Source organism: Bhargavaea sp. CC-171006, from assembly GCF_009761675.1.
Taxonomy (GTDB): domain Bacteria; phylum Bacillota; class Bacilli; order Bacillales_A; family Planococcaceae; genus Bhargavaea; species Bhargavaea changchunensis.
The window spans coordinates 57,672-115,342 of sequence record NZ_QUZH01000022.1; the positions used below are offsets into that span (position 1 = coordinate 57,672).

Below are 57,671 nucleotides of genomic sequence, written 5' to 3' on the forward strand. Positions count from 1 at the left end.
CTTCCGTGCGGCCGGTTTTGAGTGCAAGCTTTCCGGCCGAAAAGTAAAGTTCCTTGTCGTATTTATCACGGGCAAGCCCTTCCTGAAGCGTCGTATAAGCGGACTCGTCCTCCCCTTCCATCGTCTGCGCCTGGGCAAGCAGGGCATAAGCGGAAAAGTAATCGGGGTCCATTGCTTTCAGTTCTCCAAGCTTCTTTATGGACTCTCCGTACTGTTTGCTCTGGTAAGCGGCATAGGCATAGCCGAACAGCATATCGGGTGTTCTCGCATCTTCCAGCGATTCCGCATAGTATGGCAGGGCTTCCTCAAATGCCGCCCCGGCCGCATAGGCTTCCGCAATCCGGTCGGAAAGCCGGACACCCGCCAATTCCCTGGTGGCCTGGCGGACCTCCTTATAAAGCCTTGCCGCCTCCGCATAGCGTCCGCCATCCAAAAGAAGCTCGGCTTTGGCGAACTTCACCGCGGGCTCGTCCGGGAGGATCCCTTCGGCTTCCTCGACCTTCCTCAGAGCCGCTTCCGCCATTCCGGCCATCTGATAGTAGTCTGCGAGAACAAGAAGTGCCTGCGGATACTCTTCGTCCTGCGGTCCCACAGAAGTCAGCAGCAGGAGGGCCTCATCTTCCTCACCGAGCTCGATAAGCACCTGTGCCCGGTCGATCTTCAGCTGTGCCTCTTCCGGCATCAGCGACATCATGCCCTCATAAAGCGTGTCCGCCTCCTGAAGGAACCCGTACTCGGCCAGAAATCCAGCAGCCATATAGCGAGTCTCCATATCGGGGGAAGCCCCGATTTCGAGAATGAGCGATTCCGCTTTCTTGAATTCGCCATCCAGAATATATTGTTGAAGTTGTTCGATTGTCTCCATCAGTATTCACCCGTCCCCGCATTTTTCATACTTCAATGCTACTGGAAGCAAGGCTTCCTTCACAAGAAAAAAGCCCCTCCAGGGAGCTTATTCTCCGCGGAGGGAATCCAGATGTCCGAAAAATTCCGGGTAGGAAATCGCGATGCATCCGGGGTCCTGAAGTTCAACGGGACCGTCCGTGACAAGCGCCGCAATCCCGGCCATCATACCGATGCGGTGGTCCCCCCTTGAATCAAGGGCGGCGCCCGACAGTTTCGTCGGACCATGGATGACCATGCCGTCGGCTGTAGGAGAGATGTCCGCCCCGAGTTTTCCAAGTTCTTCGGCAACGGCAGCGATGCGGTCCGTCTCCTTGACCCGGAGCTCTTCCGCATCACGGATCACGGTCGTCCCCTCGGCCTGTGTCGCCAGAAGGGCGATCACCGGAATCTCATCGATCAGGCGGGGGATCAGGTCGCCGCCGATTTCGGTCCCCTTCAGGGAAGACGAGCGGATGGTGACTGCTCCGCGCCGCTCAGAATCATCTGTGTCGGTCACGTCCACCTCAAAATCGGCGCCCATTGCTTTCAGGACGTCGATCATGCCTGTGCGCGTAGGATTCAGACCAACGTTTTTGAGAACCACTTCACTATCCGGCACCATCGCTGACGCTGCCAGGAAGAACGCCGCCGACGATATGTCGCCGGGTACATCCACATGGACCGGTGTGAGCTCCTGGCCGCCCCGCAGAGTAATGACGCCGTCCTCCGACTGAACGTCCATCCCGAAATTGCGCATCATCCGCTCCGTATGGTCGCGGGAGACTTCCTTCTCGCGGATGACCGACGTTCCACCGGCGCGCATTGCGGCAAACAGGATAGCCGACTTGACCTGCGCGCTCGCGACAGGCATCTCGTAGTCGATGGGGCTGAGAGGCCCCCCCAGGACCGAAATCGGTGTGTACTGGGCCCCCTCGCGGCCGCGGATATCGGCCTCCATCTGTTTGAGCGGGCCGGTCACTCTCTTCATCGGCCGTTTGGCGATCGACTCATCCCCCGCAATTACCGAATGGACTCGTGAGCCGGCAAGGATTCCGAGCATCAGGCGTGTGGTCGTGCCGGAGTTTCCGGTGTAGAGAATATCCGCCGGCTCCTGCCACCCGTCTATGCCGGGACTTTCGATCACCAGTTCCGTTCCGTTGCGGCTGATATCCGCTCCGAGCAGGCGGAAGCATTCGATTGTACGCAGGCAATCCTCGCCAGGCAGAAAACCAGAGACTGTCGTACGGCCCTTTGCGATTCCCCCGAACATGACCGCCCGGTGAGAGATGGATTTGTCTCCCGGCACGGAAATTGTGCCGCGTAGTGGTGCCCGCGGGTAATTCAGTGTCATCTTGTCCATTTGTTCCGGCCCCCTGCCCTGTTAGGTAATGTAGATATCGTAATTCGTCCGTTCGCTCAGCAGTATTCGGCCCTTTTCCCTGTCTTCGGTCGTCTGGAAGCTGACAACCATGATTCCGAAGACGTCCGTGCGCGATTCGACGATGCGCACGTTCGTGATCGAGATGCCTGCATCTGCCAGAGACCCTGCGATTTCGGAAATCGCACCCGGACTGTCCGGGATATTGACATTGAGGTCGAACGTCGTGTAGAGCGCACCCTGCGACTTGGCCGGCAGTGTGTCCCGGTATGCCTTCGCCCCGCCGTAGAATTCATGGATCGATTCGGCGTCACCCGACTCGATCATTTCTCGTACGGCATTCATCTCCTCGATCCACAGGTCGAGCTGATCGATCAGCTCATCGCGATTTTGCAAAGTGATGTCACGCCACATGACCGGATCAGAAGAAGCGATTCTCGTGATGTCGCGGAACCCGCCAGCAGCCAGTTCCCGTGTGAACGGCATCTCTTCCGTCTCCTGTTCAAGCCTGCGTACGAGGGAGGCCGCGACAACATGCGGAAAATGGCTGACGACGGCTGTCATGGTGTCATGTTCTGCTGCGGAGACAACCGCCGTCTTGGCCTTTGTCACCGACAGGAAAGATTCCAGCTTCCTCACAGCCGGAGCATCCTTCCGTCCGGCCGGTGTCAGCAGGTAATATGCGTTCTCGAAAAGGTGCTCACGGGCTGCGCGCACGCCGCTCTTGTGTGAGCCTGCCATCGGGTGGCCGCCGACAAAAACTGCATTGCCCCCGGCGAACCTTCCGGCTTCTTCCATGATCCAGGTTTTCGTGCTTCCCGTATCGGAAAGGATGGCGCCTTCTTTCAGATTCCATCCGGAAGCGGCTTCTTTCAGCATCCTCACTGTTTCATTTACGGGTGTGGCAAAAAATATGTAATCACAGCCTTCGGCAGCCTCTGCTGCCGATCCGGCCGAATGGTGGATCACACCAAGCGTCTGTGCCTCACGGAGCGTCACCGGATCGGCATCGAAGCCTGTGACTGTAACGTTTCCGTGGCGCTGGATCGCCAGGGCGAGGGATCCGCCAATCAGGCCGAGGCCGATGATTGCAGCTTTCAACTCAGACAAAACCCAACACTCCCATCAAACACTGCTTACGCTTCGGACACTCCTTGCGCAAGCACTTCTTCAAGCGCGGCAAGCAGTCCCTCATTATCTTCCCGGGTCCCCACGGTGATGCGCACATATCCCGGTGTCCCAAGCTTGTCGCCGCTGCGCACGATATACCCGCGCTTCAGCAGCTCATCTGCAGCAGCGTCGGCGCTTCCCTTCACTTCCATCAGCACGAAGTTCGCTTCCGAGCGTGGACATTTCAGCCCGTGCGCCTCCGCAAAACGGGCGTACTGTTCCTTTCCTGCCTCGTTCTGCTGACGGGTGCTGTCAATGAACGGCTGGTCCCGGAGCGCAAGGGCAGCAGCCTGCTGGCCCAGGACATTCGTGTTAAACGGCGGACGGACAGGATCGAGCTTTGCGATCAACTCTTCCTTTCCAATTGCATAGCCGACACGGAATGCCGCAAGTCCATACGCCTTCGAGAAAGTGCGAAGCACGAGAACGTTCGGGAATTCTTCGACCAGGTCAAGCGGATCCCCGTATGACGGATCCGTAACAAATTCATGATAAGCATTGTCGACAACGACCAGCACATGCTCCGGAACCTCCCGGATAAAGGCTTTCAGGTCCTTTTGGGGGATGATGCCCCCGGTCGGATTGTTTGGCGTGCACAGCCATACGATTGAAGTGTTTTCGTCGATGGCCTTCAGCATGCCGTCAAGGTCATGGCTGAAATCTTCAAGGAGCGGGACTTCTCTGATCTCCGCACCCTGAATGCGAGCGTTGTGCCGATACTGCGGGAACGAAGGCCACGGCATGACCGTATTGTCGTTTTCGGACAGCAGTGCCCGGGAAAGGATGACGATCAGCTCATCCGATCCTGCACCGAACAGGAGCTGCCGGGGGGTTATGCCCAGCTTGGCGGACAGCGCCTCCCGCAGGCCGGTCGCATAGCCATCCGGATAAAGTGCGGTTTCAAGTCCGGCTTCCGCGATGAATTTCTTGACTTCAGCGGAACAGCCGAACGGGTTTTCGTTCGAGGCAAGCTTGACGATGCGATGAAGGCCGAACTCTTTCTTGACCTCCCCGATTGTCTTACCCGGCTCATAGGCCCGCATGCCTTCCAGTCGAGGATTCCATCTCATCTTGCTCCCTCCTTTTCCGCAGCCGCACCGGCCAGATCCGGCCGCAGGCGGACGGCTTCGTTCCTGTAGACATGTTTGATTTCTTTTTGAGTCTTTACAGTATTCGCATGCATAAGCAGGCGGATGCAGAGAGGCAGCGCACCGGGCACATCCATCTCATGGGTGCACATGACCGGCACATACTCCCAGCCTTCCATCGTCCTGACAGCCTTGGCAGGGAATCCCGAAGAAATATCCGTTGTGGTCGAGATGATCACCGAGACGATTTCTTCCGGTTCCAGCCCATTCTGTTCCGCCATTTCCCGAGCGAGAGCGGCGGTCTCCTGCATGATCTGCTGCTCTTCATCTGCCGTGATGCATGTTGCACCGCGGATGCCCCTTACCATCATTCCGGTCTCACCCCCGTGCGTATTCTGAACTCCCTGTCGGCCTCCCGGCAGTCCTCTTCCGTGACACGACTGACATACGGCGCGCCGGCTTCCGGAAGGAGGACGAAGTGGAGGTCGCCGAAGGAAGCTTTTTTATCTTTTTTCATGTAACCGAACAATTCCTCAAATGAATAATCTTTAACCGACTTCAGCGGATAACCGTTTCTTGCGGCAAATTCCTGGAGGGCGTCGGTCAATTCCCTGCCGGCCCCGGCCTTTTGCTCGCTCAGGATCAGTGCGTAAATCATCCCGATCATGACCGCCTCTCCGTGGGTAAGCCCCCCATAGCCCGCAGCCGCCTCTACGGCGTGGCCGTATGTATGGCCAAAGTTAAGATACTTGCGGACGGAGCCTTCCCGCTCATCCCGGCCGACAATTTCCGCTTTCACGCGGATGCCGCGGACGATGTGGCGGATCAGTTCCTCTTCACCCATTTTGTCGAGCTCAAGCGTGTGGAGCATCTCCGGTGCGTCTTCCTTGGATGAGATCAGCACATGCTTGACCGCCTCGGCCATACCCGACCGGATTTCCACTTCGGGTAGCGTCCGGAGAAGCTCTGTATCGTACAGGACCGCGATCGGCTGATGAAATGCCCCGGTCATATTCTTGCCGCCGGGAAGGTTGATCGCGGTCTTGCCGCCGACAGAACTGTCATGTGCCAGAATCGTCGTCGGACACTGGATAAAGCGGATTCCCCGCATGTAGGCCGCCGCCGCATAGCCGGCAAGGTCACCGCATGCTCCACCGCCGAAAGCGATCAGTACGGATTTCCTCGTGCATCCCGCTTCCAGGAGAAATTGCTGTGAGTGTCCGAACCACTCGAGCGTTTTGCAGGATTCGCCTGACGGAACATCCAGCCAGGCGGCATCTCTGCCCGCTCCGCCCAGAGCCGAACGCAGCCGGTCTCCGTGAAGGGCGGACACTTTTTCATCCGCAATGACAGCGACCCGGTCAGCATCGGCAAGAAAGCTCTCAAGCTCCCGCAGCGCGCCAGGTCCCACCACCACGTCGTAGCTGCGTTCCTGCGTCTCTACCCTGACTGTCTCCATCTTCAGAACTCCCGTGCGTAAGCGAGGAATTCCCCGATGTTCTTTTTGAGTCCTTCGATTGTGTCACTATGGAATGTTTCGGAAATGGCTTTTGCCACTTCCCATGCAACAACATGTTCAGCGACAACGGAGGCCGCAGGCACCGCACAGCTGTCGGAGCGCTCGATGCTTGCCTTGAAAGGTTCTTTCGTATCGATATCAACACTCTCAAGCGGTTTGTATAGCGTCGGAATCGGCTTCATGACGCCGCGGACCACGATCGGCATGCCTGTAGTCATGCCGCCCTCGAAACCGCCCAGATTGTTCGTGCGGCGGCGGTAGCCGTCTTCTTCAGTCCATTCGATTTCGTCGTGCACTTCACTGCCCGGCAGCCGTGCCATTTCGAATCCGAGGCCGAACTCGACGCCTTTGAACGCATTGATCGAGACCATTGCGCCTGCAATTTTCGAATCCAGTTTGCGGTCGTATTGCACATAACTTCCGACTCCCGGAGGGCAGCCATCGACAATGACTTCAACAACGCCGCCGATTGAGTTGCCGGCTGCCTTCGCATCATCGATCGCCTGTTTCATCTTTTCCGACGCTTCCGGATCGATGCAGTAAACATCATCCGCAGACGCAATTTCTCGGATCTCATTGACCGTCTTGCCGTTCCGGAGGGTCATGTCGGCCTTCACGCCGCCGATTTCGGCCACATGTGCCGTCACTTCAATGCCCAGCGCCTTCAGAAAGCTCTTGGCAACGGAGCCGACCGCAACCCGCATGGTCGTTTCCCGGGCGGACGAGCGCTCAAGCACGTTGCGGAGATCTCGGTGGCCATACTTCATCCCGCCGACAAGGTCAGCATGTCCGGGACGCGGACGAGTTACACGGCGCTTGATGTCATCGGGATCGACATCTTCCGGCAGTGGTTCGATTCCCATGATCTTTGTCCAGTGTTTCCAGTCATCATTCGTCACGGTCAGTGCGACCGGTGCACCGATCGTTTTTCCGTGGCGAACACCCGCCGTGATCTCTACTGTATCTTTCTCGATCTGCATCCTCCGGCCCCGGCCGTATCCGCCTTGTCTTCTGGAAAGGTCCCGGTTGACGGCCTCCGCCGTCAGTTCAAGGTTGGACGGAAGTCCTTCTATGATTGCGGTCAGCTGCGGACCGTGGGATTCACCCGCTGTCAAATATCTCATTCTGCTACCCCCAGGCTCTAAATACATTTAATTTTCTTACCACTATAACATAACCCTCCGACCGAATCATTCGGATTTTCTCATAAAACACAAGGGTTCTGACACCATCCGCAAATGAAAACGCTCTCTTTTTAAAAAGTACCAAAAGAAGTAATCGGGGGAGCTTTTTCTTCCCAAAACCCGGTCCGGTTCAAATAAAAAAAGCCCGGCAGGCGCCGGGCATCGGGTCAGTTGACCCAGTTGTTGATTTGCTTTTCGTAGGAAACGAGTTCTTCCTGGTTGAAGAACAGATTGATTTCGCGCTCAGCGCTTTCAGGAGAGTCGGAACCGTGGATGATGTTTTTGCCGACTGTGACAGCGTAGTCACCGCGGACAGTGCCAGGTGCCGATTCTTTCGGGTTGGTTGCACCCATCATGAGGCGTGCAGTCGAGATGACGTTTTCGCCTTCCCAGACCATTGCGAAAACAGGGCCGGATGTGATGAATTCAACAAGCTCCCCGAAGAATGGACGCTCTTTATGCTCACCGTAGTGCTGTTCTGCGAGCTCCTGAGGGATTTGCATCAGCTTTGCTCCGGCGAGTTGGAAGCCTTTCTTTTCGAAGCGGCTGACGATTTCACCGATCAGATTACGTTGGACGCCATCTGGCTTGACCATGAGAAATGTTTTTTCCATTTGCATGTACACTCCTTGTGAGTTGAGGGTGTGCGGCGAAGCCGCCTTCAAAATGGTACCACTCGCACGGACGCACTTTCAACAAAAGATGCGCACGTGCGGTCAGAATTTCCGTTTTCCGATAAATTTCGCAATCCGGATAAGCGAATCCCGGTCAGGTATATCCGGGAGAGACTCCGCTTCACGCAGTGCTTTTTCCAGATACCGGTCGCTGATGCGCACCGATTCCCGGATCGCTTCCGAATCCTTCATGCTGTCAAGCAGCTTTGCTACCCCATCATTGCTGAGGCGGCCTTCCAGCGCGTCAAGCAGCCTCGGGCGCATTCTTGGATCTTGGAGACCGATGATGGCCGGAAGGGTGATATTGCCCGAAAGAAGGTCGCCACCGGCCGGTTTGCCCAGCTGCTTCTCCGTTCCCGTAAAGTCGAGAAGATCATCTGTGATCTGGAAAGACATTCCGACATAATAGCCGAAGCGTTTCAGCTTCCTGACCGTCTGGGGATCCGCACCTGCCACGAGACCGCCCAACTCGCAGCTTGATGCTATGAGCAGAGCAGTCTTCCGCTTGATCCTGCGAAGGTAATCCCTCAGATTCTGCTCCGTCGCGAACTTGTCCTCGATCTGGATGATCTCACCGACGCATATCTCAATCATGGTCTGCGAAAGAACACGATGGATTTCCGGGTCTTCCAGCTCGCCGATGATCTCAAGCGACCGGCCGAGCAGGAAATCTCCGACATACATGGCTGCATGGTTCCCGTACATCGACTTTACCGTCCGCTCGCCGCGGCGCAGGTCGGCATCATCAATGACATCATCATGCACAAGAGATGCCATATGGATCAGCTCAAGCGGAACAGCCGCCTTTGCCGTCACCGCCGGATTGTAGTCGCCAAATTTGGATGCGAGAAGCGTGAAGACCGGACGGATCCGCTTGCCTCCCGAACCGATCAGTGCCAGGCAGGCTCCTTCCAGCATGGGAGATTCCGAATGGACCGACCGATTCAGCTCTCGCTCAATATATTCGAGATCCGGACGGAACTCTGAGTAGATGGACTTGAGTTTCAACTTCTCCAAGAGAAAAACCTTCCCCGCTTTTAGTTCTCGTTATCTCCGCTTGTACCCGATATGCCCTGCAGCCGCCCCGCCACTGAACGGTTTGTAGCGGATGCCTTCGAATCCGGTATCCGCGAAGATTCCGGCAAGCGTCCGTGCGTCCGGGAACGTGTCCGCGGATTCCTGCAGCCACTGGTACTCTTTGTAGCTCTTGGCAAACAGCCGTCCAAAAAGCGGCATGATATGGTTAAAGTAGAGCTTGAAAGCCTGGCGATATCCGGGCAATGTCGGCTGGGATGTTTCCAGGCAGGCGACCATCCCGCCCGGCTTCAGTACCCGGTGTATCTCGGAAAGCGCCTTCCGGAGATCAGGAACATTGCGTAGGCCGAAACCGACCGTGACGTAGTCGAAGCTGTTGTCCGGGAACGGAAGATCCATCGCATTCCCTTCTACAAGACGGATGTTCGGACGGTCTTCGGTCTTCTCTTTCGCAACGCTCAGCATATTGGCCGAAAAGTCAAGGCCGGTCACTTCTCCTGATGATCCCGCAGCATCGGCCAGTGCAATGGTCCAGTCACCTGTTCCGCAGCATACGTCGAGTGCGGAAGCCCCTTTTGTGACTTCCATCTTTGCCATCATTTCTTTGCGCCATGCCTTGTGCATCTGGAAACTGATGACCGAGTTCATCGTATCGTAGTTATCCGAAATCTTCTCAAACACGTCATGGACCCGTCGCTCTTTTTGTGTCTCCAAACTGCTCAATCCTTTTTTCCCGTCTGTATGGAAGCCGGTTCGGTGATACGGTAGATTCCGGCGATTGCCGGCACCAGGTCTCCCGTACGGTTTCCAAACGTCGCGGTTTCTTCAATCAGCCGGCCGGCGTGAAACTGGCGGCAGCGGTCCAGAACCCGGGCAGCCTCCGCAGGGTTGCCGCTGATGCCTTCTGAACGCAGAAAGGCATTCAAAAATGGCGTGCGCCCCCCTTCACGGAGGATCCGGGATTCACCGTGAAGCCGGCAGGCGGTCAGCCCATGCCGCGCTGCCGCTTCATACTGCCCATACCCCCGTTCCATCAGAAAAGCGGAAACCGTCCCGGACTCAATCGTTTCGATATAAGACAAAAGCGGTTCCGGAGAATCTCCCTCACGGTGTTCATAAAGGCGGATTTTCCTTTCACTCATCTCAGTGACCGACGCTGAGAGCCCGCGGATCAGATGGATATCTTCCATTTCTGCAAGGATGCGGTAATGGACTCCACTGTAGTAGTCACCTGCCAAAACTGTCAGCTGTCCCTGAAGGTTTTCCGACGCCTCCCTGCCGATTGAATCGTGTGCGGAGAACGCAGCATAAAGTGCACCTGCCGCAACAGCAGACAGCCGGTCCTTTTCCTCCCATTGTTCGCCGAAGAATTTCGGCAGCAGAAGGGAGGTCAGGACCGGAACAGGGACAACCGGCCGCCCGGTATGCTTCAGAAGCGTCCGGTTCGCCAGCAGCCGGCTGATTTCATCGTTCAATTGTTCAACTTCTGTATGTAGATTTGTTGGGTTCATCTTCCGCCGCTCCATTTCCACACGGATCTGACGGTTTGCCGGCCTCCGTCCGGACAGCCGGACGGCAGCCCGTCATTTCCGTGATTCGCCCTTCACCATGCCATGTGCGGAGTGCACTTCTGCATCGCCCCGCACCTTTATGGCAGATACATGCTCGGTGAACTGGGCGACCAGGATTTCGCCGCTGTCCAGTTTCTCCGAATGACCGAATTTAGTGTCCGCCCCACGGGTAAGGCCGATGACCTGGACTCCGTCTTCCTGGGCTTTGATGACGATATAATCGTTTTGTGACATCTTCAGTCTCCTATCTATAATCTTTCCTATCATATCACAGTAAGGAACAGGCCCGCAAAATGCCGTTGTCAGGACATTTTGATGAGAGAAATGACCTCTGCCCGCTTGCTGTCATCCTTGTCGAAAACCCCTCGCGCAGCGGCTGTGACCGTTTTCGAACCCGGCTTCCGGATGCCGCGCATCGTCATGCACATATGTTCGGCTTCAACAACGATATAGACGCCGAGCGGATCGAGCATTTCGGTCAGTGCATCCGCCACTTCAGCAGTGATGCGTTCCTGGAGTTGCGGTCTGCGGGATACAGCCTCGACCGCACGAGCCAGCTTGCTCAGGCCTGCCACTTCCCCGTTGCGAGGAATGTAGGCGACATGTGCTTTTCCGTAGAACGGAAGCAGATGATGTTCACACATTGATTGGAAATGAATATCTTTAACGAGGACCAATTCATCGTGGTCTTCGTGAAATACGGTTTTAAAATACTCCCGGGGATCTTGGCCGATACCCCAGAACACTTCTTCATACATTTTGGCTACCCGTTTCGGCGTATCCAGCAGACCTTCACGATCCGGGTCTTCCCCGACCGCTTCAAGAATCAGCCGGACCGCTTCCTCGATCTTGCCGTGGTCCATTTTTCCCATTATCGTCCCTCCATATACGGAAAATACTCGCCTCAACCGGCTGGGAAGCCCGTTGGCTTCTTTTCCGCATCACTCCTAAATGTTAGCATAACCGGGGTTCGGGTACAATTCACCGGTTCTTCCGAAAAGCTGTGACTTCATTCCCTCTTTCGGGCGCATTTGGGGCACATTAAAGGACGGCCCCCCTCCCGGAACCGGAAGAATGGGACCGTCCTATGTAGTCAGGATATCATTTTACCGCATCTTTGAGAGCCTTTCCTGGTTTGAACGCAGGAACCTTGCTCGCAGCGATTTCGATTTCCTCACCCGATTGCGGGTTGCGGCCTTTGCGGGCTGCGCGCTCGCGTACTTCAAAGTTGCCGAAACCGATCAGCTGGACCTTCTCACCTTCTGCAAGCGCGTCGGAAATTGTGCTGAATACCGATTCAACTGCATTTACCGCGTCTTTGCGGGAGAGGCCAGTCGCTTCCGCTACGGAGTTCACCAAATCTGTCTTGTTCATACCATTCACCTCCTCTCAAAGAGAAAGTTTGCTTAAGCATGTTCAAACTGTATCATAACCAAACCCGCACCGCAACAGGTTTCACGGGCTTTCCGGACCTTTTGTGTCCCTGTTTCTCATGCTTCCCCCGATTGAAGGATGCTAAACTGCCGGATTGTCATTTTTCGTTCATAAAATGGCGGAAATGGAGGCTGGAAATCCGTCATAGTGTCTCCGTAGTGATTGGATAAGTGCTTGTTTTTGGTCAAAACAACAAACTGGCACTTTTTATTAAATCCGAAGGATATCTATCTGTATTTATTTCCGCAAACCCAAAAAAGGCACCTCCACGGGTGCCGGGATGAGTTCATAGGATGAACGTGACCATGCCTTTGTTTCCGTCGTTGACCATCTGCTCCATGGTTTCGCGGATCCTGTTTCTCGCCCGTTCAGGAACTGCCGTTGTCTTGAAACGGATACTTTCCTTCATCACCTCATGAAGCGGTGTGCCGAACAGTTGGGTGGACCAGAGGGCTGCCCTATCGTTCAGATAAGCCTCTTTCAGATCCTTGAGCAGTTGGAGACTGTGGAACTCCGACCCGATGAGCGGCGAGAACTCGGCCTCCATGTCGATCCTCATGATATGGAGCGAAGGTGCCTTAGCCTTCATCCGTACACCGAAGAAGTTGTTTTGCTTGATGAGTTCCGGCGGTGTCGGTTCGAAGTCGTTGATCGCAGGGAGGGTAACCCCGTATCCCGTTTTCTTGGCGGATTCAATCGCTTCTTCATATTGCCCGAACGCTTCCTTGGACTTGACCGCATCGCGGATAAACAGCAGCCAGTCTTTTTTCGTCCGGATCGGTTCGCCCATCATCTCATCGCACACTTCGTGGAATACTCCATCTTCGGTCTCGACTCGGATGTTCGCCTTGCCCTGCCCGGCGTCGACACTGACCACCTCCGCACGGCGGACGAAATCCTCTTCCTGGATCGAAGCGGCGAGTCGCTGGACGTCACGAATTTTGGAAACTGCGGAAAGCCCTTCGTCCAGCCTGCTTCTGATCGATGTATTCAGATAATGATCATCAGCCAGAACGTCCATCCACTCAGGCTTCTGAAGCTCGATTTCGGAAATCGGAAACTCGAACAGCGCTTCCTGAAGGATCAGCTGGATCTCGTTTGCATTCAGTTGATCTGCACTGATGGCGATGACCGGAACCTCGTACTTATCTGTCAGTTCGTCGCGGAGTGCGACGGTCTCCGAGTGCGCAGGCATCCGGCTGTTCAGGACAATGACAAACGGTTTTCCGATTTCTTTCAGCTTGCCCACGATCTCTTCTTCCGCTTTAAGTGCGGCTGCCCTTGGGATGTTGTTCACTGTGCCATCCGTCGTCATGACAATGCCGATTGTCGAGTGGTCGCGGATGACCTTGTCGGTACCGATCCGTGCTGCCTCCTCGAACGGCACAGGCTCATTGTGCCAAGGCGTATGGACGTATTTCGGCCCGTCGTCATCCATATGTCCCTTTACGCCATCGATCACATACCCGACACAGTCCGCAAGGCGGATCTGGAATGTCAGGTCTCCATCGCCGACCGAGATGCCTGTCCCCCGTGCCGGGACAAACTTTGGTTCTGCAGTCATGATGACCGGTCCCGGTGAGCTTTGCGGCAATTCGTCCTGCGCCCGGGTCCTGTCTGCTTCCTCGACCATATTCGGAATGACGACTTCTTCCATGACCCGTTTTACGAACGTCGACTTCCCGACCCGTACAGGGCCGACAACGCCGATATAAATATCCCCGTCAGTGCGTTTTGCCAATTCTTCATACAATGCTTCGCTCAAACCTTTCGCCCTCCTTTTCTGCGCAATTCATTGTATGCATGCAAAAAGCGCTTCATGCAAAAGCACGAAGCGCAATTATTTTTCGGTCATGAAGATGACATTGCCTTCATCGTCCACCGTATACGGCAGGCTGTACGCTGGGAGAACCGGGTTTTCATCGTAAAGAATATGCCGGATATCTTCTCCCGGCTTAACATCCGCTTCTCCGGAAACAACTGCATCGTGAAGGTCCGCCGTGTAGTCGATGTAGAAATTTCCGTCTGAAGAAAGAATGACCGGAAGTTCGCGGTCGCTGTATGGACTTTTCACTGTCGGTGCTTCACGCAGGCCCATCGCGGAGAAGTTCGGCAGGAATACATCTTTCGTCAGCATCTCTTCGATCGGCACGTGACCGTTTACGCTTTTCCGGAGATTCAATTCCCTGATCCGCTCGGGACCGTTAAGGTCGACGAGCTTCACGGTCGGATTTTCTTCAGCGTCCATGATGACATACTGATAGATCCCTCCGGTTTCATAGGCATTCGACGGAATCTTCTCGAGATGGGCCGGTACGATTTTCGAAAAATCAATCGGGTACTTGATGAACGCGTCCACGTCCTGGTCGCGAGTCTTGATCGGCAGCAGCCCTCCGCTGTTGTCACGGTACTGCTCGACTGCAGACTGGACGGCCCTCAGCTGCTCTTCGTAAGGAATCGTTGTACCGGCACGTTCGCTGTCCGGATACATGCACCCGGACAGCAGGAGAACTGCAGCGGCTGACAGGATGACCCATATTTTTTTCATGCCGTTCATCCCCCTGTCGGCCCATTGAAGACGAGATAGACCATCGAGAAGAATCCAAAGAGCAGCAGGAGAAATGCTGTGAGGCTGAAAACAAATTTCAGCAGTTTGTTTTTTATCTTATTGCGGCTGATCGTGACGAGGAGGATGCAGACGAACATAGCCCCTATCGCATAGAATGACAGCCACATTTTATCCAGGGATGACAAAACGGGTCCACCTTTCAGGACCGGCAGGCATCAGGACCAGCCGGTCAGATCTTCTGTTTCATGTTTTTTCATCCGTCCCATAAGAAGGTCTACCATATCGATCGGCTTCTTCCCTTCGAACAGGACGGCATAGAGCGCTTCGGTAATCGGCATCGGCACGCCGCATTCGACGGAAAGCTGATGGGCAGCCTGTGTGGTCCGGACGCCTTCGACGACCATGCCCATGCTGTCAAGCACTTCATCGAGGCTCTTGCCCTTGCCGAGCATATTGCCCGCCCGCCAGTTACGGGAATGAACGCTCGTGCATGTGACGATCAGGTCACCAAGGCCGGAAAGTCCGGAAAAAGTGAGCGGATTGGCCCCCATTGCAACACCCAGACGGGTGATTTCTGCAAGTCCACGGGTGATCAGGGCCGCCTTGGCGTTGTCGCCAAAGCCAAGGCCGTCTGTGACTCCCGCAGCAAGCGCAATGACATTCTTCAGGGCTCCGCCAATCTCGACACCGACCACGTCATCATTTGTATAGACGCGGAAGTCCTGGTTCATGAACAGGTCCTGAATCTGTCTTGCATGCTCCATGTCCTTAGCGGCGGCCGTCACGGTAGTCGGCTGGTTCCGGATCACCTCTTCGGCATGGCTTGGTCCGGACAAGACGACGATCCCTTCGCAGACCGCCCGGTCCAGTTCCTCTTCCATCACTTCGCTGATGCGCCTGTGCGTATCGGGTTCAATTCCCTTGGAAACATGGGCGAACAGGACAGGCCTGTCCAGTACGCTGTTCAGCGCCCGGCATACTTCCCGGACCCCCTTGGTCGGAACGGCCATGATAATGACCGATGCACCGCTTACCGCTCTGCCCAGTTCATGGTCCGCCTTGAGCTGTTCCGGCAAAACGGCGCCCGGCAGGTACTTCTCGTTCGTGTGTTTTTCGGTAATCTCTGACGCCTGCTCTGCCCGGCGTGACCAGAGCGTGCAGTCGTGACCGTTTGAAGCGAGGACTGCTGCGAGGGCGGTGCCCCAGCTGCCTGCCCCCAATACGGCGACTTTGTTCATTGTGTTCAAATCCTTTCCGTCAATCAGCTGCGTTTTCTTGTGATGAGCCGGATCGGCGTTCCCTCGAAACCGAATGCCTCACGGAGCTTGTTCTGAAGGAACCGCTCATAAGAGAAATGCATGATCTCCGGGTCATTGACGAAGACCACGAATGTCGGCGGCTTCACCTGGACCTGGGTCATGTAGTAGATCCTGAGCTTCCGTCCCTTATCGGACGGAGCGGGATTCCTTGTCACAGCATCCTCGATCACTTCGTTCAGGATGCTGGACTGAATGCGCTGCGCATGGTTTTCACTAACCATGTTGACCGTTTCGAGGATGGCCAGCACGCGCTGTTTCGTCTTGGCGGATACAAAGACGATCGGTGCATAATCAAGGAACTGGAAGTTTTTCCGGATCTCTTCAGTCATCCGGTTCATCGTCTTCTCGTCCTTCTCGACCGCATCCCATTTGTTTACAACAATGATGATGCCGCGGCCTGCATCATGAGCATAGCCGGCAATCCGCTTGTCTTGCTCACGGATGCCCTCTTCACCGTTCAGGACGATAAGAACAACATCCGAACGTTCAATGGCACGGAGTGCACGTAAGACACTGTACTTCTCGGTCGATTCGTACACTTTCCCCTTTTTGCGCATGCCTGCCGTATCGATGACTTTGTACTTCTGGCCGTCATGGACGAAATCGGAGTCGATTGCATCACGTGTGGTGCCTGCGATATCGCTTACGATAACCCGTTCCTCCCCAAGGAAAACGTTTGTCAGGGAAGATTTGCCGACGTTCGGCCGTCCGATCAGGGAGAAACGGATGACGTCATCTTCGATCCTCTCCTCCTCGTCTTCAGGAAAGCTGCGTACGGCTTCATCCAACAGGTCGCCCAGCCCAAGACCATGGGAACCGGAAATCGGGAATGGCTCGCCGAATCCGAGCGAATAAAAGTCATAGATCATGCTCTGCATGTCCGGATTATCAATTTTGTTGACGCCCAGGACGACCGGTTTCTTCGTGCGGTAGAGGATTTTCGCTACCTGTTCGTCTGCGGCAGTCACGCCTTCACGGCCGTTTACCAGGAAGATGATGACATCGGCTTCGTCCATTGCGATCTCAGCCTGTTGGCGGATCTGCTCCAGGAACGGCTCGTCCCCGATATCGATGCCCCCTGTGTCAATCAAGTTAAATTCATGATTCAGCCATTCTGCGGGGCTGTATATCCGGTCTCGCGTCACACCCGGGACGTCTTCGACAATCGAGATCCGTTCGCCGACAATGCGGTTAAAGATCGTTGACTTGCCGACGTTCGGCCGCCCCACGATCGCTACAATCGGTTTGGTCATCTGTTCCACCCTTCCGGTTTCTTCTTGTGTCATTATACAACAAAACGTTTCAGTAAACAGATGATAACATCCACTGTCACAGAACCTTGATATTACAGCTTTTCTGAACATTTATCACGTCAGACTGTTTTTCAGAAAATATAAATCGGTATTGGTGACTGTGACTGCCAATCAATGAGCTTTTAAAAAGTTCGATAGAGTGGCTTTTCCCTCAGGCTGGCTTTTTGCACAAGCTGCTGCTAAGTTTCGCCGGCCCTTCATACTCAATGGAGAAATTCTCGCATAACTGCTCAATAGCAGCATGGAATTTCAGTTCATCCTATAAATCAAACAAAAAGGTGATGGCTGTGGATCGCCATCACCGTGGATTGATTTGTTTGTCCTTAAATCTTAGTCCTGGAAGCCCTTCAGTTTGTCACCGATGACGTCACTGATGGAGAAGCCTTTTGATTCTTCCGGCATCTCGTATTCGTCAGGCTGTGCTTCGCGGCGATCTTCGCGCGGAAGTGTCTCCTTGATGCTGAGGGAGAGGCGCTTGTCCTGCTTGTTGACGTCGAGCACCTTCACTTGGACGGTCTGGCCTTCCTCAATGACTTCATGAGGCGTGCCGATGTGGTGTCGGGCCATCTGGGAAATGTGGACAAGTCCTTCCACGCCAGGGAACACTTCGACAAATGCGCCATAGGAGACAATGCGCTTTACAACGCCATCAAGAACAGAGCCCTTAGGCGCTTTTTCCTCGATGTCTTCCCACGGTCCAGGGAGTGTTTCCTTGATGGAAAGCGAGATGCGTTCGTTGTCGCGGTCCACGGAAAGGACCTTGACATTCACTTTGTCGCCTTCGGAGAGAACATCGCTCACCTGCTCGACGTGGCCGTGCGCGACCTGGGAGATATGGACAAGCCCGTCCACACCGCCGATGTCGACGAATGCGCCAAACGAAGCTATGCGCTGAACTGTACCTTCGATGACATCGCCTTCCTGGATGTTGTTCAGGACTTCACCCTTCTGGGCGTCCTTCTCCTCTTCAATTACAGCGCGGTGGGAGAGGATCAGGCGGTTTTTCTCCTTGTCCATCTCGACAATCTTGAATGTCATTTCACGGCCCTTGTAATCGTCGAACGACTCCACATAGTGGTCTTCAACAAGGGAAGCCGGGACAAAGCCGCGGACGCCGAGGTCCACAACGAGGCCGCCTTTGACGACGTCCTTCACTTCAGCAGTGATAGTTTCGTTGCTGTCAAACTTCTCCTTCAGGCTATCCCAAGCAGCTTCTGCATCGACTTTGCGCTTCGACAGGACGAAGTTCTCATTATCGTTTTCTACTTTGAGGATGATGAGCTCCAGGATGTCGCCAACCTGGACTGCATCGGATGCCTTTTCAATATGGAGGCTCGACAGTTCGCTGATCGGGATGACACCGTCAAATGGTGCCCCGGGGATTGTAACCGTCACCGATTTATCTTCGATCTTTTCAACTTTCCCGGTTACGCGATCTCCAGTTTTGAAATCGCGGATTTCTTGCTCTTCCATATGTTGCTCCATGTTATTCATCTCTTCACTCATGCCTAAGTCCTCCTCCATAAAGGTTCCTTACCCCATTTTATTAGAAAACGCCTGTAAAAACAAAATATTAAGCTTATTTGCCCGATTTTTCTTTTTCGATGAGCAGGCGTATTTCTTCCATGATTGCTTCCGTCACTTCTTCGGCTCCTGCTTTGCGCTCCCTGAATGGCGTCATATCAAGGGGTCTGCCATAGCGGACCTTCAGCTTGCGGAACGGTCGGTATGGGCCGATGATTGCGCATGGGACGACGACTGCGTCGCCGCCCTTTAATGCGAAAAAGCCGGCTCCGGACATGCCCTTGCCGAGGGTTCCATCTTTTCTACGGGTACCTTCCGGGAACATTCCGACGACCTGTCCTTCTTTCAGCAAGCCGATCGCCGTTCTGATGGCGTTCCGGTCACTGAGCCCCCGCTTGACCGGAAAGACGTGAAGGTTGGACAATAGATTCTTCAAAACAGGGGCTTCAAAGAGTTCCGCCTTTGCCATGAAATTGATCGGCCGTGGAGCGGTGATTCCGACAACCGGAGGGTCCAGGTCTGCGATATGGTTCGCACAGACGAGGACGCCCCCTTCCACGGGGAAGTGTTCGGTCCCTTTCACGTCAAGCCGGTACAGCGGTTTAAGTACGCCATAGACGACCGACTTTGCGAAATGATAGAAGTCCATCAGTCCACCTTCTCCCTGACAAGCTCCATGATCGCATCTGCCGCTTCACTGATCGACAACGATGTCGTGTCGAGCAGCACAGCATCCCCCGCCTGGGTAAGCGGTGAAACTTCGCGTTCGCTGTCTTTCTTGTCCCGGAGTGCAATTTCCTGTGCCAACTGTTCAAGGGAGGAGTCAAATCCCCGTCTCAAGTTTTCAGCGTGGCGACGGCGCGCACGCTCTTCAACGCTTGCCGTCATGAAGACCTTAAGTTCGGCATCGGGCAGCACAGCCGTCCCAATATCACGCCCATCCATGACGACGCCGCCTTCTTCTGCCATCTTGCGCTGCGCATCTACCATGTAGGCGCGCACACCTGCATGGGCAGAAGCGGCGGATACCCCGTTTGTCACGGCATCGGTACGGATTTCGTCCGTCACGTCTTGGCCATCCAGCCAGACGGATTGTCCTTTGTCACCGGCCTTTAGCACAATCTCGGTCCCCGGCAGAAGAGCCTCCACATCGGCGGCCTTGTCCAAATCTATGCCCGCTCTGATCGCTTTATACGTCAGCGCCCGGTACATGGCGCCCGTATCGATATATGTATAACCTAATTTCTCGGCTACTAACTTCGCAATCGTACTTTTTCCCGCGGCGGCGGGTCCGTCTATCGCAATGCGGATTTCGTTCGTCATCTCGTTCAACTCTCCTCAAGTCAATTCGACCTCATTGTACCATATCAAAAAACGAAAAGCCCCCGATGGCGGGGACTTTTCGCCGGTTCAGCGCAGGATTTCGCTCTTTAGCACTTCTCCGGTTTCTGTGTCGACCATGAGCCTGTAGGTGTCCGTCCTGCCGCCGGTCTTCTTGGTGACGACAAGAAGATGGCATAGGCGCTGGACAAGTTCATGGTTGGCAGTGTATCCGAGCTCTTCCGACTGGACCACCGTTCCGTCAGTGAAGAAATCTTTCGGATCGAACGGGTTGATCGGCTGGGCCTTAAGTTTTTCTTTCTGGATATATTCCATTGCATTGACACCGAGAACTTCTCCATCGTCCTTTGCAAGCTTTACCTGGATGCCGTCTGCAAACACCTTTCCGCCGGTATCCGGATCCACCCGCACAAAGCTAAGGTGCCAGAAATGGCTGTTTTCCCGGGATTCCTCAAAGACCAGATCCTCATACCCCGCCTGACGGAGGAATTCTTCCGCACGCTTGCGGATGTCCGCCTCAGGCAGGACATCCTCGCCGACAGGCCGCTCAACAAGCAGTGAAAGCAGGTGGCCGCCGCGCTCGGTAAAGTCTGCATAACCGATCCTCGCCCCGTCCTGGAAGCGGATATGATAAAACGGATACGGCGCATCCGGTTCGCTCTGGCTTACATGGACGGTGGCGTTGTCATACTCCGGGAAGAGTTCCTTGAACCGGCTGAGCGCATTGTCCCGTCCGATCGGCTCATCCTCAAGATGCTTCAGATCTTTTTTCTTCTGCTCATCATGTTCGCTGGCAGTCAGAGGGAAATCACTCTCGGAATAGGTTTTCACGGCCTGCCCGAGATCGGCCCAGCGCTTGTCCGGCTTTTCACCTTCCAATTGTGCAAACCAGCTTTCCGGGCCGGTGCCTCCGGCAAACATGCCCTTAGTCGCAGAGGACCATTCGGTTGAGAACTCATCAAGGTTCGCAGCTGCATTGCCAAGTGCCTTTCCCCATTTTTCTTGGGGAATTGCACCGGTTTTGGCCAGGTCTGCGTAATCTCCCAGCCTTGTAAGGTAATTCATCCATTCCGAAGAAAACTCACGGTCAAGCGGCAGCGAGGAGATGTTGTTGCGGATCTCCGAGGACAATCTCCAGATGTTGTCGAGCGGCTCCGTTGCCGCAGTTTGATCCTGATAAAGCAGGACCTTCCTGACTTCCTGTTCCAGTTCATTCATCTGTTCGGTCGCCTCCGACAGTTTGTCGGTATACTGGCCGTTCAAAAGAAGGGTCAGCCTCTCATTTTTGGCGTTGGCCGACCAAGAGAAGATGGCCAGGGCGGCAACCGTATAGGCGAGTACAAATATCAATTTTTTCATGGGGATCCCTCACATGCAGAAGATATGCTGCCCGATTTTTTTGATCTGTGGTCTCGACCAGATCCATTCGCTTGTTGCTGTGACCGGATTAAAGTAATAGATGGCATTCTCTGTCGGGTCCCAACCATTTATCGCATCGATGACGGCCTCTTTGGCGCGCTCGTTTGGCGTGAGCCAGATTTGACCGTCAGCAACTGCAGTAAAGGCGAGCGGCTGGAAGATGACTCCGCTCACGGTATTCGGAAAGTCGGCATGTTCCAGCCGATTCAGAATGACCGCGGCCACGGCCACCTGCCCCTCATATGGTTCGCCGCGCGCTTCCCCGTACACCGCATTGGCCATTAGCTGGATGTCCTGATCACTATAGCCGGGCGGGATATTGGCGGTTTGCCCGCCTCCCCCGCCTCCGCCGCCCCCACCATTGCCTCCGCCTTTTACCTGAGCCTCAAGCGGCGTTCCGCCATAATGGGTGAAAGCTTTACCCGCTTCGATATTGTTCATGACAAAGTCTTTGTGATACTTTGAAACAGACACAAGTTTTTCTTTCGTTCCTGCGCCGGCCACACCATCAATAGGAAGGCCATACGCCTGCTGGAAGTTCCGGAGAGCCCAGTATGTCCCATAACCGAACTTTCCGTCGATTTTCCCATCATAGAACCCCGTCCATTGAAGGCGTGCCTGCAGTTCGATGACATCATCGCCGAAAGCTCCGCGTCCGATATTCTGAGCGGTGAACGCGTCCTTGCCGGCCGGAACGGATAACGCCATGACCAGAACCAGCACCGCCAGGACGGGCCTGCGTTTTCGGCGCGCCGATTTCGTTTGCACATGAATCCCTCCTGTGATTTCCATCGCCCGACCCGAATGTTCCGGGAGGGTCTTTTGCATAGCGTGTGCAAAAATAGGGGGATTATAAACAGGGAAAGCGCAAATGAAAAAAGTTTACTTGGGGAAAAACGCTTTACGCTTAATCTGAAGCCTTGACCATTTTATTGTCACCGTAAAAGGTATAAAAAAACCCGGCTTTCGCCGGGTCATCGCACTGTGCGGTGTTTTCGGATATATTGGTCGACACTTAGGATGTGTGCACGCTTGACCCGCTTAAGGGCAAACCACCATAAGAAGAGCATGAATGGGATCAGCAGATACATTCGGATGCTTCCCGCCATGACAAGAGCATTGTAGACGAAGTGAAGTCCGAATGCGGTGAAGAATGCAAGGAACAGCATCGGCTTCGTTCCGGATTCTTCAACGAACTTGGCTCGGCCCAGGTAATAGCCCATGACCACACCGAACAGGGCGTGACTGGAGACGGGCAGCAGCGCACGGATCAGCGCTTCGTTCATACCGAACGTCAGGAGGAAAAGGATGTTTTCGACGGTCGCAAAACCGAGAGATACGGATGCGCCAAACAAGATACCGTCATAGGGATCCTCAAAGTCCACATGACCATAGACGACGACCAGCAGGACGAGCCACTTGAAAAATTCCTCGAGCCCGCTAGTGAACAGCACATCACTCACAAAAACGGAGTTGAAAACACCTTCCTCTTCGAACACGTACTGGACAAAGAGAATCGGAAATGTCAGCATCATTCCATAAATATAGGTCCGAAGCAGGCTCCGTGAAGGATCTTTATGAATCTGCTTGCGCAGGTAAAAGTAACTGAACAGCGCGAGGCCCGGGGCGATCGCCACCGTTAAAAGCATAAACATGGGCGTCACCCCCTCCTTGCGAACTACATCCATCATCCTATTTTAACATGTCAGAATCTACCGGGAGGTATCAAAATGACAAAAACCTTGCTTCTGGTCCATACAGGCGGCACGATATCAATGACCACCGACGAACAGGGGGCCGTTACGCCGGGCCTGAATAATCCTCTACTCGGTGAAATTGATAAACTCGGACTTGCGGATGAAATCATCGAGATCGAGGCCTTCAATCTCCCATCCCCGCACATCACACCCGCTCATATGCTGGAGCTGAAGAAATTGATTATGCGTATGATCGGCGAACAGCCGGTGGACGGTGTCATCATTACTCATGGCACGGACACACTGGAAGAGACCGCCTATTTCCTCGACCTGACTCTGGACCTGGAAATCCCTGTAGTCCTCACCGGAGCGATGAGAAGCGCCGATGAGATCGGATCAGACGGCGTGCATAATGTTCTTTCGGCCATAAGAGTCGCCTCCGACGATGAATCTTTGGGCATGGGGGTCCTCGTCGTGCTGAATGATGAAATCCATACTGCCCAGAATGTGACCAAGACCCATACATCAAACGTATCGACATTCCAGAGTCCCCAGTACGGACCGATTGGCCTGGTTGCAAACGGCCATATCCATTATCACCACGCCCCGCTCCACCGCACCCGTTTTCATGTGGAGGAACTCGGGGGTCGGGTGGCACTCTTGAAAGTGTATGCCGGCATGGATTCGGAATTCCTTTTTCACGCCGCAGATGCAGGCTACGAAGGGATTGTTCTAGAAGGGCTTGGCCAGGGAAACGTCCCCCCTTCACTAATGCCGGGGCTCCGGAGATTGCTGGAAGCCGAAATACCCGTCGTACTCGTTTCGCGTTGTTTCAACGGAATTGCCCAGCCTGTATATGGTTACGAAGGCGGAGGCAGGATGCTTCAAGAGGAAGGTGTCATCTTCTCTCATGGTCTGAGCGGACAAAAAGCAAGGATTCAGCTGCTTCTTGCCTTATCGTCCGGAATCAGCCCGAAACAGGTTGCAGATTCCTTTACGGGTCATTGAATTGCAGCGCTTCTTCCTTGTTAAAGAAGGGCTCTGGGGTTACATAAAAAATATTATGTTAATGATTAAGCCGGATTTGCGGGGAGTTCCCTGCAGATCCGGCTAGTTTACTTTAGATATCCGATTGCTTTTCTTGCGATCAGGCCGCCATGGAAGCGTCCATTTTCTATGAAGATTTCGTTTGCGTTGTTCCCCGCAGCGATGACACCGGCAATGAAAAGGCCGGGAACTGAAGTCTCCATCGTCTCCGGATCGTATTGCGGACGTCCGGTTTCCCCGTCGACCCCGATTCCCATGTTCCGGAGAAAGGTATGATCAGGATGGTAGCCTGTCATGGAAAACACAAAATCGTTGGGTACCGAGCTGATCCTTCCGTCCCGATCCACTAGCTCGACGGATTCTTCGGTAATCCGGACAGGAATCGTTTCGAACAGCATGTCGACCGACCCGTTCCGTACAAGCGCGTCAAATTCCGGCAACACCCAAGGCTTAACGCTAGGCGAGTATTCCGTCCCCCGATAGGAGACAGTGACACGGGCTCCCGCTTTGTTCAGTTCGATGGCAGCATCTACCGCGGAGTTTTTGCCGCCGATCACCAGGACGTCCGTATCGAAAAACGGATGTGCCTCCTTGAAATAGTGAAAGACTTTCGGCAGGTTCTCCCCGGGGATCCCCAGGTAATTCGGATTGTCATAGTAGCCCGTTGCAACGATTGCGACAGGTGCCCGGTATCGGCCCTTATCCGTTTTGATGATAAATCCGCCATCCTCTTTTTCCACACTTTCAACTCGTTCGAAGCGGTTGACCCGCAATTGCTTTATCCGTACGACTTCCCTGTAATAGACAAGCGCTTCGTTCCGTTTCGGCTTCAGCCGCTCCGTGATGAACGGGATATCGCCGACAGAAAGCTTTTCACTTGAACTGAAAAAAGTCTGGTGGGTCGGATAATTGTAGATCGCATTGACAATATTGCCCTTTTCGATAATGAGCGGACGGATGCCCTCTTCCTGCAATGCGATGGCTGCAGCGATGCCGCACGGTCCGCCGCCAATAATAATAGCTTCTTCCTGAATCATATTTACAACTCTCCATTACTGTGCTTCTTTTTCGCGCGGAGCCTGATGACATGGCATTCAGCAGGTGCTCCGAGCCTGAGCGGCACGAGAGAGGTCCCGTAGCCGTTGCTCACGAGTTCCACTTTACCATTATCCGACCGGAAGAACCCCTTTTCAAGCATCCCGAACCGTCCCAGCCGAATCTGGCCGCCGTGAGTATGCCCTGCCATCCGGACTTCCGGATCCCTGGACCCAAGCATCCTGAAAACGGACGGCGAGTGTGAGACGAAAATGACCGCGTCACCCCGCCTGACATTCCGGAAAGCCTGATCGACATCGACATTGGAAGAAGTTTCATCATCCGTACCGACAAGCATCCAGCGAATGGGACCTGCCATCAGTTCGGCCGATTCATTATCGAGCACTGTTCCTCCCTCATCGGAGATGACGGAGCGTATCAGGGCCTCCCCCACTTCACGGTCATTGTTCCCCCATACATAGAAAAGCGGACCAAGCGCAGAAAGCCTCCTGATGTTCAGGCGAATACGTGATTCCGGGACACCGCCCTCCGCCAAATCCCCGCCGATGACGACCGCATCAAACGGACCACCGGCTTTCCTGATGAGTTTCCTGGATACGCGGCGGCGGTGGATGTCCGAAATAAACAAGATCTTCGGGCCTTCCCCGTCCTGTTCAGTGTGGATCACGGCATCATGCTCCCTGAGAATGGCCACCTTGGCGCTTGCATACATCGCAGCAAGTACAGTGCCCGCCGCAGCAGCCAGCACTGCACCAACAGTTTTTAATTCCATTGCACCAACTCCCGTTCCAGGGACTTTCAGAACCCTATCTTTATAAGACGCCCGCCTTGGCCTAAAGTATGCAAGATAACGTCGGGCGCTTCAAAAAGTTAAGGATATCCCGAAAGGTTTCCCTACAAAAAAGCAAACGGCAGCAGCTCGGGTCGCTCACCGCAGGCCACTGCCGAATGCTATGAAATTAGCAGATTCAATCTTCCTCGTAAATATGCAGCACGCGGAACCCGATTTTCTCGAGCTGCTTCAGGAATTGGCCAAGGTTATCATTCTGCTCAACCTTAAGGACAATACGCCTGATAAGCTTGTCGGTCTCATCAAATGTGATCAGAGAGATGACTGTCTCGTGATACTTGTGCAGCAGTTCCCCCAGACGGGCGATCTGCCCTTCGGTTTCAACTGAAGTAAACGTAATACGGACACCCTTCCGGCTCATGCCGAACGCGCTTTTTACCTGGTTGACGATGTCCGGACGTGTGACGATCCCCAGAAACTTCTGACCTTCGGTAACGGCGATGATCGGAAAGTCGCTGATCTCGACGAACGATTTCTCGAAGACGTCATCAATCGTAAGCGTGATGTCTTTCCGGATAATGATATCGTTCAGCGATGTTTCCGACAGATACGATTGCCTGTCCTTGCCTGAATGGAAGTAGGCTTCATATGTCAGGTACTGATTGATGATGCCTTTATATTCATCGCCGTCCAGCACAGGCAATGCATCTATATCCTTTCGCCGGAGCAGTTCAAGCACATTCTCTAGCGATTCATCGATCTGGACGGTCACACATTTCTCTTTTGGAATCATGACGCTTCGTACAAACATCGTCCCACCCCATCCTATTGATATCACGTTCATTGGATATCCTTATTCTGCAGGAAGATCAGCCATTCCTTTATTTCTCGGGTGTTTAAGGAATAATGATTGTCTGTCCCACGGAAATTTCATTGGAGGACAGCCCGTTTGCACGCTTGATCTTCTCAACACCATCACCGGAACCGTAATAATTCACCGAAATGCGGTAAAGTGTCTCCCCCGGCTGCACGGTGTGGGAACCGCGCTTGGTCTGCTGCTTTTCCTTCGCTTTTTCCTGCTCCTGCCGCTGCTGTTCAAGTTTCTGCTGCTCTTCGCGTTTTTTCTGCTCGGCAATCCGGGCCTGTTCTTCCTTGCGTTTCTGTTCTTCAATACGCTGCTGCTCTTCGAGACGCTTTTGCTCTTCCAGCTTTTTTTGTTCTTCCAGTTTTTTCTGTTCCTCGAGCTTCTGCTGTTCTTCCTTGCGTTTTTGTTCCTCTTGAAGCTGTTTTTCCGCCTTTTGATCAGCTTCCTGCTCATCTTCATCAGAAACGGCGCCGCCTTCTTCCGGCGGCTTGGCATCTTTCCCGGCGACGGACGTCTCGACCTCGAGATTTTGTTCGAGTTCGGCTGCATTGCTGCTATCCATCGGGTCGTAAAATTTATAGACATAGATAAATAGCGAAATCGGAATCAGCATGAACAGAATCAACAACGTGTTGATCAGCGCGCTTCCTTTTGGCCTGTTCTTTTTTCCGGCTGTCTTGCCGGCATTCTGCTTTTTCTTGGCTGACTGTTCCTTACGGCCGAACAGTTCAGCTCTGGTCATCGGCTTGTCCTCGGCATCTTTGTCGTCGGTCACCGCGATTTCTTTGCGGTGCTGCTCGAATTTCTGCCTGAAGTCATCATTCGTCATGGCCGTCACCCTCCAATAAAAGGTACGTACACATATTATGACGAATGATGTCATAAAAGTAAATGTTATTCCTCACCTTAAACTCCGAACAAACTGTTGATGCGTTCCCTCCAGCCATGAAGGCCGGGGGTGTTTCCTTCGGATGTCCTCCCGGTTAGGATACGCGCATGATCGATGCCGCATTCCGAACAGCATTGCGCCGGACGGGTTGCCGGTGAGTACCCGAACAGGCCAAGCGCCCTTGAACGGATACACCCGCTGCCTTCTGCAAAATGGACCATCGAGATGATTTCTTTCCGTTTCGCTTCGGCTAGCCACCCCATCTGTGTCGCAGCCTTTTCCGTTCCCAGTCTTTCCAGCCAATAGGAAACAACGCGGAGCGCTGTTTCAGAAAGCCCGGCACGCTCCCCTACTTCAACAATGTCCATGCCTTCTGCCATGCACCTTCCGATAAACCGGACGGTTTCCGGCTCAGGCAGATCATCAACGGCGATAAATACCGCAGTATCGGCATCGCCTCGCGAATACAAGAGAGTGGCCAATGATTGGCCGCCATCTCTTCCGGCCCTGCCGACCTCCTGGATATATTGTGCTGCTGATGAAGGCAAATGGTCATGGATGATCCAACGGATATCTGACTTGTTGATGCCCATTCCAAATGCGTTTGTTGCGCAGATCCATTCCAGTTCCCCGTTCAGAAACTGATGCTGAACAAGGATCCGGTCTTCATTTTCCATGCCGGCATGAAACGCTGCCGTTCGCACCTTTCTGCTTCTCAGGAGATCGGAAAGCTCTTCTGCCCGCTTCCTCGACTGTACATAGATGATGCCCGGTCCTTTCCACCGGGAGAGGTTCTCCAGGATCCACTCTGTTTTTTCTTCCCGGTTTTCCAGATTGACGATTTCCATTGCAATATTGGGACGGTCCGGCGGGTGGATGAACATCTGCGGCTGCTCCATCAGCAGGTAGTCCGCAATATCCCGGATGGCCTTTTCCGAGGCGGTCGCCGTCAGTGCCAGGACAGGCGGCCTGTCTTCCAAGGTGCCGAGCCACTCTCTCATCCTGAGGTAGTCAGGCCTGAAGTCAAACCCCCACTGTGAGATGCAGTGTGCTTCATCCGCAACGATATAGGCTAGCCGGAGTTGCTTGATCCGTCCGGAAATATAGGGCTGAACCAGCATTTCCGGCGAGGTAAAGAGATATCGGTACCGGCCGAGATTGGCAAGCACTTCAGCCCTCTCTTTTGGAGTCAGGAACGAGTTCAATGCCGCGACCCGCTTTTCCCCTTTCATCTTCAACTGGGCCACCTGATCCTCCATTAGTGACAGAAGAGGCGAGACGATCAGCACCGTCCCGCCGAGTGCATGGACAGGCAACTGATAGCAGAGCGATTTGCCGGCCCCTGTCGGCAAAACGGCGATCGTGTCATGTCCACTGATCACCGAATGGATGACCTCTTCCTGACCTTCACGGAATTCATCAAATCCTGTGACCTGTTTGAGCAGGCTGTTCAGACTTTCCCGCATTGTCATGTCCATCATCGCCATCCTCCTTTCCGAGCCGTGCGAGGATCAGGCGCAGCTGAAAATAGCTGAGTCCGGGAAACGACCTTTTCAGAACGCTCAACTTGCGAGTGGCCAGGCGGCCGGCTTCGTTTCTGACAGCCTCTACGTTTTCCGTCTCCGTGAATTTGTGAAGCGGGAACTTCTGATCATTAATCGCGATTTCGACGAAATGATCTTCGATTGTGCTCATTTTCAAGTTTCTTTGCTGAGAAATTTCCTCCATGCTCAACCCGGCCCGGTATAGCTCTTCTGTTTTCTTGGCAGAACCGGTGAGCGGACTTTCCGCACGGACGCCCTGCGAGAGAGCGGAAAGCAGCGGAGTCGGCCGTTCTGCAATCCCATCTAGCCAGATATGGAGCGTTTCCACCCATTCTACCTTCAGATCCATTTCGGGCATACTAGTCAGTTCGGAAAGCTGACGCCAAGTCAAGCCGGACATGCCTTTTCCCGTCAGGCGGGAGACAAACCTGGAGAGCCGGTCGTCCCCCAACCCCGTGGCTTCCAATCCGTTGCGAACCTCCAATGCAATGTCCTCGGGCGTTCTTCCCCTGAGGATGGTCGCAAACAGATGCCTTACCTCCCGCTGAACAACCGGATCAGTGGTAACCGGCATGAACGTCCGGTCCCCCGCCGACAGATGGGAAACTGTCTGCACGGTAAGGGCGAGCCTTGCGAAAAACAGCTGCTCCATGCCCCGGTATACCCAGCCGTTCAGTCGGACCGGTCCGATTGACGCGGCCCTCGTTTTACCGGCCGTGGTCAGAAAAACGGTCTTATCCTCTTCTTCGGCAATCAGACCGGAAGAAAGCAGCCGCCGGTAGGCCAGGTCAAAATCATTTGAATGCAAAGAAGGCAGCATCCCGAAAAACGGATGCAGCCTGTAATACTCCGTGTCCTGGAGCGTCTGGCCCGACCGCTTCCCCTTCATAAGGTGGAAGGCGGCGTGCTTGTAGCGCTCGCCGTCCAGACGGCTGATGATGTTCAATAAAATGTCATCGAAGCTCATGGCACGCCTCCGCGGTATAAAGTGTTATCATTGGTATTGATGCAAAGCCGGTTCTGCCGAATGCAGGACACGGGATTCACTAGATAAAAGGAGAGACCCACTATGCCGAAGTACACGATCGTCGATCAGGATACGTGCATCGCATGCGGGGCCTGCGGCGCAGCCGCCCCTGATATATATGATTATGATGATATGGGCCTGTCATTTGTTATCCTTGATGATAACACGGGCACTTCCGAAGTTCCAGAACTGCTCATCGAGGATATGGAAGACGCCCTCGACGGATGCCCGACAGACTCCATCAAAATCGCGGATGCCCCGTTTGACGGAGATCCGCTGAAGTACGAAGATTGACCGGAATATTATCTGTCGAACTGCAGCCAAGGAGAGCGCAATGCTCCCTTGGCTGCAGTTTTTTCCATGTACATTTTTCTTAAGGGCGGTTCGTGCTTTTCGTACGCGGACTTCTTACGTAAACTTCACGATTTCGTGCATCAACTTGGGAGGCGCCCCCCATATTTTCGTAAGCGAGCTTCCCGTTTTCATGCGGGCCGCCATGCTCGGGAGCAGGCTGTGACAGTCCCGGGAAATGCGAAAAGGGACCGTTCCGGATTTATTCCGGAACGGTCCCTGAATAGGTATAGGTTCGTGGGCCGCTCCCGGGGGTTATCCCAGGAAGACGGCACGCTGCTTTTCGATCCAGCGATGCATGCTGCGGAACAGGAGCAGGATGATGGCTGCAAGGATGATCCCTTTCAGCAGGTTGAACGGCAAGATGCCGAGTACAATCATCTGGTACAGTTCCTCGCCCGACATGACCGGGAAGTTCATGAACTTCACATAAAGCGGAAGGAACAGCACGTAGTTCAGCAGGCTCATGCCAACCGCCATTGAAATGGTACCGAGGATCAGGCCGGTCGTCATCCCTTTGGCATTAGACAGGCGGTGATACACCCACCATACCGGAAGGATGAATAGGACACCGGTTGCGAAGTTGGCCATATGGCCGACCGGTACACCGGTCGGGCTGCCCGAGAACAGCCAGTCCAGAACGTTTTTCAGCAGTTCAACGAGGATACCGGCTACCGGTCCCATTGTGATTGCCGCGATGATGGCCGGCACTTCACTGAAGTCGACTTGCAGGAATGCCGGGAACGGCGGCAGCGGGAAATTGAACAGCATAAGCACAAACGAGATACTGCTCAGCATGGCAATTGCGATCATCGACCGCAGGCGCAAATTTTTCTTCATGATACTTTCTCTCCTTCTGTTGATCCTCTTCAACGAAGGAAGGACGACGGCCCCGATCACCTGCCCCAAATCAAAACCCCTGAACGGAAATCCGTCCAGGGGAGAAAGGCAAGCTTAATACAGGCGTCACCTGTCCGCAAAATGCAGACGGAAACAGCCGTGCCTTCACCTTCTCCCATCCAGACTTTACTGTCGGCTTTGGAATCTCACCAAATCCTGCCTTGCGGCTCGCGGGCTTAGGGGCATGAATGCCCCATCACCGCCGGTCGGGAATTTCACCCAGCCCCGAAGATGAATCAATATGTGGTTATTTTTAATTACAACCCTATCATACGAAAAGACAAAGGATTTGTAAACCGTTTTGTTTGAATTTGTTGCTAAATAGAGGAACCTTGATCCTTCTTGATGTCAGTCGTGATAAGAGTGAGCTGGAAGACCATCATATTCATGATGAAAAAAGTAACCGGCACGGACTTGATCGCTTACCGCATGAAGCGGATCTCGGCATCCCGTTTCTTTCTCGTGGGAGCTCCCCGCCTTCCATGCCGGTTTCTATATTATGAAGTTGTTCATTAGCCGGTCCCTGCATTAAACTCAGGATTAAATGAACCAGCTGATGATAAAGACAACAGAGAATCCGACCAAACCGATAATCGTTTCCATGACAGTCCAAGATTTTAATGTCTGAGCTTCCGTCATTCCAAAGAACCTGTTGACGAGCCAGAATCCCGAGTCATTTACATGGGAAAAGACTGTAGCACCGCTCGCTATGGCAATAGCAATCAGACCCAACTGAGGTTGTGAAACCTGTGCAAGATCTAGAAGCGGTGCCATAAGTCCGGCACCTGTCACCATGGCTACAGTGGCCGAGCCTTGTGCAACACGGACAAATGTAGTCATAAGGAACGCGATGACGATTAGCGGTAGACTTGTCCCGGCAAGCAGATTTCCCATAACATCACCGACTCCACTGTCTATCAGCATTTGCTTGAAAACACCACCTGCACCGGTGATGAGGATAATGATTCCTGCCGGTTCCAATGATTTGGTGGCTACTGTCTGGACTTCGTCTCTTGTATAGCCCCTTCTCGTTCCAAGCAGCCAGAAAGTGAGTAGGGCTGTGATGATAAGTGCGACAAACGGGTGACCCACAAACTGAATTGCGGTCGATACAGCGCCGCCACCTTCGCCGACAATCACTTCAGTCAGAGTAGAAGCGAGAATTAAAAGTAAAGGAATTAGTATGAGCGAGAACACCAAGCCGAAACTCGGCAAGTCTTTCTCCTCTTTTAATGTCGCCAGCTCACCATCTAATTTCTGATAATCAGGTACTTCGAGATGGATTTTATCAGCAATATATTTTCCGAACATTGGTCCTGCAATAGCCATTGCAGGTAATCCTGCAATCACACCGAAAAGAATCACCCACCCAAGGTCGACACCGAGCATCGAAGCAACCGTCATTGGCCCGGGTGTAGGAGGAACGAAACTATGGGTGACGGCCAGGCCAGCCAAAAGTGGAATTCCATAGTAGAGCAGAGACTTCTTTGTCTTTTGTGCGAGCGAATAAACGATAGGAATAAGAATAACGAGTGCAACATCAAGGAAAATTGGTATAGACACCAAGAATCCTGTAAGACCGAGCGCCCATTGTGAGCGCTTTTCCCCAAAACGATTTACAAGCGTTAATGCTAACCGCTCGGCTCCGCCCGATACTTTAAGCAACTCACCAAACATCGCCCCTAAGCCTACGACTACAGCAATAAACCCGAGAGTACCGCCCATTCCGCTTTCAATGGTCGCAACAACATCCATCACATCCATACCAGCTGCAACACCAATAAACAAGCTGGCAATTAGCAATGCGATAAACGCCTGCAATTTCACTTTCATTACAAGGAACAGAAGAAGTGCAATTCCGATTACAGTTGCCACAATCAGCCATGTATCGTGAGACATTTATGAATCCCCCCTTACCATTCAGCTATGCTGCCGTCTTCGTGTGTCCAAACCGGGTTCTTCCAGTTGTGACCAATCTTACTTCTTTCACGAACGTAATCTTCGTTGATTTCAATTCCAAGACCCGGACCATCTGGAATCTTGATAAAGCCATCAACGTACTCAAATACGGAAACGTCTGAAACGTAATCCAGAATGTCATTGCCCTTGTTGTAGTGAATCCCCAGGCTCTGCTCCTGGATCACCGCATTATGACAAGTAGCATCGACCTGAAGGCATGCCGCGAGTGCAATCGGCCCGAGCGGGCAGTGAGGAGCGGCCGCAACATCATAAGCTTCTGCCATGGAAATGATTTTTTTGCACTCTGTAATCCCTCCCGCGTGTGAAAGATCGGGCTGAATGATATCCGCATAACCGTCCTGAAGTAGCCGCTTGAACTCCCATCTCGAAAACATCCGCTCACCTGTTGCTATTGGAATCACCGTATGCATGGCGATGTCACGGAGTGCTTCATTGTTTTCCGGAAGGACAGGCTCCTCTATGAACATCGGGTTGAATTGCTCAAGCTCTTTTGCAAGAACTTTCGCCATCGGTTTGTGAACGCGGCCATGAAAATCAATTCCGATTCCAAAATCTTTCCCGCATGCTTCCCGAATTGCGGCAACGCGCTCTAGGACTTCATCCACTTTACTGTGCCTGTCTATGTACTGGAGCTCTTCGGTTGCGTTCATTTTCACTGCTGAAATTCCTTGGCGCTGAAGTTCAAGTGATGCTTCCCCGACTTCAGCTGGCCGGTCACCGCCGACCCAGGAATAGACCTTCATCTTTTCCTTCGCTTTCCCCCCCAGAAGCTGATGTACCGGTGCATTGTAAAATTTCCCTTTTATGTCCCATAGGGCCTGGTCAATCCCTGATATAGCACTCATAAGGATGGGTCCGCCCCTGTAAAATCCGGAACGGTACATTTCATTCCAAAGGCCTTCAATATTCATGGGGTCCTTGCCTATCAATGTATCCAAGATTTCAGACGTGGCCGCTTTGACAGTCTCTGCCTTGCCTTCAATGATCGGCTCGCCCCATCCGGTAATTCCCTCATCTGTTTCCACCTTAAGAAAAAGCCAGCGCGGTGGAACAGTAAACAATTCGTAACTTTTAATCTTCATATCGATCCAGCTCCTCTTTAAATAACTTCACCCGGCTTGCAAGGTCATCAAGAAATTCTTTACTGACAGCCTGTTTTGTTCTGACAAGCGACGAACCAAGCCCTACAGCCTTTGCACCTGCCTTTAGGAAATGGTTGATATTCTGATGATTTACACCGCCCGTCGGCAGTAGATTCAGCATGTCCAGAGGAGCCAAAACATCCTTGATGTAGCTTTCCTTCAGACCTCCTGCAGGAAAGACTTTGATGAGTTCAGCTCCGTTTGAATGGGCATTGTAGATTTCGGTTGGTGTGTAGCAACCCGGAATGTAAAGAACGTTCTCTTCACTGCAAAGCTGCAGGATTTCATGACTGTATACGGGAGCAAGAAGGAATTTGGCCCCGATATCAATACATTCTTTTGCATCTTCTTTTGTAAGCACGGTCCCTGCACCGAGAAGGATGCGATCACCGAACTCCTCATTCAAAACACGAAGAGTGTTTTTGGCATCGGGTGAATTCAGGGTTGCCTCAATAACCGAAAAATCGTTATGTACGAGTGTTTCTACAATCTTCACGGTATCTTCCGTTCCATAACCCCTGATAATCCCGATCATCCTGTGCTCAATGATTTGTTGAAGGACAGTCATTCAAATTCGCCTACCTCTCCACTGTTTCATCAGAATTAATTGTTTTCAGCAGCACCGACAGCTGTTTTCTTGACGGGAACCCCTCATAGTCACCGGTAAACTGCGTGATGTAACCGCCCAGGAAGCAAGCTTCCTTCACCGACTGCTCAGGAGGCTTCCCGTTCAGGATGCCGGATACGTATCCGGAACTGAAGGCATCCCCTGCCCCTACCGGATCGATTTCTTCAAAGATTTGGGGATTACTTACTCTTCCTGACTCGCCATTGACAAAGTAGGCAGCCCCTTCCTTTCCAAGCTTGATGACAACATTCTTGCAGCCGATATTCTTAAAATCTTCGATGGCCCGGACAGGATCATGATGACCGAGCAGCAGTGCCGCTTCCGCTTTCCCAATGATGAGGTCGTCAACATAGGGCAGGAATCGCAGTATCGTGCTTCTCGCCTCTTCTGCACTCCAGAGTTTCAGCCTGATATTCGGGTCAAAAACGACGCGGACATGCTCATCTTTCAACCGGTCCACGATTTCAAAGAGCATCTTTCTTGCAGAATCACTAATGGCCAGCGTAATTCCAGTCAAATAAAGGACTTTGGCTTTCCTGATCTGCTCGAAATCAAGGTCTGCGCCGGTCATCCGGCTTGCCGCCGAACCTTCACGGTAATAAGTCACACTGACATTGCTGTTCGGCAATATCTCCTTGAAAAAGATACCGGTGCGGTATTCCGTACGCCGCACTTGAGACGTATCCACCCCTTCTGCACGGACAGCCCGCAGGATCAGTTCTCCCAGTTCGTCAGAACCGAGTGCAGAAATCCAGGATACTTGATGGCCCAACCTGCTGAGTCCGATCAGCGTATTCGACTCTGCTCCTGCAATATGGGGCTTAAATGATTCGGCATGTCGGATATACCCCCTCGGCTCATTAATTAAAGCAACCATGGTTTCACCGATTGATACAACATCCACTTCACGCACCTCCCAAATACCCCTGAGTAATTGAAATTCTCTTTGCTGCATCTGTGATTTCATCAATCACCAGCTGGTGCTTTTCGAGAATTCTATCCTTTCCGCCGGCGCAGCTAAGTGCCGCAATAATCTTTCCCGATTCATCAAAAATCGGAGCGGCAATACAATAGATCCCCTGCTCACCTTCTTCATCATCAATGACAAAGCCTTCGTTCCTGTAGCTTTCTGCTGCTCTCTTGAGCTCATCAGGATCGGTGATGGTATTTCGCGTATGCCTTTTCATCTCAATTTCTTCAATCAGCCGATCCGATGTTTCACGATTTTCGAATGCAAGAAACGTCTTTCCCAATCCCGTGCAATAAAGCGGTTTTCTCGATCCAGGCTGTGCAGCCGTCCTCATCGATTGATCACTGTCAACTTTCGCAAGATAAATCACTTCTTTACCGGAGCGGATCCCCAGGAACAGGGTCTCACCGGTTCTTTGGATGGTCTGCTTTAAAACCGGGATGCTGACACTATATATGTCATTGCTGACCCTTGCCCTGTTTCCTGCTGTGATTAGCTTGTGACCCAACTTGTAACGGTTTGCCTGGTCTTTTGTCAGGTATTGCTTCCGCATCATTGTGCTGAGAAGCTGAGACATGCTGCTTTTGGGAATCCCCAGACATTCGGACAGTTCCATAAGAGTTGCGGGCTCTTCAGCATTCACCAGGTAATCGATTACGTCCATGACACGTTCTGCAGATTTAACTGACATCACTTCACCTCCAAGTTCACATATGAGAACTCCGTTCCTGTTTATGAACTTGTTAACTAATATAATATTCAGTTTTTCAGTTGTCAATAGCGTTAATGAAAACCTTTCCAAAAAAACGATCCGGCAGTGTATATGGAATCCTTCCCCGGCACTTGTGAGGTATTTTAAGTTTTATATCCGCTTAAGAGCGATGGCTTTCCTCATCTGTTCCAAGGCTTCCCTTCCTGCATCGCCTCTTGCCATCATGACGTTTGTGTACAGAGCATCCATCAGACTCAACTGGGCAATCCTCGAGGCGAGCGCCTCCGACCGGAAATCGGTTTCTTCTGACACCGTGAACAGCTTTACATCCGCTGCCTTGGACAAAGGGGATATAGCTTGGTTGGTGATGCCGATAATAGGAACTTGCCGTTCTTTGATGACACGGATGACATCGAGCGTATCTTTAGTCGAGCCTGTGTGAGAGACCACAATAGCGAGATCTTCACGCCCCAGTCGTGCAGCCGACATAATTTGCAGGTGAGAATCCATGTTGCTGAAGGCAGAGAGACCGGCCCTCAGAAATTTGTGATAACCGTCAAGCGCGACAATAGCGGATCCACCGTTCCCAAAAAACCCGATTGTCCGAGCTTCAACAACAAACTTAACGGCCCGCTCCATTTCCTTTTCATCGTGCACCGCCAATGTGTCTTCGAGGCTTTTCATATTTGATCGAATGACTTTTTCAGTAATTGCGCTGACCGAGTCGTCTGCATGAATCTTTTCATGAATGTCTTCGAGGGGAGTAATCACCTCTGACGCAAGTGCAATTTTAAATGACTGGAAACCACTAAAACCGGTTTTCTGGCAAAACCTGAAAACAGTAGAGTCAGCAACACCTAGTTCCTCCGATAACTGACTGATCGTCATATGAATGATATTTCTTGGATTCTCGAGTATATAAGCAGCAATGACCGCTTCCTTGCCCCTTAAACGATTAATGTTTGTACGAATCGAAGCAAGTGCCCGTTTGGGTTCCTGTGACAACTGACTTCCTCCAGTCATGCTTGGTATTGTAGATATTGTCATTATATCGAATAAATTTCCGTATGGGTGAATTGATTACAGAATTTTTTTTGATATACTTGATTAAATATAAAAATTGAGGTGAGCGCGAATGAAAGTAGCAGTGATTGGCTTAGGGAAAATGGGACTGAACTTGGCACTGAACATGAAAGATCACGGCCATGAAGTGATTGGATACGATCCGAGCGACCAGGCTTCGGATCTGGCCGAAAAAGAAGGAATTGAGGTAAATCGCTCCATCGGGGAACTGGTCGACCGTCTGCCGTCTCCCAGAACGGTATGGCTTATGGTTCCGGCGGGGGATGTCACCGAGACAGTCATTAATGAACTCACTCCCTTATTGGTGAAGGGCGATATCATTATCGATGGGGGCAATTCCAACTACAAGGACTCTCTCCGCAGAGCAGAGACTCTAAAGAAACAGGGCTTATTCTTCTTTGATTGCGGTACAAGCGGGGGCACGGAAGGCGCGCGGCAAGGCATCTGCGCCATGATCGGCGGAGATGAAACAAAGTTCAAGGATATTGAACCCCTTTTTGAAGATGTAGCTATAGAAAATGGCTACTTATATGCGGGGAAATCAGGAAGCGGCCATTTCTTGAAGATGGTCCATAATGGAATCGAATATGGCATGATGCAGTCGATTGCAGAAGGTTTCGATATTCTTGGAAAAAGCGGATTCGACTTTGATTATGAGAAAGTGGCTAATGTCTGGAACAACGGTTCAGTCATTCGGTCATGGCTGATGGAACTGACCGGAAATGCTTTTTCAAAGGATCCGAAGCTTGATGGAATCAAAGGTATTATGCATTCATCCGGTGAAGGGAAATGGACAATCGAAACAGCCCTGGATTTTCAGGTGCCTGCTCCTGTAATTACACTATCTCTGATGATGCGCTACCGTTCTCTTGAAGAAGATACGTTCTCCGGAAAAGTCGTCGCAGCGTTGCGAAATGAATTTGGAGGCCATGACGTCGTAAAGAAATAATAGAAAACCGACATAACAAAGCAAGGAATCCCGGCAGAATGAATGCCCGCCTCCAACTATCGGCAGGCATTCCCTTTTCCGGGATGGCCAGGAGGGATCAGATGGAACACGAAGCGTATTACCTGGGAATGGATATCGGCACGACAAGCACAAAAGCCGTTCTCTATTCCGCTTCCGGAGAAGTAGCAGGTCATCATACGTCCTTCTATCCGCTGCATACACCGAATCAGTTAACGGCCGAGCAGGACCCTGATGAAATTTTTCTTGCGGTCCTGACAGCGATCCGTGAAACGATCCGAGTAAGCTCCGTCCCAGTGGAAAAAGTGAGATTGGTGTCGTTCAGTTCTGCAATGCATAGCCTGATCGCCGTTGACAAGAATGGTAAACCGCTCACGAGCAGCATCACCTGGGCAGATACAAGAGCTGCTCATGCAGCGAAACAGATAAAGGAACAGCACAATGGCCACTCAATTTATCTCCGGACCGGAACACCTATCCATGCCATGTCCCCTTTGTCAAAGCTTGTCTGGATGAAAAATGATATGCCGGACTTGTTTACTAGGGCATATAAATTTATCGGTATCAAGGAATACGTGTTTTATCAGTTATTCGGTACATATGTCATCGATCATTCCCTTGCATCTGCAACCGGCCTGTTCAACATCCAGACAATGCAATGGGATGAGGAGGCACTTAAGATTGCAGGAATCAGCCCAGAACGTCTCTCCAACTTGTCGCAAACGACTGCGATATTAAGCGGAATCAAAGATGAACACGCCGAATTTATGGGTATCCCGCCTGATGTTCCCTTCGTTATCGGGGCAAGCGATGGCGTGCTATCAAATCTTGGTGTTGGAGCTATTGAAACCGGCGTAGTTGCAGTGACTATCGGTACAAGTGGTGCTATCCGGACAGTCTCGCCCGTCCCTGCCACCGATCCGAAAGGCAGGACATTCTGCTATACACTTACCGAAAACCATTGGGTGATCGGGGGTCCCGTAAATAATGGCGGGATTGTTCTTCGTTGGCTGAGAGATGAATTTGCAGCAGCCGAATCAGAGACAGCCAACAGACTTGGCATAGACCCATATGATGTGCTGACTCGCATGGCCGAACGTGTGCCACCGGGATCCGAAGGACTTCTGTTCCACCCTTATATGACAGGTGAAAGGGCACCTTTGTGGAATGAAAGCGCACGGGGCTCCTTTTTTGGACTTAGCGTACATCACAAAAAGCAACATATGGTCAGGGCCGTACTGGAAGGAATCTTATTTAATTTATATTCTGTCCTTCTAGCCCTTGAGGAACTAACCGGCGAGCCGGTGCAAATCCAGGCTACCGGCGGTTTTGCTCGTTCGGAAATGTGGCGTCAACTGATGGCGGATTTATTTGGCAAGCCGGTCATCGTTCCGGAAAGCTTTGAAAGCTCATGTCTGGGAGCAGCGGTTCTCGGGATGTATGCAACAGGGGATATTGATGATTTGAATGAAGTAAAAAAAATGATTGGAAAAACACATACCCATGAGCCGAAAAAATCTGAAACGCAGGTTTATCAGGAACTGTTCCCGATTTTCATCAGACTTTCGAGGATGCTGGATGAGGAATATGAAGCCATAACTGCTTTTCAGCGCAAGCACTTAAAAATCAACAAATAAAAAAGGAATCCATATCCGGATTCCTTACGACTGCAGGTAAAGGAGGACAACCTCCTACTATCTGCAGTTTTTATTTGTCTGCTCACATTGAGTGACTTTATTCAATGATATCCATCCCTAAACCATTCGGTCCCAAAGGCAGTTGAAGAGGTTCTTCAAGACGATACCCTTCGGGTGGATGAAATGCATTTTCTATTTGAATACGCAGATCATATTCAGCCGCGGTCAGGGCCATGCCATCAATCATCCGGGAGGCATCCTGTTTATCCAAACCGCTGAAATCAAACGGTTCTTCGAAACGGATGGTCATGACATCGCCGTCGTCCGGCAACTCCACCGTAAAATCTGCTTCCTCCGGGACGACCGGTTCATACAGATCATTCGTTCGATCCTTCATTAGCCCGATCGCTTCGGCTGCATCGGCAGGGCCGAGATGCCGGTCCGGTGCAAGGACGGTTGTGCCGTCACTTTTCTCATAGGCGAAATAGACTGCCCCCTCCTGCTCCAGTGGAATTTCCGGGAGCGGACCGACCTGGTCAAATTCTGCAGGAGCACCATCCTCACCCTGAACGATAACGGATTCTTCGCTCCTGAACGTTTCCTGTACCGACTCGGTAAATGCACCTATTGCCGCACTTGCGATATCGTAGGAGTGGCTGCCATTAAGCGTAAGGGTTACCTCTCCCTCTTCCCCGCTTACAGTTCCATCATACGGATGGTAGTCATCAAAGCCGAGGGCCTCTTCATCGATCTGCGGCGCATAGCGGTTGTAAAGTTCGACCTGTCCGGGCACTTCACTGCCGAAATCCGCTCCGATCTTCTCATCTGGAATCAGTATAGTCACAGGAATCACATTCGCCGCTTCGACCAGACCGATCCGGAATGGAACCAGACCCTCCAGTTTATCCGGATAAACCGCCCCGGATACAAGTCCGTCCATGGATGTCCCCGCACTAAAGAGTTCGGTCCCTTCATCCGGGCTCTGATCCGACAGCGCACTGCTTTCCTCCACCGAACCGGTTTCCGTCCGGCTGTCCGATTCCGTGGCCATCTGTACCGCATCCCGTGAGTTGCCGGTGGCCGCGTCATTCATGCTCATTTCACTTCCGCCGCCCATCAAAGATGGAATCATGACGCCTACCGCAAGAAGTGCCGCAACGGCAACTCCCGCCGGAATCCACTTCCGTCTCCGGGACTGCTGCTTTTCCCGCAGCCGGGGATCGTCCTTCAGCCGGGACAGGATTTCCTCACGGCTCCTCCTGTCTTCGGGCTTCGGCACGGACTTTAGCCAGCGGCCGACTTCCTCGTCATTCCAGTTGTCTTTACTCATCGTCCGCCACCTCCCTGTCCGTCCGATTTCTCCAGTAGTTCCCTTGCTTTTTTCACCGCCCGGTGCTGGGTCGTCTTGACTTTTGCTTCTGTCCAGCCGAGCACCTCTGCTGTTTCTGTAATCGACAGTTCCTGCAGGAACCTCATAATCAGTACCATCCGCTGGTCTTGGGTGCAGGCATCCAACACTCCGAATAACCTGACCATTTCATCTCCGTGGACAGCCGCTTCTTCCGGGGTCGGTCCCCTGTCGGCGGGCTGCTCCGTCTCCCAGTCATAGGACTCGTCTGTCCGTTTTCTTCGGACGGAAGCCCGTCGGAAATGATCAAACGCCACATTCCTCGCAATCGAAAACAGCCAGGTCTTCTCACTGCTTTTCCCCTGAAAGCTGCCGAATGATTTCAGTACACGGACATATACTTCGTGCAGCAGATCTTCGGAGAGCGTCCGGTCCTTTGTCAGATAGATGAGGAACCGGTAGACATCCTGGTGGTATTCCTCGTAGATCCGGTGAAACACGGATTCATCCATCAGCTGCCCTCCGTTCACTGGGATTGGTCGCCCGAATGGCGAAAAAGTTTCATTGCTCTTCATAAGGGATGCTGAATGTCATCGTTGTCCCTTTTCCGAGGGTGCTCTCTGCACGGATCCATCCGCCGTGGGACTCGACGATGTTCTTGGCAATTGCCAGACCTAGGCCTGTTCCGCCTTTTCCTCTAGTTCTGGCCTTGTCGGCCTTGTAAAAACGTTCAAACACGTATGTCAGGTCTTCCTCCGCGATACCGGATCCGGTATCGGCAACTGCCACTTCAAGCAATCCGTCGGAAGCGGAAGACCTCACCTCGACGCTGCCGCCGGATGGGGTGTGCCGGATGGCGTTGTCGATCAGGTTGGTCATGACCTGTTCGATCCGGTCCTCATCCAGATCGACGATCGCTTCCCCGGCGCCTGCCGTCTCAACTTTGAGCATGATATCGGCATCCCTGGCCTTCTGGACGAACTTGGACGTGATCCTCTCCACCATCGGCCGCACGGCAACAGGTTCCTTGTATAGGCGCATATATCCCGACTCAAGTCGTGTCAGGTCGAGTGTGTCATTGACCAGACGGCCCATTCGCATCGCCTCGTCACGGATGATTTTCATCATTTCCTCACGATCTTCATCCGTTTCGACAATCCCGTCACTTAATGCTTCAGAGTATCCGATCAGCATGGAAATCGGAGTTCTCAGCTCATGTGAAATATTTGCGAGGAAGTCGGTCCGCACCTTGTCCAGCCGGTGCTGCTCTGTCATGTCCCGGAAAACTGCAACCGCCCCGCGGATATAACTTCCGCTGTAGAGCGGGCTGATTGTAATGTCGAAATATTGTCCGTCCAGAGCAAGTTCGTCCTCAACTTCCTCAGAGTACATCACCACATGGTTCAGCATGCCGGTGATTTCGTCGGGGATATCGCCTTCCTGATTTTTCCTCGCATCCCGCCATTTTTTCAGCAGCCGGTCCGCAGGCGGGTTTGTAAGCAGGATGGAGCGATCACGGTTAAACGAAATGACTGCATCCGTCATCGAAGTGAGGATGTTCTGGAGCTGTTCTTTTTCCTGCCCGATCACTTCGAGATTGTGTTTGACCTGACGGCCCATTTTGTTGAAGGCAACCGCAAGGTCTCCGATCTCATCGTGCTGGGGTGTCGGAACTTCCGTATCATAGCGGCCTTCCGCAAGGCTGTTCGCCGCTTCCTTCAGCTTCCGGAGAGGAGACGTGATTCTGGAAGACAGGAAAAATGCGAAGAACGTCGTCAGGACAAATGCGATAAATGCGGACAGCAGGACGATATACGTCGTCTGACGGATGGTGTCGTGGACGGCCTGCATGCTCTGATAGACAAATACCGCTCCGTTCAGTTCATCCCCTTCATGAAGAGGGGCAGCCAGGATGGAATAGGTCTCCATACGGTCTGCATCTTCAGCGGACGGCAGATTCATCTCCTTGACTACCGGGGAGTCTTCACGGAACACGCGTGAGAGCTCCTTGTCTTTGAAGAGGATATCCCGGATTTCATCTCCATTGTCTTCTTCGTGAAAGGCACCGATCACATTTCCCGAAGAATTTGAGATGACCGCACTTGTATCCTCGCCAAGCAGATCATCGATGACATAGATCGAATTCGTCGGGTCCTCATGCTGGTCGACGATTTTGGAGATCGTAACGGCCTGCTGCCGGAGCGCATTCTCCGCCTGGTGTCCATAAAAATTCCCCAGAAACTCAAGGAGCAGGACACTGACGATAAACAGGACAAATGAAACGAGAAGCAATATGGTTGCCCATAGCTTCCCGACGATGCTGTTCCATATCCTATTCATTGCCGGCCTCGAACTTGTAGCCGACACCCCATACCGTCACAATCATCTTTGCAGCACGCGGAGAGACTTTTGTCAGTTTCTCGCGAAGCCGCTTCACATGCGTATCGACAGTCCGGAGGTCGCCGAAGAATTCATAGTGCCATACTTCCTTGAGGAGCTGTTCACGGTCAAACACTTTATCCGGAGTCTTTGCGAGGAAGTAAAGCAGTTCATATTCCTTCGGCGTCAGGTTCACTTCCTTACCTTCCGCCGTGACGCGGTGCGCATCGTTGTCAATCATGAGATGCGGGAAGACGACCAGATCCTTTGGCGCCTGCGGATCGACCGAAGCATAGTTTGCCGAGCGCCTCAGGACAGCCTTGACGCGAAGTACGACCTCGCGCGGGCTGAAAGGCTTGACGATATAGTCATCCGCGCCCGCCTCGAATCCCTGGACACGGTTCGCTTCTTCCCCTTTCGCCGTCAGCATGATGACAGGCGTCATTTTCTCTTCCCGTAGCGCGGTGCACACTTCCACGCCATCTTTACGGGGCATCATGATATCAAGTAGGATGCAGTCATAATCCCGGCCAAGCGCCATTTCCAGCGCCTCATCGCCGTCGACCGCTTCCTCGACTTCATAACCTTCACGCTCAAGATACATTTTCAGCAGTCGCCGGATGCGTTCTTCATCGTCGACGACGAGGATGGAAACCTGTTCAGTCACAAACCATTTCCCCTTTCAACTGCACTGCTCTTCACTTCCTATTGTACCGTCCGGAGCAAGAAAATGAAAACGAATCGTCTGTAATCGGACGGTTTGTATGAAGCTTGGCACAATCACCATCTGACACTGAAAAAAACAAAAAAGACCCTCCGGAAAACCGGAGGGTCCGCTGTGTATCAGGCATAGGAGTGGAGGCCGGCGATGACCAGGTTGACGGCAACCAGGTTGAACATGATGATGGCAAAGCCGACCACCGCGAGCCAGGCCGATTTTCGTCCTTCCCATCCGCGCGACAGGCGGAGGTGCAGGTACGCTGCATAGAACAGCCAGGTGATAAGCGCCCAAACTTCTTTCGGGTCCCATCCCCAGAAGCGTGACCATGCTTCATGCGCCCAGATCATCGCAAAGATCAGTGCCCCAAGGGTGAAGACCGGGAAACCGATCAGGACGGACCGGTAGCCGATCTCATCCATGAGCTGGGAGTTTGCCTTGACCGCAAGCGGTTTTACGAGTTCTGCGATGCGGCGGCGGGTAATCAGCCGGATGAGGAAGTACAGGATCGTGCCGGCGATGATCGACCACGTGAATGTTGTCAGTGTCTTCGCGTTGATGATTGCAGGCATTTCCGCCAGCGGCTGCATTGTGCCTTCGGTCTTCGGGCTGTATTCGTTCATACCGAAGAGCGCAGGCATGTGGTAGACCACTTCGGCCTGTGCACCGTTTTTGTCGACATAGTCGAACGCGGCCTCATAGCCCGCTGCACGGAAACCGACCGTGATGACGATGAACCCAAGAACAAGTACGATTGTATACATGAAAAATTCCAGCCATGCCCGTTCCTTTGACTTTTTCGTCATGTCGATATTCTTCAGCAGGTAGATCAGGCCGGCGACGGCCGAAATCGCGAGGATCGCCTCACCAAGTGCCGCGGTGATGACGTGGATTGTCAGCCAGTAGCTCTGCAGCGCAGGGATCAGCGGCTGGATGTCCCGGGGGAACATGGCCGCGTATCCGAGGATGACAATAGCGATCGGAAGTGCGAAGAGGCCGACAAGCGGCGACTGATAAAGAAAGTAGAACAGGATCGCCGCTCCGACTAGAAGCATGCCGAATGCCGTTGTAAACTCGAACATATTGCTGACCGGCGCGTGTCCTGATGCCATCCATCGGGTGATGAAATAGCCCAGGTGGGCCAGGAATCCGATGATGGTCACAATGATGCCGAGCCTGCCCCAGCGTTTATTGGAGGCGGAGGCCTCGTTCTTCGACCCTTTCACCGCGCCGCCGAACAGAATCGTCCCGACGAGATATGCGATAAATGCGGTGAAGAGAAGATTTCCGCTTAGGTCTACTAGGTTCATGAATTGGAATCTCCTTCCGGTTTATCCGTTTGTTCTTCTTTGTCGCGCTGGTCGGTGTAAGCGGGAAGGCCTGCATATTCAGTCACCGCGTCCAGTTCCCGCTGCAGGGCCACCCAGTTCTTGCTTGTGTGGCCGGCAACCTGGATCTTTCCGTCATCCGACTTTCTGATCCAGAACCTGCGGTGATTGAAGTAGGACCCCTGTACGACGCCGATCATAAAGATAACTCCACCGAGCACGATGACCGGAATCGTCTTGTCCTTCCGGATTGTCAGGCCGGACACGTCACGTGTGTCGGCCTTTTGGAAGGCAAGCTTATACGTATTTTCTCCCAGAGGTTCGAGAGTCTGGCGGATCGCCACGAAGCTCGTTTCGCCATCCGGAGCTTCCGGAGTAATCATTTTGAAAAGGAACGCCGGATTGTTCGGCACAGGAGTGGCCGTCTGCGGTTCCCCGTCCTCGAATCCGCTGAAATCCGGATAGTAGTCGAGCAGCTCAACCTTCGCTCCATTTCCAAGATCGTATTCTTTCTGCGGATCATCCAGATTGACCGTCAGTTCACCGAGTGACTCACCCGTTTCCTTGTTTTCGAGGGCGAAAGTCATTGCACTGAGCTCGTCCAGCTTAAAGTCCATCTGGAAGATGTGGAATCCTTCGTGCTTGAGCGGTTTATTGACAACGATTGAATATTCCTTGACCAAGTCCGCATTGGTCGAGCCGGGCAGCTCCCCTTCCGGTGTCTCATAGAGCGCGACATCCGTCTGGTAGTTCGATGCCACGGAACCGACCCTGTCGATGGCCTCGCTAAAGACTTCGTCCGTATTTTCCTGAGTATAGACATCGAATGTAAACCCTTTGTTCTCGAGGTAGAGGCCCGGGGCTCCTTTTACCGCCAGAGTCTCCCCTTCACGGATCCACATTGACTCGTCGACATAGAAACCGGGAAGCGCACGGAGCATGACTCCGAACAGGAAGAGGATGAGGCCCAGGTGATTCACATAAGGGCCCCAGCGTGCCCAGCGGCCCTTTTCCGCCAGCATGGCACCGTTCTTTTCCCGGATGTTATAACGCTGTGACTTCAGCTTTTCCGCAGCCTTTTTCATGACGGCGTCCGGGTCGTCCACCTGTCCTTCGCCATAAAGGCGCTGGCGCTTCAGAAAACTCGGATGGCGGTCGATGCGCTGGTTTTTCAGGGACTTGTAGAGCGGGATTCCACGGTCAAGGCTCACAACGACAAGCGAGATGCCGAGCATGCCGACAAGCGTCATGAACCACCAGGACCCATAAAGGTCACTCAAGCCGAGTGCGTTGTAGATCTGGCCGAATATGCCGTAATTGTCTTCGTAATACCGGGCGGTCTGAGCCTCATTGGCTCCTCCTCCCGGAATATAGAACACCTGGGGCAGGATGGTCCCGATCGCAGATGCGACCAGGATGGCGATGATGATGCTGACGCCGATCTTAACACTGGAAAAGAAGTTCCAGATCTTATCGACCACCGTCCGCTTGTGTGTCTTTGAACGGATGGCGGCACCGTCATATCGCATGTCTGCCAGTTTTTTTGATTTTTCTTCGGTTGAAAGCGGCCGTCCGCAGTTCTGGCAGATATCCGTCCCTTCGGGGTTGAGATGGCCGCATTCACATTTGATCGAACTCATGGTTGTCAGGACTCCTTAACTGGGCATGATGCTTTCCATGTAGGATTTGATCTCTTGCTCGCTCATCTCCGTCTCGATGATTTTTTTCACTTTTCCGTCGGGCCCGACCAGGAAAGTTGTCGGCAGCGGCCTCACGTTATAGGCATCACGCACACTGTTCGTCTTGTCAATGACGATCGGGAACGTCAGGCCATAGGTATTGGCAAAGGACTGTACTTTCAGATCCGATTCGGAGATATTCACTGCGAGGATGTTGACGCCATCGTCTTCAAACTCGTTGAAATACTTTTCCATGTGCGGCATCTCTTTCTTGCACGGTCCGCACCAGGTGCCCCAGAAGTTCAGGAATACCCCTTCACCCCGGTAATCAGACAGCCGGTGGGTGTTCCCCTCAAGGTCGACCAGCTCAAAGTCCGGGGCCGTGTCACCGACCTTGACGATATCTTCATCTTTCGTGACGTTGACCACGATCGTATAAACAATAGCAATTGCCAGAACGGCCAGTATGGCGGTCCGGATGATTTGCTGCCGCTTTCTCTTTTTTTCCCGTTCCTGCTGTTTGCTCATCCGAATGTCACCTCGTTTTCAATAACTACAGGATTGGAAAGATCCTTTTCCATTATAACAAAGGCGGAACATGTCGAAATCCGTACATATGAAGGGTTTGTGAACGTTACGTTTAGCGGATCTTTCCTGTTTCGGCAAGCACGCGGAGCTGCTTCACTTCATGCGCAGTCAGTTCCCTGCGGTCGCCGGCGTTCAGGCCGTGCAGGTCGAGAAAGCCGAATGACTCACGCTTCAGTTTCTGCACCGGACAGCCAATCGCTTCAAACATGCGCTTCACCTGCCGGTTCTTGCCTTCATGGATGGTCAGCTGGACAATTCCTTTGTCTGTTTTCTTGTCCATGCTGAGGAGCTTTGCCTTCGCCGGAGCGGTCTTGCCATCCTCGAGAACGATGCCGCGTTCGAGTTTCTTCAACTGCTCCTTTGTCGGGATCCCCTTTGTCCTTGCCACATATGTCTTCTCGATTTCGAATTTCGGGTGGGTCATCAGATAGGCGAAATCCCCGTCGTTTGTAAGGAGGAGAATCCCTGTCGTGTCATAGTCCAGCCGTCCGACCGGATACAGCCGCTCCTCCACTTCCGGGAACAGGTCGACCACCGTCTTCCGGCCCTTGTCATCGGATGCCGCCGACAAGACGCCCCGCGGCTTATAAAGCAGGTAATACACCTTCTCTTCCCGCTCAAGGCGGACACCGTTCACTTCTATTTTGTCGGATGCTCCCACTTTTGTTCCGAGCTCTGTCACGGTTTTGCCGTTCACCGTTACACGGCCATCAGCGATCAGCTGTTCCGCCTTTCGGCGGGATGCAATTCCCGCTGCCGCAATTACTTTCTGAAGTCTTTCCATCAGGTCACCCCATCACATTTACTGCACAAAATTATGTCACAACCACTGTGAAATGAAAAGAAGACCGCATCGGCAGCGATGCGGTCACTTACGTGTGATCTTCAGTTTGGCAGTGGCGATCGGCACACCGTCCAGGCGGACCTGCCAGATGCCGTCCCCCGCGCCGCGGGGTATGATCGCTGCGTGCGAGACGTCTTCCATCTCTTTTTCCGATAATAGAACGGCCAGCGGTTCCTTTAATTCTCCCCGGATTCCCGGAAGGATCTGATAGGTCCCTTCCTCTGCTACAATGACTTTTTTATAATTCTTGAAAACTTCCCCCGACAGGTTGCGATGGGTATTCCAGTCGTCCCCGTCATTCAGGGTGACCACAATCACGTGTTTGCCATCTTTTTCGAAAAGCGTCGCAAGCGTCCGTCCTGCGGTTTTTGTGAAACCGGTTTTGCCGGCTACCGCATCCCCTTCTGCCCTGACAAGCCGGTGTTTGTTCTGCCAGCCGCCATCGCCGTAATTATAGAGGGCCGTAGACGATATTTTTTTCAGCCGGCTATTGTCCGTCGCATATTTAAGCATAAGGGCCGTATCATAGGCCGTCGACAGATGCCGTTCGTCATGGAGCCCTGACGGATTGGTGAACTCCGTGTTCCTGAGGCCTGCCAGCCGTGCCTTTTCGTTCATCATGTCAACGAACCCTTCGACGGAACCTCCTGCATCTTCTGCCAGTGCCGTTGCCGCATCGTTGCCGGAGCGGAGCATCAGTCCGTACAGAAGTTTTTCTGCAGGAACCTGTTCGCCGGCACGAAGGTAGATGGATGAGCCTTCCTGGTTCGATGCGTTATCGGAAACTGTGACGGTTCCGTCCGTCCCGGCCGCATCGATGTAGGTAAGCGCAGTCCAGATTTTCGTCAGGCTCGCGATCGGCAGGCGGGCATCCTCATTGACTCCCTCTAAAAGCCTGCCTGTTTCGGCATCAATCACTGCATAGGCCTGCGCTGCAGAAGCGGCAGCAGGAAAACAACAGACAATCAGGATCAGAGCCAGCAGTGCGGATATCCGCTTTTTCAAGGTCTACCGCCTTCCGTCAGTTTATTCGTCGGTTCCTTCTTCATCAAATGCTTCTGTGAAGTTGGACATGAACAGATCCATTTCCTCGTCTGCGGCTTCATCCCCCGTTTCATTAAGCGGAGGGAGGTCCTGGAGGCTTGCCAGCCCGAAATGGTCGAGGAAAGCGTCCGTCGTCCCGTACAGAATCGCGCGCCCCGTTCCTTCCGCACGTCCTGCCTCCTTCACCAATCCCCGTGACACAAGTGTCTGGATCGGCCGTTCGGACTTCACGCCCCTGATCTCCTCCACTTCCACGCGGGTGATCGGCTGACGGTAGGCGATGATTGCGAGCACTTCCAATGAAGCTTGAGTCAGTGCCTGTGTAGTTGGATTTTCAAGAAGGCGGCGGACTGCATCCGCATGCTCCTGCTTTGTTGCCAGCCTGAATGTTCCGGCCAGTTCCACTACCTGCAGACCCCTGCCCTCAGTCCTGCACATTTCAGCAATCTGTGCCAGCGCACGCTCGACGTCCTCTTTATCCGTTCCCGTCAGCTCGGCCAGCTGTTTAGCCGTAAGGCCATCGTCGCCCGCTACGAACAGCAGGCTTTCAACCTGTCCGGCGAGCTGATTTCCATTCTCCAAAACTACAAAACTTCCTTCCTGAGGACGACTGTGAGGTCGTCAAAATTCCGTTCCTGCTCGACGGTGATCCGCTGCTGTTTCATCAGTTCCAGCAACGACAGGAAAGTCACCACCAGCTCTGCCCGTTCTCCAGATTCAAACAGATCGGAGAACAGGGCACGCCCTCCAGACTTTCCGAGACGGCCGACCACTTTCTCCATGGTATCCGCAATGGAAATTTCCTGCCGGGTAATTCTTGTCCTTAGAGGGGCTCTGAGCTTTTTCCGTTCCATCATTTTACGGAAGGCCGCAATCATGTCATGGACGTTCAGGCCCTCATCCGGGAGGGCTGCCGCCATACCGGATGAGGCAGGCTCCGCCGGCGCCCTGGTGAAGCTCTTGCCCCGCTCTTCCCCGTATTCCTTCAGTGTGGCTGCGGCTTCTTTATATTTTCGGTATTCGATAAGCCGCTCCACAAGCTCGTCCCGGGGATCGGGACCGTCTTCCGCATAGTCGTCGATGTCCGGAGCTTCTTCCTCATGGACCGGAAGGAGCATTTTGCTCTTGATTGCCAAAAGAGTTGCGGCCATCACGAGGTACTCGCTCATTTCGTTCAGCTCAAGTACCTTCATTGTGTGGATGTGGTCGATATACTGGCGGGTCAGTTCCGCCATCGGAATGTCGTAAATATCGATTTCCATCCGGTTGATTAAGTGTAATAATAGGTCGAGGGGGCCTTCAAACGCCTCCAATTTCACCAAATAGGACATGGATTCACCTGCAGTCGATTCGTTGCGGAAGGGAGGATGATTCATGATTCCGCTCCGTCATCCGCTTTTCATCAAGTTTATTGTGTACTTTAATGAGAATCAAGATTATTTTGAGTGCCACGAAGTGCTTGAGGATTACTGGAACCTGATTGCGCCAAGGAATCGCACCCATCCGCTTGTCGGGTATATCCAGGCATCTGTGGCGCTTTACCACTGGCGTCGCGGAAACTTTCGCGGCGCCGCCAAGCTCCTCACAAAAGCGGAGCGTTTGCTCTGCATGGCGCAAGAGAAGGGCTCACCCTTCTCGGATGGCGTGGACCTGGCTGCTTTTCTTCGCGATCTCCGGAAAGCCGCTCATGCCGTTGACCGGGGCCGTGCGTTCGAAAAATTCCCTATCAGGGTGACCGATCCGATAATCCGGGATGCCGTCGCCGATTTGGCAGGGACCGGAGAAATCCCCGCCCTCACCGGGGCCCGTCTCATTCATAAACATATGCTGCGGGACCGCAGCCATATTCAGTCGGAACGCGAAAAAAGGAGGAGCAGTCGTCATTGACGGTCTGCTCCTCCTTCAATAATTTCCTGGCATTTTTCCAGAAACGGGCGTGTGGCTTCTGTCGGGACGATGGTTTTGCCCGGCATGATCGCCGCCAGTTTCGCGACCATCTCTTTTCCGACACCCTCTCCCCGGTGGGACGGATTGACGGACAGATGGCAGACGGTGACGCGGTCACCTTCAAGTTCGACGCCGACCAGCCCGATGTAGTCCTCACCGATTTTCCAGAGATAGAGCTGGCTCTGGTCGTCTGTCTCGTAACGGGTGATCGTCTCTTTCAGTTTCTTGACATCTTTTTCGCCGGGCATGAAGGACAGGAGGCCCATCGCGATTTTTTCGAGTGATTTTTTATAGCGCAGTAACATGGTCGGCTCCCTCTCTTCCGTATTCTCCGCTCACTGTCAGTTTGACGGAGGCCCGAAATTCGGGGCTATGAAAATCCAGTATACAGCCCCCCAGGCCAGCGCCATTAGAAGGATGACGATGAATAGGAGGATGTTCCTCTTCCTCAACGCACCTCTTCCTTTCCGATACCGGCTGCCTCCAGCTCAAGACGGATCAGGTCATCATACGTCTCGCGCCGGATAGCTGCACGATGATCCCCGTCCTCAACGAACACGACGGCAGGACGCGGCATCCGGTTATAGTTGCTCGCCATGGCATAGCCGTATGCGCCTGTGCAGAACACGGCTATCAGGTCGCCCGGCTCCACATCAGGAAGATATGCCTGCTCGATCAGCTTGTCACCGGATTCACAGCACTTGCCGGCAATCGTGTAGGCCGAAGTGTGCGGCTCGTCCATACGGAGTGCCGCGGCGGATGAGTAGGCCGCACCGTAGAGGGCCGGACGGATATTGTCGCTCATGCCGCCGTCAACGGACAGATAGGTACGGATTTCGGGAACTTCCTTCTCGGAACCTGCTGTGTAAAGCGTCGTGCCGGCTTCCCCGACGAGGGAACGCCCCGGCTCAATCCAGAGCTCCGGCACCGGATAGCCGGACTCCGCGGCGGCTTCCTTGACTGTACGGATCATTGCGCGGACGTACTCTTCAGGTTCAAGAGGATGATCTTCTTCGGTGTAGCGGATTCCGAAGCCTCCGCCCAGGTTCAGGACCGGGCATATGTACCCGGACTCTTCACGCCATTCGGCGACTTTCCGAATCAGCGAGCCCGCAGCAAGGTTGAATGCCGCTGTATCAAAGATCTGGGAGCCGATGTGGCAGTGGAGGCCGAGAATCCGGACCCTGCCGATGCCGGACAGCCTGCGGAACGCTTTGTCGGCCTGCCCGTTGTTCAGGTCAAAGCCAAACTTGGAATCTTCCTGGCCGGTGGTGATGAAGTCGTGCGTGTGAGCTTCGATACCGGGTGTGACACGGATCAGGACATCCATCGGCAGCGAAAGCTCTTCCGAAATCCGTTCGATCATGCCGATTTCATGGAAGTTGTCCACTACGATGCAGCCGACGCCTTCCCGGAATGCCATCCGGATTTCTTCTTCGCTCTTGTTGTTGCCGTGGAAATGGATCCGTTCCGCCGGGTAGCCGGAACGGATTGCTGTATACAGTTCCCCTCCCGAGACAACATCAAGCGAAAGGCCCTCGTCGCGTACGATCCGGAACATCGCGATGCTCGAAAACGCTTTGCTCGCATAGGCGACCTGCCCGGTGACCCCTTCCTCCTCAAATGCTTTCAGGAACGACCGGGCACGGTCCCGGACGAGCGCGATATCATAGATAATCAGCGGGGTGCCGTAGATGCGTGCAAGTTCTTCCGCATCCACCCCGCCGATTTCAAGATGTCCGTTGCTGTTAATCTTCTGTGTTCCGTATAGATGCACAATGCCTCATCCTTCCGGCTTAGTCTATTAAAACTTTACCATGAAGGGGGCGAACGTGCAATCGGTCTTCAGCTGCGCTGCCTTCTCGGAGAATCCGTAATATACGGCCTCAACGAGCTTCCGATCATCGGGTACCGGACAATCACGCGGGCGAACGCCTTCGGGAAAAACGGCGTCATCGGCCAGAGATACGGGACACCCATCGGCTTGATGGAGCACAAGTACCAGAACAGGACCGCACCTCCGGCAAAAAAGCCGGCAGGCCCTGCCAAAGCAGTCAGGAGAAGAAGCACCGTCCGGAATATTTTAGCCGAGATGCTCAATTCATAAGATGGGATCGCGAATGTCACCACCGCCGTGAGTGCGACATACAAGATCACTTCGGCGGTGAAAAGTCCGACATCGACCGCCATCTGGCCGAGGATGACCGCCGCAATCAGGCCAAGCGCCGTCGAAAGCGGGGTCGGAGTGTGGATTGCGGCCAGCCGCAAGAATTCAACCCCTATGTCAGCCGCAATAATCTGGAAGAGCAGAGGGATTTCTCCGCTTTCCTTCGGGCCGATAAAATCCAGCGCTTTCGGAACGAACTCAGGATGCTTGACAAGCAGGTACCAGAACGGCAGCAGGAAAACGGCTATCAGCATCCCGGTATAACGGATGACACGTACGCCCGTTCCGATAAGCGGTGCCTGACGAAACTCCTCGGCATGCTGAAGGTGATGGAAAATCGTCACCGGAATGAGCAGTACCGAAGGAGAAGTGTCGACTACAATCGCAATATGGCCCTCCAGCAAATGGGCTGCCGCAATATCCGGCCTTTCCGTGAACCTGACAAACGGCACGGGGTGAAATTTCTGTTTGAACAAGAGCTCTTCAAGCTGCTTGTCAGACATCGTCAGTCCGTCATGATCGATTTCGGCCAGCCGCTTTCGCAGCATATCGAGATGCTTCTCGCTCGCGACACCCTTCAGGTAACCGATCGCGATGTCCGTCCGGCCCCTTTCCGTCACCCGTTGTATTTCAAAACGCAGCTGCGGGTCACGGAGCCGCCTCCTGATGAGGGCGGTATTCAGGATGATGTTTTCCGTGAAGCCGTCCCTCGAGCCCCGGATCACCTTTTCGTTATCCGGCTCTTCCGGCTGCCTGCCCGGGTATTCGCGGACATCGACCTGGAAAACTGAACCGTCCTCCATCACGAATATGAGCTGGCCGCTCAGGATGGAGTCGATCATGGCGTTTTTGTCTTTGGCCGGTTCAACGGCATGGAACGGAAAATAGGTCAGGAAATTTTCCCTGTCTATCTTCCCTTCCAATTCACCCCAAATGTCCGTCATCTGCATCGAGGTCAGAAGCTGCGCTGTTACATCAGAGCCGATCAAACCATTCATGAAGACGATCGTGGCCGGTTCCTGGCGGATATGGATATCCAGCATGACGAAATCATAAGTTTCGCCTTTGCCGAATAAGCCGCCGAGCTCCTCTTTTGCCTGTTCTCTGCTGTCGTAAAGCCGTTCGATCGTCACCCTTCTCCCTTCGTCTCCACCGGTTCCTTCACGAGGTCGGGCCTCATATACGCCTTCATCTTCGCAAGAATCTTTTTCTCAAGGCGAGACACCTGTACCTGGGAAATGCCCAGCCGCTCCGCAATGTCGCTTTGGGTACAGTCCATGTAAAACCTCATGACAATGATGGTCCTGTCCCTCGGGTCAAGCCTTGAAATGATATCTTTCAGCGGAATATGCTCGAAGCCCTTTTCAGAACGTTCATCCCGCACCTGGTCCATCAGGGTGACCGAGTCACCTTCTCCTTCATAGAGCTGCTCCTGAAGGGAAGCCGGATCCTTCATCGCGTCCATCGCGACAATGACGTCCGAAACCGGGACATCCAATATGGCGGATATCTCGGATATCGTCGGTGAACGTTCGTGATCCTTCAGGAAGTCGTCGGTCGCATGCCGGATTTTAAAGTTCAGTTCCCTGATCGACCGGCTTACTTTCACCATTCCGTCATCACGGAGAAAACGCTGGATCTCCCCGATAATCATCGGCACTGCATAAGTGGAAAACTTCACCTCAAAGCTCAGGTCAAACTTATCAACAGCCTTGAGAAGCCCGATGCAGCCGATCTGGTACAGGTCATCCAGTTCCACGCCCCTTGATGAAAAGCGCTGCACAATGGACCAGACGAGCCTTGTATTTCCCTCGACCATGACCCGTCTGGCTTCGGCGTCTCCCGCCTGTGCTTCCCGGATCAGTTCTCTCATCGTCTCCTGTGTCAAAAGTGGCGGTTTACGCTGCTCCACATGTTCCTGCATCCGTCATCCCACCGAAGAGCAGGTTTCCTGCACGGGAGAAAATTTCTTCTTGAAAGTGACGATTGTTCCGCCGCCATTGCTGGAATCGACCGACAAGCTGTCCGTAAAGCTCTCCATGATGGTGAACCCCATTCCTGAACGCTCGCGTTCAGGCTTAGACGTATACATCGGCTGCATCGCCTCTTCCACGTTCTCTATCCCGCCGCCTTCGTCACTGATCGTAACCGTCACCTCACGGCCGTCCAGCGCTGCATGAACCCGGACTATACCGGAGCGATCCTCGTCATATCCATGGATAATCGCATTTGTAACCGCTTCGGAGATGACGGTCTTGTATTCCGATATTTCTTCCAGTGTCGGGTCAAGCGCCGCCACAAAGAAAGTCAGCGTCATGCGGGCAAGTGCTTCGTTTTCACTTATTGCAGCAAACGACAGCGTCATTTCATTTTCCATGAAGGATCCCTCCCAGCCGTTTTATCGCGTCTTCAACCGTACCTTCCAACAGATGGCTGCCCAGTCCGGACAGTTCAAACATTTTCTTCATGGTCGGAGACGGATTCAGGATTACCGTCCCGCCTTCGACTGCACCGAGATCCCTCATCCTGCCCAATATCAGCCCGATGCCCGCGCTGTCCATAAACTGCAGGCTTCCGAGGTCCCAGATGACCGCGGCGGCCTTACCGCCAAATATGAGTCGGCTGACCTCCCGCTTGATGCTGTCCGCCGTGTGGTGATCCAGTTCGCCTGCAGGGCGGACAATTACGATTCCGCCCGATGTCAATGTAATCTGATTCATATGGATGCCCCCTTTCGGCCCGTAATTCAACGGCCGCTTTCCGGAATCCTTGTACTCGACGAAAGTAGTGGAAATCCGGCAAGATTCGGCCATGACGGCCTTCGCCGTCCAAGCCTGCCCGTTATCGTGCCCGAATATACGTGGAAATTACAGTTATCGGAGAAGATGTGGCGGGATTGACGACTATGATCTGATGCTGTG

The 57,671-nt window shown here is 53.1% G+C and carries 60 protein-coding genes and 1 riboswitch (1 of these 61 only partly in view); of the genes, 5 read left to right on the forward strand and 55 right to left on the reverse strand.

What is annotated here, in order from left to right; all coding sequences use genetic code 11:
* From DZC51_RS09365 to prsW, 25 genes are all read right to left on the reverse strand, one after another.
* On the reverse strand, positions 1-865 hold the 5' portion of the coding sequence (locus DZC51_RS09365; RefSeq protein ID WP_157295135.1) for a tetratricopeptide repeat protein. The gene continues 389 nt to the left of window position 1, outside the view; only the first 865 of its 1,254 coding nucleotides appear in the window; it begins with the start codon at positions 863-865; its stop codon lies off the left edge, out of view.
* Between the two features lie 87 nt (positions 866-952).
* Positions 953-2,245, reverse strand: coding sequence for a 3-phosphoshikimate 1-carboxyvinyltransferase (aroA, locus tag DZC51_RS09370; RefSeq protein WP_157295136.1), 1,293 nt, complete (start codon positions 2,243-2,245; stop codon positions 953-955).
* A gap of 21 nt (positions 2,246-2,266) precedes the next feature.
* Positions 2,267-3,373: a prephenate dehydrogenase gene (locus tag DZC51_RS09375; protein WP_157295137.1), complete on the reverse strand. Its 1,107-nt coding sequence runs from the start codon at positions 3,371-3,373 to the stop codon at positions 2,267-2,269.
* Positions 3,374-3,399: 26 nt separating this feature from the next.
* Positions 3,400-4,503, reverse strand: coding sequence for a histidinol-phosphate transaminase (gene hisC, locus DZC51_RS09380; RefSeq protein ID WP_157295138.1), 1,104 nt, complete (start codon positions 4,501-4,503; stop codon positions 3,400-3,402).
* Positions 4,500-4,889, reverse strand: coding sequence for a chorismate mutase (gene aroH / locus DZC51_RS09385; RefSeq protein WP_157295243.1), 390 nt, complete (start codon positions 4,887-4,889; stop codon positions 4,500-4,502). The genes hisC and aroH overlap by 4 nt, the downstream gene beginning before the upstream one ends.
* Positions 4,889-5,980, reverse strand: a complete 1,092-nt coding sequence (gene aroB, locus DZC51_RS09390) for a 3-dehydroquinate synthase (protein ID WP_157295139.1) — start codon at positions 5,978-5,980, stop codon at positions 4,889-4,891. The genes aroH and aroB overlap by 1 nt, the downstream gene beginning before the upstream one ends.
* Before the next feature lie 2 nt (positions 5,981-5,982).
* Entirely contained in the window at positions 5,983-7,164 is a 1,182-nt protein-coding gene (aroC, locus tag DZC51_RS09395) for a chorismate synthase (protein ID WP_157295140.1), read from the reverse strand.
* Positions 7,165-7,391: 227 nt separating this feature from the next.
* Positions 7,392-7,838, reverse strand: coding sequence for a nucleoside-diphosphate kinase (gene ndk / locus DZC51_RS09400; RefSeq protein WP_092095142.1), 447 nt, complete (start codon positions 7,836-7,838; stop codon positions 7,392-7,394).
* A gap of 102 nt (positions 7,839-7,940) precedes the next feature.
* Positions 7,941-8,915, reverse strand: coding sequence for a polyprenyl synthetase family protein (locus tag DZC51_RS09405; RefSeq protein WP_157295141.1), 975 nt, complete (start codon positions 8,913-8,915; stop codon positions 7,941-7,943).
* Positions 8,916-8,945: 30 nt separating this feature from the next.
* On the reverse strand, positions 8,946-9,647 hold the full coding sequence (locus DZC51_RS09410; RefSeq protein WP_157295142.1) for a demethylmenaquinone methyltransferase: 702 nt from the start codon (positions 9,645-9,647) through the stop codon (positions 8,946-8,948).
* 5 nt (positions 9,648-9,652) lie between these two features.
* A complete protein-coding gene (locus tag DZC51_RS09415; RefSeq protein ID WP_157295144.1) occupies positions 9,653-10,444 on the reverse strand; it encodes a heptaprenyl diphosphate synthase component 1 in 792 nt (263 codons plus the stop codon).
* A gap of 72 nt (positions 10,445-10,516) precedes the next feature.
* Entirely contained in the window at positions 10,517-10,738 is a 222-nt protein-coding gene (gene mtrB / locus DZC51_RS09420) for a trp RNA-binding attenuation protein MtrB (RefSeq protein ID WP_157295145.1), read from the reverse strand.
* Positions 10,739-10,806: 68 nt separating this feature from the next.
* A complete protein-coding gene (gene folE / locus DZC51_RS09425; protein ID WP_157295147.1) occupies positions 10,807-11,376 on the reverse strand; it encodes a GTP cyclohydrolase I FolE in 570 nt (189 codons plus the stop codon).
* A 229-nt stretch (positions 11,377-11,605) separates the two neighbouring features.
* Positions 11,606-11,878 carry an HU family DNA-binding protein gene (locus tag DZC51_RS09430; protein ID WP_157295149.1) on the reverse strand — a complete coding sequence of 91 codons (273 nt, stop codon included), beginning with the start codon at positions 11,876-11,878 and terminating at the stop codon, positions 11,606-11,608.
* Positions 11,879-12,224: 346 nt separating this feature from the next.
* Positions 12,225-13,703 (reverse strand): stage IV sporulation protein A, encoded by a 1,479-nt coding sequence (gene spoIVA / locus DZC51_RS09435; RefSeq protein ID WP_157295151.1) that lies wholly within the window; start codon positions 13,701-13,703, stop codon positions 12,225-12,227.
* Between the two features lie 75 nt (positions 13,704-13,778).
* Positions 13,779-14,486: a hypothetical protein gene (locus DZC51_RS09440; RefSeq protein WP_157295152.1), complete on the reverse strand. Its 708-nt coding sequence runs from the start codon at positions 14,484-14,486 to the stop codon at positions 13,779-13,781.
* Between the two features lie 5 nt (positions 14,487-14,491).
* Entirely contained in the window at positions 14,492-14,692 is a 201-nt protein-coding gene (locus DZC51_RS09445) for a DUF2768 domain-containing protein (protein ID WP_157295153.1), read from the reverse strand.
* Between the two features lie 30 nt (positions 14,693-14,722).
* Complete coding sequence (locus tag DZC51_RS09450) at positions 14,723-15,745, reverse strand: NAD(P)H-dependent glycerol-3-phosphate dehydrogenase (protein WP_157295154.1); 1,023 nt, start codon at positions 15,743-15,745, stop codon at positions 14,723-14,725.
* 23 nt (positions 15,746-15,768) lie between these two features.
* Complete coding sequence (der, locus tag DZC51_RS09455) at positions 15,769-17,079, reverse strand: ribosome biogenesis GTPase Der (protein ID WP_157295155.1); 1,311 nt, start codon at positions 17,077-17,079, stop codon at positions 15,769-15,771.
* Positions 17,080-17,469: 390 nt separating this feature from the next.
* Entirely contained in the window at positions 17,470-18,645 is a 1,176-nt protein-coding gene (gene rpsA, locus DZC51_RS09460) for a 30S ribosomal protein S1 (protein WP_157295156.1), read from the reverse strand.
* 73 nt (positions 18,646-18,718) lie between these two features.
* On the reverse strand, positions 18,719-19,312 hold the full coding sequence (locus tag DZC51_RS09465; RefSeq protein ID WP_157295157.1) for a lysophospholipid acyltransferase family protein: 594 nt from the start codon (positions 19,310-19,312) through the stop codon (positions 18,719-18,721).
* A complete protein-coding gene (gene cmk / locus DZC51_RS09470) occupies positions 19,312-19,986 on the reverse strand; it encodes a (d)CMP kinase (RefSeq protein ID WP_157295159.1) in 675 nt (224 codons plus the stop codon). Before cmk ends, DZC51_RS09465 begins: the two co-directional genes overlap by 1 nt.
* Before the next feature lie 87 nt (positions 19,987-20,073).
* Positions 20,074-21,363 (reverse strand): PepSY1/2 domain-containing protein, encoded by a 1,290-nt coding sequence (locus DZC51_RS09475; RefSeq protein WP_157295161.1) that lies wholly within the window; start codon positions 21,361-21,363, stop codon positions 20,074-20,076.
* A gap of 9 nt (positions 21,364-21,372) precedes the next feature.
* Positions 21,373-22,131, reverse strand: a complete 759-nt coding sequence (sleB, locus tag DZC51_RS09480) for a spore cortex-lytic enzyme (protein WP_198304097.1) — start codon at positions 22,129-22,131, stop codon at positions 21,373-21,375.
* Between the two features lie 266 nt (positions 22,132-22,397).
* Positions 22,398-23,078: a glutamic-type intramembrane protease PrsW gene (gene prsW, locus DZC51_RS09485; protein WP_157295164.1), complete on the reverse strand. Its 681-nt coding sequence runs from the start codon at positions 23,076-23,078 to the stop codon at positions 22,398-22,400.
* A gap of 75 nt (positions 23,079-23,153) precedes the next feature.
* On the opposite strand from prsW, the gene DZC51_RS09490 reads away from it, so the two are divergent.
* Positions 23,154-24,128: an asparaginase gene (locus DZC51_RS09490; protein ID WP_157295166.1), complete on the forward strand. Its 975-nt coding sequence runs from the start codon at positions 23,154-23,156 to the stop codon at positions 24,126-24,128.
* Positions 24,129-24,235: 107 nt separating this feature from the next.
* Here DZC51_RS09490 and DZC51_RS09495 read toward each other — a convergent pair whose 3' ends face one another.
* The 6 genes from DZC51_RS09495 to DZC51_RS09520 all read right to left on the reverse strand — a co-directional run bounded on the left by DZC51_RS09495 (position 24,236) and on the right by DZC51_RS09520 (position 30,278).
* A complete protein-coding gene (locus DZC51_RS09495) occupies positions 24,236-25,204 on the reverse strand; it encodes a YpdA family putative bacillithiol disulfide reductase (protein WP_157295168.1) in 969 nt (322 codons plus the stop codon).
* Positions 25,205-25,206: 2 nt separating this feature from the next.
* On the reverse strand, positions 25,207-25,995 hold the full coding sequence (locus tag DZC51_RS09500; protein ID WP_157295170.1) for a metallophosphoesterase: 789 nt from the start codon (positions 25,993-25,995) through the stop codon (positions 25,207-25,209).
* A gap of 196 nt (positions 25,996-26,191) precedes the next feature.
* On the reverse strand, positions 26,192-26,824 hold the full coding sequence (locus DZC51_RS09505; RefSeq protein ID WP_157295172.1) for a CBS domain-containing protein: 633 nt from the start codon (positions 26,822-26,824) through the stop codon (positions 26,192-26,194).
* Positions 26,825-26,909: 85 nt separating this feature from the next.
* Positions 26,910-27,707, reverse strand: coding sequence for a LysM peptidoglycan-binding domain-containing protein (locus DZC51_RS09510; RefSeq protein ID WP_157295174.1), 798 nt, complete (start codon positions 27,705-27,707; stop codon positions 26,910-26,912).
* 77 nt (positions 27,708-27,784) lie between these two features.
* A complete protein-coding gene (locus DZC51_RS09515; RefSeq protein ID WP_157295176.1) occupies positions 27,785-29,245 on the reverse strand; it encodes a RecQ family ATP-dependent DNA helicase in 1,461 nt (486 codons plus the stop codon).
* Positions 29,187-30,278, reverse strand: coding sequence for a YpbB family protein (locus tag DZC51_RS09520; RefSeq protein ID WP_157295178.1), 1,092 nt, complete (start codon positions 30,276-30,278; stop codon positions 29,187-29,189). The genes DZC51_RS09515 and DZC51_RS09520 overlap by 59 nt, the downstream gene beginning before the upstream one ends.
* Positions 30,279-30,380: 102 nt before the next feature.
* On the opposite strand from DZC51_RS09520, the gene DZC51_RS09525 reads away from it, so the two are divergent.
* The gene (locus tag DZC51_RS09525; protein ID WP_157295180.1) at positions 30,381-30,632 is read left to right on the forward strand and encodes a ferredoxin; all 252 of its coding nucleotides are present in this window, start codon (positions 30,381-30,383) and stop codon (positions 30,630-30,632) included.
* A 312-nt stretch (positions 30,633-30,944) separates the two neighbouring features.
* Here the strand turns inward: DZC51_RS09525 and DZC51_RS09530 are convergent, their stop codons facing one another.
* From DZC51_RS09530 to DZC51_RS09560, 7 genes are all read right to left on the reverse strand, one after another.
* A complete protein-coding gene (locus DZC51_RS09530) occupies positions 30,945-31,529 on the reverse strand; it encodes an ECF transporter S component (protein WP_157295182.1) in 585 nt (194 codons plus the stop codon).
* A 163-nt stretch (positions 31,530-31,692) separates the two neighbouring features.
* A riboswitch (FMN riboswitch) is annotated at positions 31,693-31,826 on the reverse strand.
* Between the two features lie 303 nt (positions 31,827-32,129).
* Positions 32,130-33,488, reverse strand: coding sequence for a GntT/GntP/DsdX family permease (locus tag DZC51_RS09535; RefSeq protein WP_157295184.1), 1,359 nt, complete (start codon positions 33,486-33,488; stop codon positions 32,130-32,132).
* A gap of 14 nt (positions 33,489-33,502) precedes the next feature.
* Positions 33,503-34,651: a galactonate dehydratase gene (gene dgoD / locus DZC51_RS09540; protein ID WP_157295185.1), complete on the reverse strand. Its 1,149-nt coding sequence runs from the start codon at positions 34,649-34,651 to the stop codon at positions 33,503-33,505.
* Positions 34,641-35,279: a bifunctional 4-hydroxy-2-oxoglutarate aldolase/2-dehydro-3-deoxy-phosphogluconate aldolase gene (locus DZC51_RS09545; RefSeq protein WP_157295187.1), complete on the reverse strand. Its 639-nt coding sequence runs from the start codon at positions 35,277-35,279 to the stop codon at positions 34,641-34,643. Before DZC51_RS09545 ends, dgoD begins: the two co-directional genes overlap by 11 nt.
* Before the next feature lie 10 nt (positions 35,280-35,289).
* Positions 35,290-36,243, reverse strand: a complete 954-nt coding sequence (locus DZC51_RS09550) for a sugar kinase (RefSeq protein ID WP_157295189.1) — start codon at positions 36,241-36,243, stop codon at positions 35,290-35,292.
* A 1-nt stretch (position 36,244) separates the two neighbouring features.
* The gene (locus DZC51_RS09555) at positions 36,245-37,111 is read right to left on the reverse strand and encodes an IclR family transcriptional regulator (protein ID WP_232524106.1); all 867 of its coding nucleotides are present in this window, start codon (positions 37,109-37,111) and stop codon (positions 36,245-36,247) included.
* 60 nt (positions 37,112-37,171) lie between these two features.
* A complete protein-coding gene (locus DZC51_RS09560; RefSeq protein ID WP_232524107.1) occupies positions 37,172-38,026 on the reverse strand; it encodes a MurR/RpiR family transcriptional regulator in 855 nt (284 codons plus the stop codon).
* Positions 38,027-38,156: 130 nt separating this feature from the next.
* On the opposite strand from DZC51_RS09560, the gene gnd reads away from it, so the two are divergent.
* Both gnd and gntK read left to right on the forward strand, forming a co-directional pair.
* Positions 38,157-39,053: a phosphogluconate dehydrogenase (NAD(+)-dependent, decarboxylating) gene (gene gnd / locus DZC51_RS09565; RefSeq protein ID WP_157295192.1), complete on the forward strand. Its 897-nt coding sequence runs from the start codon at positions 38,157-38,159 to the stop codon at positions 39,051-39,053.
* Positions 39,054-39,154: 101 nt separating this feature from the next.
* A complete protein-coding gene (gene gntK, locus DZC51_RS09570) occupies positions 39,155-40,708 on the forward strand; it encodes a gluconokinase (RefSeq protein WP_157295194.1) in 1,554 nt (517 codons plus the stop codon).
* 97 nt (positions 40,709-40,805) lie between these two features.
* Here the strand turns inward: gntK and DZC51_RS09575 are convergent, their stop codons facing one another.
* The 11 genes from DZC51_RS09575 to DZC51_RS09625 all read right to left on the reverse strand — a co-directional run bounded on the left by DZC51_RS09575 (position 40,806) and on the right by DZC51_RS09625 (position 51,967).
* The gene (locus DZC51_RS09575) at positions 40,806-42,038 is read right to left on the reverse strand and encodes a hypothetical protein (protein WP_157295196.1); all 1,233 of its coding nucleotides are present in this window, start codon (positions 42,036-42,038) and stop codon (positions 40,806-40,808) included.
* Positions 42,035-42,568 carry an RNA polymerase sigma factor SigX gene (locus DZC51_RS09580; protein ID WP_157295198.1) on the reverse strand — a complete coding sequence of 178 codons (534 nt, stop codon included), beginning with the start codon at positions 42,566-42,568 and terminating at the stop codon, positions 42,035-42,037. Before DZC51_RS09580 ends, DZC51_RS09575 begins: the two co-directional genes overlap by 4 nt.
* Positions 42,569-42,617: 49 nt before the next feature.
* Entirely contained in the window at positions 42,618-44,396 is a 1,779-nt protein-coding gene (locus tag DZC51_RS09585; RefSeq protein WP_157295200.1) for an ATP-binding protein, read from the reverse strand.
* Positions 44,389-45,102: a response regulator transcription factor gene (locus DZC51_RS09590; protein WP_157295202.1), complete on the reverse strand. Its 714-nt coding sequence runs from the start codon at positions 45,100-45,102 to the stop codon at positions 44,389-44,391. Before DZC51_RS09590 ends, DZC51_RS09585 begins: the two co-directional genes overlap by 8 nt.
* A 176-nt stretch (positions 45,103-45,278) precedes the next feature.
* Positions 45,279-46,463 (reverse strand): c-type cytochrome biogenesis protein CcsB, encoded by a 1,185-nt coding sequence (gene ccsB, locus DZC51_RS09595; protein ID WP_157295204.1) that lies wholly within the window; start codon positions 46,461-46,463, stop codon positions 45,279-45,281.
* Positions 46,460-48,121, reverse strand: a complete 1,662-nt coding sequence (gene resB, locus DZC51_RS09600) for a cytochrome c biogenesis protein ResB (RefSeq protein WP_157295206.1) — start codon at positions 48,119-48,121, stop codon at positions 46,460-46,462. Before resB ends, ccsB begins: the two co-directional genes overlap by 4 nt.
* Before the next feature lie 15 nt (positions 48,122-48,136).
* Positions 48,137-48,688, reverse strand: a complete 552-nt coding sequence (gene resA, locus DZC51_RS09605; protein ID WP_157295208.1) for a thiol-disulfide oxidoreductase ResA — start codon at positions 48,686-48,688, stop codon at positions 48,137-48,139.
* 112 nt (positions 48,689-48,800) lie between these two features.
* Entirely contained in the window at positions 48,801-49,532 is a 732-nt protein-coding gene (locus tag DZC51_RS09610; RefSeq protein ID WP_157295210.1) for a pseudouridine synthase, read from the reverse strand.
* Between the two features lie 84 nt (positions 49,533-49,616).
* A complete protein-coding gene (locus tag DZC51_RS09615; protein WP_157295212.1) occupies positions 49,617-50,597 on the reverse strand; it encodes a D-alanyl-D-alanine carboxypeptidase family protein in 981 nt (326 codons plus the stop codon).
* Positions 50,598-50,618: 21 nt separating this feature from the next.
* The gene (gene scpB / locus DZC51_RS09620) at positions 50,619-51,218 is read right to left on the reverse strand and encodes an SMC-Scp complex subunit ScpB (RefSeq protein ID WP_157295214.1); all 600 of its coding nucleotides are present in this window, start codon (positions 51,216-51,218) and stop codon (positions 50,619-50,621) included.
* Between the two features lie 2 nt (positions 51,219-51,220).
* Complete coding sequence (locus DZC51_RS09625; RefSeq protein ID WP_157295245.1) at positions 51,221-51,967, reverse strand: segregation/condensation protein A; 747 nt, start codon at positions 51,965-51,967, stop codon at positions 51,221-51,223.
* Positions 51,968-52,010: 43 nt separating this feature from the next.
* Between DZC51_RS09625 and DZC51_RS09630 the strand changes: the two genes are divergently transcribed.
* Complete coding sequence (locus DZC51_RS09630; RefSeq protein WP_157295216.1) at positions 52,011-52,523, forward strand: DUF309 domain-containing protein; 513 nt, start codon at positions 52,011-52,013, stop codon at positions 52,521-52,523.
* Here the strand turns inward: DZC51_RS09630 and DZC51_RS09635 are convergent.
* The 6 genes from DZC51_RS09635 to DZC51_RS09660 form a co-directional block, all read right to left on the reverse strand.
* Positions 52,517-52,888, reverse strand: a complete 372-nt coding sequence (locus DZC51_RS09635) for a GNAT family N-acetyltransferase (RefSeq protein ID WP_157295218.1) — start codon at positions 52,886-52,888, stop codon at positions 52,517-52,519. The two genes, DZC51_RS09630 and DZC51_RS09635, sit on opposite strands and share 7 nt — an antisense overlap.
* Positions 52,889-53,031: 143 nt before the next feature.
* Positions 53,032-54,360: a diaminopimelate decarboxylase gene (lysA, locus tag DZC51_RS09640; protein ID WP_157295220.1), complete on the reverse strand. Its 1,329-nt coding sequence runs from the start codon at positions 54,358-54,360 to the stop codon at positions 53,032-53,034.
* A gap of 68 nt (positions 54,361-54,428) precedes the next feature.
* Positions 54,429-55,883 carry a spore germination protein gene (locus DZC51_RS09645; RefSeq protein WP_157295222.1) on the reverse strand — a complete coding sequence of 485 codons (1,455 nt, stop codon included), beginning with the start codon at positions 55,881-55,883 and terminating at the stop codon, positions 54,429-54,431.
* A complete protein-coding gene (locus DZC51_RS09650) occupies positions 55,880-56,674 on the reverse strand; it encodes a SigF/SigG family RNA polymerase sporulation sigma factor (RefSeq protein ID WP_157295224.1) in 795 nt (264 codons plus the stop codon). Before DZC51_RS09650 ends, DZC51_RS09645 begins: the two co-directional genes overlap by 4 nt.
* A gap of 3 nt (positions 56,675-56,677) precedes the next feature.
* Positions 56,678-57,127, reverse strand: coding sequence for an anti-sigma F factor (gene spoIIAB / locus DZC51_RS09655; protein WP_157295226.1), 450 nt, complete (start codon positions 57,125-57,127; stop codon positions 56,678-56,680).
* Complete coding sequence (locus DZC51_RS09660; RefSeq protein WP_157295228.1) at positions 57,117-57,470, reverse strand: STAS domain-containing protein; 354 nt, start codon at positions 57,468-57,470, stop codon at positions 57,117-57,119. The genes spoIIAB and DZC51_RS09660 overlap by 11 nt, the downstream gene beginning before the upstream one ends.
* Positions 57,471-57,671: the final 201 nt, after the last annotated feature.

Bases quoted from the DNA above. Each gene is read 5' to 3' on its own strand.
- prsW (WP_157295164.1), bottom strand. From the start codon at position 23,078: ATGTTTATGCTTTTAACGGTGGCGATCGCCCCGGGCCTCGCGCTGTTC.
- DZC51_RS09650 (WP_157295224.1), bottom strand. From the start codon at position 56,674: ATGCAGGAACATGTGGAGCAGCGTAAACCGCCACTTTTGACACAGGAG.
- DZC51_RS09465 (WP_157295157.1), bottom strand. From the start codon at position 19,312: ATGGACTTCTATCATTTCGCAAAGTCGGTCGTCTATGGCGTACTTAAA.
- DZC51_RS09525 (WP_157295180.1), top strand. From the start codon at position 30,381: ATGCCGAAGTACACGATCGTCGATCAGGATACGTGCATCGCATGCGGG.
- DZC51_RS09660 (WP_157295228.1), bottom strand. From the start codon at position 57,470: ATGAATCAGATTACATTGACATCGGGCGGAATCGTAATTGTCCGCCCT.
- DZC51_RS09510 (WP_157295174.1), bottom strand. From the start codon at position 27,707: ATGACGAATGATGACTTCAGGCAGAAATTCGAGCAGCACCGCAAAGAA.
- DZC51_RS09580 (WP_157295198.1), bottom strand. From the start codon at position 42,568: ATGGATGAATCCGTGTTTCACCGGATCTACGAGGAATACCACCAGGAT.
- DZC51_RS09585 (WP_157295200.1), bottom strand. From the start codon at position 44,396: ATGAATAGGATATGGAACAGCATCGTCGGGAAGCTATGGGCAACCATA.
- DZC51_RS09625 (WP_157295245.1), bottom strand. From the start codon at position 51,967: ATGTCCTATTTGGTGAAATTGGAGGCGTTTGAAGGCCCCCTCGACCTA.
- aroC (WP_157295140.1), bottom strand. From the start codon at position 7,164: ATGAGATATTTGACAGCGGGTGAATCCCACGGTCCGCAGCTGACCGCA.
- cmk (WP_157295159.1), bottom strand. From the start codon at position 19,986: ATGACGAACGAAATCCGCATTGCGATAGACGGACCCGCCGCCGCGGGA.
- ndk (WP_092095142.1), bottom strand. From the start codon at position 7,838: ATGGAAAAAACATTTCTCATGGTCAAGCCAGATGGCGTCCAACGTAAT.
- DZC51_RS09635 (WP_157295218.1), bottom strand. From the start codon at position 52,888: ATGTTACTGCGCTATAAAAAATCACTCGAAAAAATCGCGATGGGCCTC.
- resB (WP_157295206.1), bottom strand. From the start codon at position 48,121: ATGAGTTCGATCAAATGTGAATGCGGCCATCTCAACCCCGAAGGGACG.
- gnd (WP_157295192.1), top strand. From the start codon at position 38,157: ATGAAAGTAGCAGTGATTGGCTTAGGGAAAATGGGACTGAACTTGGCA.
- mtrB (WP_157295145.1), bottom strand. From the start codon at position 10,738: ATGTCACAAAACGATTATATCGTCATCAAAGCCCAGGAAGACGGAGTC.
- DZC51_RS09630 (WP_157295216.1), top strand. From the start codon at position 52,011: ATGATTCCGCTCCGTCATCCGCTTTTCATCAAGTTTATTGTGTACTTT.
- DZC51_RS09535 (WP_157295184.1), bottom strand. From the start codon at position 33,488: ATGTCTCACGATACATGGCTGATTGTGGCAACTGTAATCGGAATTGCA.
- DZC51_RS09440 (WP_157295152.1), bottom strand. From the start codon at position 14,486: ATGAAAAAAATATGGGTCATCCTGTCAGCCGCTGCAGTTCTCCTGCTG.
- dgoD (WP_157295185.1), bottom strand. From the start codon at position 34,651: ATGAAGATTAAAAGTTACGAATTGTTTACTGTTCCACCGCGCTGGCTT.
- DZC51_RS09500 (WP_157295170.1), bottom strand. From the start codon at position 25,995: ATGGAATTAAAAACTGTTGGTGCAGTGCTGGCTGCTGCGGCGGGCACT.
- aroA (WP_157295136.1), bottom strand. From the start codon at position 2,245: ATGGACAAGATGACACTGAATTACCCGCGGGCACCACTACGCGGCACA.
- spoIIAB (WP_157295226.1), bottom strand. From the start codon at position 57,127: ATGGAAAATGAAATGACGCTGTCGTTTGCTGCAATAAGTGAAAACGAA.
- hisC (WP_157295138.1), bottom strand. From the start codon at position 4,503: ATGAGATGGAATCCTCGACTGGAAGGCATGCGGGCCTATGAGCCGGGT.
- DZC51_RS09490 (WP_157295166.1), top strand. From the start codon at position 23,154: ATGACAAAAACCTTGCTTCTGGTCCATACAGGCGGCACGATATCAATG.
- sleB (WP_198304097.1), bottom strand. From the start codon at position 22,131: ATGGCGTTATCCGTTCCGGCCGGCAAGGACGCGTTCACCGCTCAGAAT.
- aroB (WP_157295139.1), bottom strand. From the start codon at position 5,980: ATGGAGACAGTCAGGGTAGAGACGCAGGAACGCAGCTACGACGTGGTG.
- DZC51_RS09415 (WP_157295144.1), bottom strand. From the start codon at position 10,444: ATGAACCCAACAAATCTACATACAGAAGTTGAACAATTGAACGATGAA.
- DZC51_RS09495 (WP_157295168.1), bottom strand. From the start codon at position 25,204: ATGATTCAGGAAGAAGCTATTATTATTGGCGGCGGACCGTGCGGCATC.
- DZC51_RS09515 (WP_157295176.1), bottom strand. From the start codon at position 29,245: ATGGACATGACAATGCGGGAAAGTCTGAACAGCCTGCTCAAACAGGTC.
- DZC51_RS09530 (WP_157295182.1), bottom strand. From the start codon at position 31,529: ATGAAGAAAAATTTGCGCCTGCGGTCGATGATCGCAATTGCCATGCTG.
- DZC51_RS09505 (WP_157295172.1), bottom strand. From the start codon at position 26,824: ATGTTTGTACGAAGCGTCATGATTCCAAAAGAGAAATGTGTGACCGTC.
- der (WP_157295155.1), bottom strand. From the start codon at position 17,079: ATGACCAAACCGATTGTAGCGATCGTGGGGCGGCCGAACGTCGGCAAG.
- DZC51_RS09430 (WP_157295149.1), bottom strand. From the start codon at position 11,878: ATGAACAAGACAGATTTGGTGAACTCCGTAGCGGAAGCGACTGGCCTC.
- aroH (WP_157295243.1), bottom strand. From the start codon at position 4,889: ATGGTAAGGGGCATCCGCGGTGCAACATGCATCACGGCAGATGAAGAG.
- gntK (WP_157295194.1), top strand. From the start codon at position 39,155: ATGGAACACGAAGCGTATTACCTGGGAATGGATATCGGCACGACAAGC.
- DZC51_RS09475 (WP_157295161.1), bottom strand. From the start codon at position 21,363: ATGAAAAAATTGATATTTGTACTCGCCTATACGGTTGCCGCCCTGGCC.
- ccsB (WP_157295204.1), bottom strand. From the start codon at position 46,463: ATGAACCTAGTAGACCTAAGCGGAAATCTTCTCTTCACCGCATTTATC.
- DZC51_RS09545 (WP_157295187.1), bottom strand. From the start codon at position 35,279: ATGACTGTCCTTCAACAAATCATTGAGCACAGGATGATCGGGATTATC.
- resA (WP_157295208.1), bottom strand. From the start codon at position 48,688: ATGAGCAAACAGCAGGAACGGGAAAAAAAGAGAAAGCGGCAGCAAATC.
- rpsA (WP_157295156.1), bottom strand. From the start codon at position 18,645: ATGAGTGAAGAGATGAATAACATGGAGCAACATATGGAAGAGCAAGAA.
- DZC51_RS09575 (WP_157295196.1), bottom strand. From the start codon at position 42,038: ATGAGTAAAGACAACTGGAATGACGAGGAAGTCGGCCGCTGGCTAAAG.
- DZC51_RS09520 (WP_157295178.1), bottom strand. From the start codon at position 30,278: ATGAGCTTCGATGACATTTTATTGAACATCATCAGCCGTCTGGACGGC.
- folE (WP_157295147.1), bottom strand. From the start codon at position 11,376: ATGGGAAAAATGGACCACGGCAAGATCGAGGAAGCGGTCCGGCTGATT.
- DZC51_RS09610 (WP_157295210.1), bottom strand. From the start codon at position 49,532: ATGGAAAGACTTCAGAAAGTAATTGCGGCAGCGGGAATTGCATCCCGC.
- DZC51_RS09450 (WP_157295154.1), bottom strand. From the start codon at position 15,745: ATGAACAAAGTCGCCGTATTGGGGGCAGGCAGCTGGGGCACCGCCCTC.